The 44,759-nt window shown below is 45.2% G+C and carries 42 protein-coding genes and 1 pseudogene; 28 read left to right on the top strand and 15 right to left on the bottom strand.

Features of this window, described 5'->3' with window-relative positions:
* Positions 1-214: 214 nt before the first annotated feature.
* Positions 215-496, top strand: a complete 282-nt coding sequence (locus tag AB4493_RS00445) for a type II toxin-antitoxin system Phd/YefM family antitoxin (protein ID WP_011080399.1) — start codon at positions 215-217, stop codon at positions 494-496.
* Positions 493-780 carry a type II toxin-antitoxin system RelE/ParE family toxin gene (locus tag AB4493_RS00440; RefSeq protein WP_017064044.1) on the top strand — a complete coding sequence of 96 codons (288 nt, stop codon included), beginning with the start codon at positions 493-495 and terminating at the stop codon, positions 778-780. Before AB4493_RS00445 ends, AB4493_RS00440 begins: the two co-directional genes overlap by 4 nt.
* Positions 781-933: 153 nt before the next feature.
* Here AB4493_RS00440 and AB4493_RS00435 read toward each other — a convergent pair whose 3' ends face one another.
* Complete coding sequence (locus AB4493_RS00435) at positions 934-1,212, bottom strand: type II toxin-antitoxin system mRNA interferase toxin, RelE/StbE family (RefSeq protein WP_017064043.1); 279 nt, start codon at positions 1,210-1,212, stop codon at positions 934-936.
* Positions 1,209-1,493, bottom strand: coding sequence for a hypothetical protein (locus AB4493_RS00430; protein ID WP_017059448.1), 285 nt, complete (start codon positions 1,491-1,493; stop codon positions 1,209-1,211). Before AB4493_RS00430 ends, AB4493_RS00435 begins: the two co-directional genes overlap by 4 nt.
* 185 nt (positions 1,494-1,678) lie before the next feature.
* Here AB4493_RS00430 and AB4493_RS00425 point away from each other — a divergent pair.
* Together AB4493_RS00425 and AB4493_RS00420 are read left to right on the top strand one after the other, a co-directional pair.
* Positions 1,679-2,380, top strand: a pseudogene (locus tag AB4493_RS00425) (biotin/lipoate A/B protein ligase family protein).
* Between the two features lie 105 nt (positions 2,381-2,485).
* Positions 2,486-3,493 (top strand): LacI family DNA-binding transcriptional regulator, encoded by a 1,008-nt coding sequence (locus tag AB4493_RS00420; protein ID WP_017059450.1) that lies wholly within the window; start codon positions 2,486-2,488, stop codon positions 3,491-3,493.
* 73 nt (positions 3,494-3,566) lie between these two features.
* Here AB4493_RS00420 and edd read toward each other — a convergent pair whose 3' ends face one another.
* Both edd and AB4493_RS00410 read right to left on the bottom strand, forming a co-directional pair.
* Entirely contained in the window at positions 3,567-5,363 is a 1,797-nt protein-coding gene (gene edd, locus AB4493_RS00415) for a phosphogluconate dehydratase (RefSeq protein WP_017059451.1), read from the bottom strand.
* Positions 5,360-5,884 carry a gluconokinase gene (locus AB4493_RS00410; protein WP_017059452.1) on the bottom strand — a complete coding sequence of 175 codons (525 nt, stop codon included), beginning with the start codon at positions 5,882-5,884 and terminating at the stop codon, positions 5,360-5,362. Before AB4493_RS00410 ends, edd begins: the two co-directional genes overlap by 4 nt.
* A gap of 242 nt (positions 5,885-6,126) precedes the next feature.
* Here AB4493_RS00410 and ascF point away from each other — a divergent pair, with 242 nt between their 5' ends.
* The 3 genes from ascF to AB4493_RS00395 all read left to right on the top strand — a co-directional run bounded on the left by ascF (position 6,127) and on the right by AB4493_RS00395 (position 9,756).
* Entirely contained in the window at positions 6,127-7,605 is a 1,479-nt protein-coding gene (ascF, locus tag AB4493_RS00405; protein WP_017064040.1) for a PTS cellobiose/arbutin/salicin transporter subunit IIBC, read from the top strand.
* Between the two features lie 71 nt (positions 7,606-7,676).
* Positions 7,677-9,107, top strand: coding sequence for a 6-phospho-beta-glucosidase (locus tag AB4493_RS00400; protein ID WP_017067568.1), 1,431 nt, complete (start codon positions 7,677-7,679; stop codon positions 9,105-9,107).
* A 31-nt stretch (positions 9,108-9,138) separates the two neighbouring features.
* Positions 9,139-9,756 carry a bifunctional 4-hydroxy-2-oxoglutarate aldolase/2-dehydro-3-deoxy-phosphogluconate aldolase gene (locus AB4493_RS00395; protein ID WP_017059455.1) on the top strand — a complete coding sequence of 206 codons (618 nt, stop codon included), beginning with the start codon at positions 9,139-9,141 and terminating at the stop codon, positions 9,754-9,756.
* A gap of 90 nt (positions 9,757-9,846) precedes the next feature.
* On the opposite strand, the gene AB4493_RS00390 is transcribed toward AB4493_RS00395, so the two are convergent.
* From AB4493_RS00390 to AB4493_RS00380, 3 genes are all read right to left on the bottom strand, one after another.
* A complete protein-coding gene (locus AB4493_RS00390; RefSeq protein ID WP_102320417.1) occupies positions 9,847-10,722 on the bottom strand; it encodes a radical SAM protein in 876 nt (291 codons plus the stop codon).
* A gap of 217 nt (positions 10,723-10,939) precedes the next feature.
* On the bottom strand, positions 10,940-11,761 hold the full coding sequence (locus AB4493_RS00385) for an SDR family NAD(P)-dependent oxidoreductase (RefSeq protein ID WP_102320416.1): 822 nt from the start codon (positions 11,759-11,761) through the stop codon (positions 10,940-10,942).
* 210 nt (positions 11,762-11,971) lie between these two features.
* On the bottom strand, positions 11,972-12,817 hold the full coding sequence (locus AB4493_RS00380; protein ID WP_048609935.1) for an enoyl-CoA hydratase/isomerase family protein: 846 nt from the start codon (positions 12,815-12,817) through the stop codon (positions 11,972-11,974).
* Positions 12,818-13,144: 327 nt separating this feature from the next.
* Between AB4493_RS00380 and AB4493_RS00375 the strand changes: the two genes are divergently transcribed.
* Together AB4493_RS00375 and AB4493_RS00370 are read left to right on the top strand one after the other, a co-directional pair.
* The gene (locus tag AB4493_RS00375; RefSeq protein WP_372123465.1) at positions 13,145-14,518 is read left to right on the top strand and encodes an MATE family efflux transporter; all 1,374 of its coding nucleotides are present in this window, start codon (positions 13,145-13,147) and stop codon (positions 14,516-14,518) included.
* Positions 14,519-14,527: 9 nt separating this feature from the next.
* Complete coding sequence (locus AB4493_RS00370; RefSeq protein WP_102540351.1) at positions 14,528-15,442, top strand: LysR family transcriptional regulator; 915 nt, start codon at positions 14,528-14,530, stop codon at positions 15,440-15,442.
* Between the two features lie 198 nt (positions 15,443-15,640).
* Here AB4493_RS00370 and AB4493_RS00365 read toward each other — a convergent pair whose 3' ends face one another.
* Positions 15,641-17,713: an alkyl/aryl-sulfatase gene (locus tag AB4493_RS00365; protein WP_372154352.1), complete on the bottom strand. Its 2,073-nt coding sequence runs from the start codon at positions 17,711-17,713 to the stop codon at positions 15,641-15,643.
* 188 nt (positions 17,714-17,901) lie between these two features.
* Here AB4493_RS00365 and AB4493_RS00360 point away from each other — a divergent pair, with 188 nt between their 5' ends.
* Complete coding sequence (locus AB4493_RS00360; protein WP_017059462.1) at positions 17,902-18,804, top strand: LysR family transcriptional regulator; 903 nt, start codon at positions 17,902-17,904, stop codon at positions 18,802-18,804.
* On the opposite strand, the gene AB4493_RS00355 is transcribed toward AB4493_RS00360, so the two are convergent.
* Positions 18,801-19,700 (bottom strand): DMT family transporter, encoded by a 900-nt coding sequence (locus AB4493_RS00355; protein ID WP_017059463.1) that lies wholly within the window; start codon positions 19,698-19,700, stop codon positions 18,801-18,803. The two genes, AB4493_RS00360 and AB4493_RS00355, sit on opposite strands and share 4 nt — an antisense overlap.
* 197 nt (positions 19,701-19,897) lie before the next feature.
* On the opposite strand from AB4493_RS00355, the gene AB4493_RS00350 reads away from it, so the two are divergent.
* The 5 genes from AB4493_RS00350 to AB4493_RS00330 all read left to right on the top strand — a co-directional run bounded on the left by AB4493_RS00350 (position 19,898) and on the right by AB4493_RS00330 (position 24,333).
* Positions 19,898-20,287, top strand: coding sequence for a VOC family protein (locus AB4493_RS00350; RefSeq protein ID WP_017064032.1), 390 nt, complete (start codon positions 19,898-19,900; stop codon positions 20,285-20,287).
* Between the two features lie 51 nt (positions 20,288-20,338).
* On the top strand, positions 20,339-20,863 hold the full coding sequence (locus AB4493_RS00345) for a hypothetical protein (RefSeq protein ID WP_136973666.1): 525 nt from the start codon (positions 20,339-20,341) through the stop codon (positions 20,861-20,863).
* 169 nt (positions 20,864-21,032) lie between these two features.
* Positions 21,033-22,472, top strand: a complete 1,440-nt coding sequence (locus AB4493_RS00340) for a 6-phospho-beta-glucosidase (protein ID WP_372154351.1) — start codon at positions 21,033-21,035, stop codon at positions 22,470-22,472.
* Between the two features lie 99 nt (positions 22,473-22,571).
* Complete coding sequence (locus tag AB4493_RS00335) at positions 22,572-23,570, top strand: LacI family DNA-binding transcriptional regulator (protein WP_372154350.1); 999 nt, start codon at positions 22,572-22,574, stop codon at positions 23,568-23,570.
* A 202-nt stretch (positions 23,571-23,772) separates the two neighbouring features.
* Positions 23,773-24,333, top strand: coding sequence for a sugar O-acetyltransferase (locus AB4493_RS00330; protein WP_017064028.1), 561 nt, complete (start codon positions 23,773-23,775; stop codon positions 24,331-24,333).
* Positions 24,334-24,407: 74 nt separating this feature from the next.
* On the opposite strand, the gene AB4493_RS00325 is transcribed toward AB4493_RS00330, so the two are convergent.
* Positions 24,408-25,595, bottom strand: coding sequence for an MFS transporter (locus tag AB4493_RS00325; protein ID WP_017062388.1), 1,188 nt, complete (start codon positions 25,593-25,595; stop codon positions 24,408-24,410).
* A gap of 281 nt (positions 25,596-25,876) precedes the next feature.
* On the opposite strand from AB4493_RS00325, the gene AB4493_RS00320 reads away from it, so the two are divergent.
* Positions 25,877-26,758, top strand: coding sequence for a LysR family transcriptional regulator (locus tag AB4493_RS00320; protein ID WP_108092186.1), 882 nt, complete (start codon positions 25,877-25,879; stop codon positions 26,756-26,758).
* A 120-nt stretch (positions 26,759-26,878) separates the two neighbouring features.
* Here AB4493_RS00320 and AB4493_RS00315 read toward each other — a convergent pair whose 3' ends face one another.
* Both AB4493_RS00315 and AB4493_RS00310 read right to left on the bottom strand, forming a co-directional pair.
* Positions 26,879-27,169, bottom strand: a complete 291-nt coding sequence (locus AB4493_RS00315; protein WP_017062386.1) for a putative quinol monooxygenase — start codon at positions 27,167-27,169, stop codon at positions 26,879-26,881.
* Between the two features lie 207 nt (positions 27,170-27,376).
* Complete coding sequence (locus AB4493_RS00310; protein WP_372154349.1) at positions 27,377-27,874, bottom strand: hypothetical protein; 498 nt, start codon at positions 27,872-27,874, stop codon at positions 27,377-27,379.
* Positions 27,875-28,369: 495 nt separating this feature from the next.
* Between AB4493_RS00310 and AB4493_RS00305 the strand changes: the two genes are divergently transcribed.
* Positions 28,370-29,902: a phospholipase D family protein gene (locus tag AB4493_RS00305; protein WP_372154348.1), complete on the top strand. Its 1,533-nt coding sequence runs from the start codon at positions 28,370-28,372 to the stop codon at positions 29,900-29,902.
* A 136-nt stretch (positions 29,903-30,038) separates the two neighbouring features.
* On the opposite strand, the gene nfsA is transcribed toward AB4493_RS00305, so the two are convergent.
* Positions 30,039-30,761: an oxygen-insensitive NADPH nitroreductase gene (nfsA, locus tag AB4493_RS00300; RefSeq protein WP_017060948.1), complete on the bottom strand. Its 723-nt coding sequence runs from the start codon at positions 30,759-30,761 to the stop codon at positions 30,039-30,041.
* A 279-nt stretch (positions 30,762-31,040) separates the two neighbouring features.
* Here nfsA and AB4493_RS00295 point away from each other — a divergent pair, with 279 nt between their 5' ends.
* Entirely contained in the window at positions 31,041-32,285 is a 1,245-nt protein-coding gene (locus AB4493_RS00295) for an NADH:flavin oxidoreductase/NADH oxidase family protein (RefSeq protein ID WP_372154347.1), read from the top strand.
* Between the two features lie 127 nt (positions 32,286-32,412).
* Here the strand turns inward: AB4493_RS00295 and AB4493_RS00290 are convergent, their stop codons facing one another.
* Together AB4493_RS00290 and arcC are read right to left on the bottom strand one after the other, a co-directional pair.
* Positions 32,413-33,039, bottom strand: coding sequence for a TetR/AcrR family transcriptional regulator (locus AB4493_RS00290; protein WP_004732262.1), 627 nt, complete (start codon positions 33,037-33,039; stop codon positions 32,413-32,415).
* A 124-nt stretch (positions 33,040-33,163) separates the two neighbouring features.
* Positions 33,164-34,072 (bottom strand): carbamate kinase, encoded by a 909-nt coding sequence (gene arcC / locus AB4493_RS00285; RefSeq protein WP_372154346.1) that lies wholly within the window; start codon positions 34,070-34,072, stop codon positions 33,164-33,166.
* A gap of 396 nt (positions 34,073-34,468) precedes the next feature.
* Between arcC and AB4493_RS00280 the strand changes: the two genes are divergently transcribed.
* From AB4493_RS00280 to AB4493_RS00235, 10 genes are all read left to right on the top strand, one after another.
* On the top strand, positions 34,469-35,905 hold the full coding sequence (locus tag AB4493_RS00280) for an APC family permease (RefSeq protein WP_017078523.1): 1,437 nt from the start codon (positions 34,469-34,471) through the stop codon (positions 35,903-35,905).
* Between the two features lie 16 nt (positions 35,906-35,921).
* Positions 35,922-37,013, top strand: a complete 1,092-nt coding sequence (gene aguA / locus AB4493_RS00275) for an agmatine deiminase (RefSeq protein ID WP_017078524.1) — start codon at positions 35,922-35,924, stop codon at positions 37,011-37,013.
* 170 nt (positions 37,014-37,183) lie between these two features.
* Entirely contained in the window at positions 37,184-38,230 is a 1,047-nt protein-coding gene (gene argF / locus AB4493_RS00270) for an ornithine carbamoyltransferase (protein ID WP_372154345.1), read from the top strand.
* Positions 38,231-38,404: 174 nt separating this feature from the next.
* Positions 38,405-39,670, top strand: coding sequence for a RidA family protein (locus AB4493_RS00265; protein WP_372154344.1), 1,266 nt, complete (start codon positions 38,405-38,407; stop codon positions 39,668-39,670).
* 178 nt (positions 39,671-39,848) lie between these two features.
* Positions 39,849-40,832 carry an HAD family hydrolase gene (locus AB4493_RS00260; protein ID WP_372154343.1) on the top strand — a complete coding sequence of 328 codons (984 nt, stop codon included), beginning with the start codon at positions 39,849-39,851 and terminating at the stop codon, positions 40,830-40,832.
* Positions 40,833-40,991: 159 nt separating this feature from the next.
* The gene (locus tag AB4493_RS00255) at positions 40,992-41,687 is read left to right on the top strand and encodes an aspartate/glutamate racemase family protein (protein WP_108209326.1); all 696 of its coding nucleotides are present in this window, start codon (positions 40,992-40,994) and stop codon (positions 41,685-41,687) included.
* A gap of 223 nt (positions 41,688-41,910) precedes the next feature.
* Entirely contained in the window at positions 41,911-42,033 is a 123-nt protein-coding gene (locus AB4493_RS00250) for a hypothetical protein (protein WP_258182976.1), read from the top strand.
* A gap of 199 nt (positions 42,034-42,232) precedes the next feature.
* A complete protein-coding gene (locus tag AB4493_RS00245) occupies positions 42,233-43,105 on the top strand; it encodes a radical SAM protein (protein ID WP_372154342.1) in 873 nt (290 codons plus the stop codon).
* A gap of 290 nt (positions 43,106-43,395) precedes the next feature.
* Entirely contained in the window at positions 43,396-43,632 is a 237-nt protein-coding gene (locus tag AB4493_RS00240; protein ID WP_017067743.1) for a YdcH family protein, read from the top strand.
* Between the two features lie 194 nt (positions 43,633-43,826).
* Positions 43,827-44,723, top strand: a complete 897-nt coding sequence (locus AB4493_RS00235) for a LysR family transcriptional regulator (RefSeq protein WP_102320698.1) — start codon at positions 43,827-43,829, stop codon at positions 44,721-44,723.
* The last annotated feature ends 36 nt before the right edge of the window (positions 44,724-44,759 follow it).

The following is a 44,759-nucleotide window of genomic DNA, read 5'->3' as shown; positions in this document are numbered from 1 at the left end:
GTGCTTATTATCCATACAAAGCATTTAAGAGTGATTCCCAACGCTTGGCATTTTTCATTCCATCGTTGGGTTTCGTGTTTACGGCACAATGGTTTAGTTTGGGTGGTAGCGTTGTTCACACCTTAATGCGGCTATAACACAAAATCAGGCTATTGCTCAAAATTGCTATTTGAACTATTATTTGTACATTAAATTGTACCATAGGGAGTTCAACATGAGCCGCATCCATTTTGATCAAGATATTCAGCCTTTGTCTGAATTTCGTGCTGGCGTGACGTCATTTATTAAACAGATTAACGAAACTCGCAGACCACTAGTTATCACACAACGTGGTAAGGGTGTTGCGGTTGTCCTTGATGTTGCAGAATATGAAGCAATGCAAGAGAAGATCGAGTTACTGGAAGAAATGCGTACTGCTGAAGCACAATTAGCTTCAGGTTTAGGTGTTTCCAATGAAGACGCTCGTGCTCAAGTATTGGGGCGCATTAAGAAATGAAAGTAGTCTGGTCACCACTAGCATTACAAAAGTTAGGTGATGCAGCCGAGTTTATTTCACTGGATAATCCAGTGGCGGCAGAAAACTGGGTTAATGAGGTTTTTGATAAAACTGATTTACTCTCAAGTATGCCTGACATGGGGCGAATGGTTCCTGAGCTGCCTCATACCAATTACCGCGAAATTTTGTTTGGTCACTATCGAATCATATATAGCCTCAGCCATGAAATTCGCGTCCTTACAGTACGAAATTGTCGTCAGATACTAACGGAAAGTGACGTGTAGCAATTGTGTTATAACAATCAATTTAAGAGGGATTCCCAACGCTTGGCATTTTTGCTTCTACTTCAAATTTAGTGTTTATGGCACAATGCTTTAGGTTGGGTGGAGGCGTTGTTCACCCCTTAATTGGGCTAGTTAGTTGCCCAGAGGAAGTAATCAATCCATTGGGAACTTTTGTTTCTGGTGGAGTACGCGCATAATTCGGATAATGTCGCCTTCGATCCAATAGGAGACGATCATTGAAATCTCAGGAATTATAAGTAATTGCCCACGAATGCCGTCTCTCTGTACACCCATTAGAGGCTGCTCAAGCAAGTTTTCTACTTTTGTTTCAATGAGGTTGTCAGCGTTTTCTGCCGCATCAGGGTTGAAGTCATAGATAAACTCAAAGATCCTTTCACGATCATTGAGTGATTCTTCTTCCCATAAAATCATTGCTTACCTCGATTACGTATTCTGGCTTTGCGTTCTTCCATTCGAGATTTAGCAGTTTGGTGTTCAACGAAAACGGATTCTCCTGAGTCAAACTTCTCAAATGCTAGGTTTACTTGTTCAGTTAGCCATGCATCGTGAGATAATGTTTGTCTTTGTTGCTCAGCGAGTTGCTCAGTAAGCTCACGGCAAGCACCACTCAGTGTGCGACCTTGGCTCTCAGCCATCTGTTGAGCTAGGCGTTTTGTTTCTTCATCAACACGAAATTGAATTCTAGTGTCCATGATGTATTCCTTTATTGGTGTGTGTACAAATGTTAGCACTCACCTTTGAGATGGGCAACTGACAAGCTACTATGGCGCCAATAACTAACTTTTGGTGCTATGTTTCATTGCACATAGTCTCATTTCTCATCAACCATTGCAGAACGTTAAATGATAGGTCACCACAATCTGTAGAGGAAAGTGCATTGAAGTTAACCAATAAACTCGTACGTTACCCGCACATTGATGTTGATCGTGCGTTTGAAAAAGAAGCTGAATTATTGCAGCAAATTCAGGCGGGTGAGATTGGACAAGCCTTAATGCTGTGGCAAGCAAAAACGCCGACACTCGTTTTGCCCGCAGGTAAAAAGTGGCCTGTGACCGTAGAGTCTAGAAAACAACTCGCGGCACAAGGTTGGCAACTCACCTCACGTAAAACAGGCGGCGCTCCCGTTCCCCAACTGCCGGGGATCATTAACTTATCGCACATTTAACATTGGCCTCGTGATGAAGCCTACAACATCCACAAAGCGTATCTACATCTGTGCAATATCTTAACCCTGTTTTTTAAAGAACTGGGTATCGATGTGGATGTACACGCGACTCCCGGTTCTTATTGCGATGGTGATTACAATCTCAATATCAACAAACAAAAAATAGTGGGTACTGCGCAGCGTGTTTTGCTTAAACAAGGGGGCGGCCAAATTGTACTTTCGCAAGCCTGTATCTTGTTGGATGTCGACTTAGAGAACATCGTTGCACCCGTAAATTTTTATAATCAAGTTTGTGGCAATCCAACCGTGGTGGACGCGCAAGTTCATACTCCGTTGTCCGCACATCTGACAACTCTACCCAACGTAGACTCACTCTTTCAGCAGTTAAGCCAAGCTTTCATCAAGCATGCGTGATACCAACCTTTCGTTAACGCCATGCTAATTTGTCGGATGGGTTGAACTTAAGGCGGTGAGAACTTTATAATGTTACTTGTAACATAATAAAGAGTTCAAATAGTTATGACAGAACAGCAGAAGAAAACTCGAACCACACTTCAAGATGTTGCAGACAAAGTGGGGGTCACAAAGATGACCGTCTCTCGTTACATGCGCAATCCCGATTCAGTCGCAGCCAAAACTCGCGTTAAAATTGCAGCGGTTATTGAAGAGATGGGATACATCGAAAACAAAGCGCCAGCTATGCTCTCTAAATCGTCGAGTAAAGCGATCGGTATCTTGCTCCCTTCGTTATCAAACCAAATCTTTGCCGCGTTTGTTCAAGGTATCGAAACGGTTACTAAAGAGAATGGCTACGAGACGTTGCTTGCTCACTTTAGCTATGATGCTGTGGAAGAAGAGGAAAAGATTGCTTCGCTGCTTTCGTATCAAGTTGATGGGTTGATATTGACGGAAAGCCACCACACCCCCCGCACGTTACAGATGATCAAGAATTCAGGTGTTTCTGTTGTTGAAACGATGGAACTCCCAACCAATCCGATCGATATGGTTGTTGGCTTGGACCATATTGATGCTTCTTACCATGTCGTGAAGCGAATGATTGAAGCTGGTAAACGCTCTATTGCTTACTTTGGCGCTCGATTGGATGCGCGAACCAAGTTGCGTTTGCAAGGCTATGACAAAGCGATGTATGAGGCTGGATTAGAGCCTAAACACGTGTTGACTGAACAGCACTCTAACTTCTCTTTGGCTGAAGATCTGCTTGATCGCGCTCTTGCGGATTACCCAGATCTAGATGGCGTGTTCTGCACCAATGATGACATCGCGATAGGTACCTTGCTCATTGCCCAGCAACGTGGAATCCAAGTGCCGCAACAGTTATCTGTGGTGGGCTATAACGCGTTAGATATCGGTCAAACCATACGCCCAAAACTGACTAGCGTGGATACGCCACGTTATGAAATAGGTAAGAAAAGTGCCGAGCTACTGCTTGCCCGATTGAAAGGTGAGCCAGTTACGGAAACGGTAGTGGATATGGGCTATCGCATCACGGATGGCGAAAGCGTTTAACCAAGTATCGTGGAAACTGAAAGGGGCATCGAAATGATGCCCCTTTTGCTTTTACATTTAAGCGATGACACAGCTAGACGATAAAACTCGCCCCTTGTTCTGCACTCGAAACGCTTTGGCGCATCACGCTAAATAGGTTGCGCCCCATGGTTTGCTGGTTAGCGTCTGCCTCAAATACCTTCGCTTGGCGAGATTGCATGTCGTTGAGGTTATTGAGTTCGCCACTCGCGCAATCTAAGCGCAGGATATCGCCTTCGCAAACAAGCCCAATAGTTCCTCCTCGAATGGCCTCTGGTGAGACATGAATCGCGGATGGGATCTTTCCTGAGGCTCCAGAAAGGCGCCCATCAGTAACCAGAGCCACTTTAAACCCTTGTTTCTGAACATTACCTAGAATCGGCATGAGCTTATGCAGTTCAGGCATACCGTTCGCAGCTGGTCCATTATTTATCACCACAACAATGCAATCTTTGTTGAGCTCACCTCGTTGATACGCAGCTTCTACCTTATGTTGGCAATCAAAAACTACCGCAGGTGCTTCGATAACGCGTTGCTCTTCTGCAACCGCTGACACTTTAATCACTGCGTTGCCAAGGTTCCCTGAAAGGACTCGCGTTCCGCCTGTGCTTTGGAATACCTGTTCTTGGCCTGCAATTACCTCTGCATCTGCCGACTGTTTGCACTTTTTCCACGTTAGCTTTCCATTTTCAAGTTCTGGAATACTCATTTGATCTTCAAACGAGCCAAAGGTAGGTGTGACATCTCGGTGCAGTAAGTTGGCTTGATCTAAACGGCGTAACAGCGCGGGAACTCCTCCTGCCGCTTGGAACGCATTCATATCTGCTGGGCCGTTGGGATAAACTCGAGCAAGTAAAGGCACCACATCGGATAGATCGCTGATGTCTTGCCAAGTCAGAATAAATCCTGCTGCGCGTGCTACTGCGACCATGTGAATGCTGTGGTTAGTGCTGCCACCTGATGCGAGTAGGGCAACAATGCCATTGATTAAGCTTTTAGCGGTAAAGACTTCAGAAAGCGGGCGGAAGTTTGCGGCTTGTGGTGTCATTGAAGCAATTTCAATGGCGGCATGCTGAGTGAGTGATGCGCGCAATTTAGAGTCAGGATGAATAAACGCTGAGCCCGGAAGCATCAGCCCCATCGCTTCAAATACCAGCTGATTGGTATTGGCTGTGCCGTAAAAAGTGCAGGTGCCCGCTGAGTGATAAGCGTTGCACTCCATATCCAGTAAGGCACTTTTTCCTACCTTACCAGCCGCGTATTCTTGGCGAATATGTACTTTCTCATCATTGCTGATGCCCGTTGCCATCAAGCCCGCCGGAACAAAAGCGGTGGGTAGATGTGCAAAAGAGAGCGCGCCCATCAGTTGTCCTGGAGCTATCTTGTCGCAAATACCAAGTAATAGGGTTGAATCAAACACGTTGTGACTCAGTGAAAGAGCGGTCGATTGAGCAATCAAGTCCCTTGAAAACAAAGACATATCCATGCCTGGTTGCCCTTGAGTTACCCCGTCGCACATCGCAGGAACACAGCCTGCTACTTGAGAGGTGTGGCCGAACTTAGCTAACGCCTTTTTGATCTGATCTGGATAGTGTTGATACGGCTGGTGAGCGCTTAACATATCGTTGTAAGAGCTGATTAACGCCACATTGGATTTAGTGAGATCAAGAATCGAGCGTTTCTCATCGGAGCAAGAAGCTGCGACAGCATGAGCCAAGTTGCCGCAAGAAAGCCCTTTACCACCTTTGCCAGCAGAGGCTTGGTGTTGGGTTCGGTTTAGAAACGCTTCATGAGTCTCTTTGCTTCGTTCAATTAATCGTTGAGTCACCGCTTGGATGGTTGGAAGGGTCATGCTGTTTCTGCCTCATCAGTCATTGAAAGCACAATCGCAGCACAGTCCACAACGTCATCAATATCGCCATCAATGCTGATGACAACCGTATCTGGCTCGTGATCGGGTCTTTCTAATGTTTCGAACTGGCTTTTAATCATGTTCTCTTTCATGAAGTGGCCTTGGCGCTGACGCATTCGATGCAAGATCAGGTCAATGTTGCCATCTAAAAAGAGAAAGGTGAGGTTTTTGTTCCCTTCGCGAATTTGGTCGCGGTACTTCTTCTTCAACGCAGAACACACAATAATGCCGTGCTCATTTTTACTTTCTAGGCTGTACGCTGCATCACGAACGCGTTCCAGCCATGGAATGCGATCATCATCATTAAGAGGTTGGCCTGACGCCATTTTTTGAATGTTTGCTCGAGGATGAAGGTCGTCACCATCAATGAACTTACGCCCAAGTTTTTTTGCCAACTGCTCGCCTATCGTGCTTTTCCCACAAGCACTGACACCCATGACGATGACACTACTACCAGCCATAACTCAATCCTCTTAACAAATTTGCGCGTGATCTCAATTTTGAACATCGCTTGTAAATATGGCTTTATCTTATAAGCGTTACCGGTAACATGTTACCGGTAACTTAAGGAAGTGTGATGAAGGACACAAAACAACAATTCACAACAATTGTGATTGTTTTTGCATCCTATTGACGGAAAATTAGTCACATCTCACTATATTCGCGTTTAAAAATCACTGGAAAGAGATCTTTGGGGGATAAAATGGCCAACGATTACCGCGCAATTGCGAAATCTGTTGTTGAGCATCTTGGGGGCAAGACAAATGTGGCTGCCCTAACACATTGTATGACTCGACTACGATTCGTTTTACACAGCCAAGATGGCGTCGATATTAACAAGCTAAAAGCACTGAAAGGTGTGATGGGTGTTGTTGATAATGGAGACAAAGTACAAGTTATCATTGGTAACGAGGTATCGTATGCATACAAAGAAGTGATGGCGCTTTGTGAGCTATCCACTGTATCTGAGTCAGAGGTTCCTGCTAAAAAAGAGAAGCTAACGGCTAAGTCAATTGGTGCGAAAATGTTGGACGCACTGGTTGGTACCATGTCGCCTCTTATCCCAGCAATCATTGGCGCTTCAATGGTCAAACTGCTCGCCATGGTACTTGAGATGCTGGGCTGGGTTGAGCCAAATGCACCTACCTTGATTATCTTGAAAGCGATTGGCGATGGCGCCTTCTTCTTCCTACCGGTTATGGTTGCCGCTTCCGCATCGATCAAATTCAAGACCAATATGTCTCTTTCCATTGCGATTGCCGGTGTCTTAATCCACCCGAACTTTATGGAATTGATGGCGCAAGCAGCAGAAGGCAAGCACGTTGATTTCTTCGGTATCCCAATCACGTCAGTGAAATACACCTACACGGTTATTCCTGTACTTGTGATGACTTGGGCTCTTTCTTACATAGAACGTTGGGTAGATAGCATTACCCCTGCTGTGACTAAAAACTTCCTGAAACCTATGCTTATCGTATTGATTGCAGCTCCGGTTGCTATCGTACTTATCGGTCCATTTGGTATTTGGGTTGGTACTGCACTTTCAGCGCTTGTTTACACAATTCATGACACATTAGGTTGGTTGTCGGTTGCTATCATGGGCGCACTGTGGCCTCTACTTGTTCTTACTGGTATGCACCGTGTATTTACTCCAACGATTATTCAAACCATTGCTGAGACGGGTCGTGAAGGTATGGTTATGCCTTCAGAAATCGGTGCCAACCTCGGTATGGGTGGTGCGTGTCTGGCTGTTGCTTACAAAACCAAAAACAGCGCACTAAAGCAGACATCATTAGCCGCAGGTGCTTCAGCTATCTTCGCCGGTATCTCTGAGCCTGCATTGTACGGCGTGCTTGTTCGTCTGAAACGTCCACTTATCGCAACAATGATTACTGGTTTTATCGTAGGTGCATTAGCGGGCATGGGTGGCCTTGCGAGTCACTCGATGGCAGCACCAAGCTTGTTTACGAGTGTTCAGTTCTTCGATGTGAATGACCCAATGAGTATCGTTTGGGTGTTCGGTCTGATCGCATTGTCTATTGTTCTGTCATTTGTTCTAACCCTAGTTTTAGGCTTTGAAGATGTTCCAGAAGATGATGCCGATGAGAAAGCAACTTCAGAGTCAGCAAACAAAGAAGCTGGTAAGGCAGAAGACAAGCCGACAGTAGTGTCCGCGTCTTAATTAGAATTGATTAATTTATTCAGTCACCTTACTTCAGCGTAAGGTGACTTTTATTGTTTCCGAGGTATTCGATGTCAAACATTCAATTTCCCGAAGATTTCTTATGGGGCGGCGCTATTGCTGCAAACCAGTCTGAAGGCGCTCACTTAGCGGGTGGTAAAGGCCTAACAACCGTAGATATGATCCCTTATGGTGAGAACCGCATGCCAATTAAGCTTGGTCAGGTTGATAAGGTGACGCTCAGCGAAGACGAGTTCTACCCAAGCCATAACGCGATAGACTTTTATCACCGTTACAAAGAAGACATCGCCTTGCTGGCAGAGATGGGATTTAAAGTCTTCCGCGTATCCATCGCTTGGAGCCGAATCTTTCCAAAAGGTGACGAGCTAGAGCCGAACCAAGCTGGCTTAGATTTTTACCGTGATGTTTTTGAAGAGTGTAAGAAATACGGTATTGAGCCGCTCGTTACCTTGTGCCATTTCGATGTGCCTATGCACTTGGTCAACGAGTATGGTTCGTGGCGTAATCGTAAGATGATTGAGTTCTTTAGCCGTTACGCGAGAACCTGTTTCGAAAACTACAAAGGCTTGGTGAAATACTGGTTAACTTTCAACGAAATCAATATTTTACTAGCGAGCCCGTTTTCTGGTGCTGGATTGTTGTTTCAGGAAGGCGAAAATCACGATCAAGTGAAGTACCAAGCAGCTCACCATGAGCTAGTAGCAAGCGCTTTGGTAACCAAGATTGCCCATGAAGTTGATGAGCAAAACCAAGTGGGTTGTATGCTGGCGGGCGGTAACTTCTATCCATATTCATGTAAGCCAGAAGATGTGCTGATGGCTATGGAAAAAGACCGCGAGAACCTGTTCTTTATCGATGTTCAATCGCGTGGTTACTACCCATCTTATGCTCAAAAAGTGTTTGATAACAAAGGTGTGGTGCTTGAAACACAAGATGAAGATTTCGAGATTCTAAAGAACACCGTCGATTTCATTTCTTTCAGTTATTACGCTTCACGCTGTGCTTCCGCTGATATGAATGCAGGAAATACGAGTGCAGCGAACGTCGTTAAGTCCATCAAAAACCCTCATCTTCCAGCAAGTGATTGGGGCTGGGTCATTGACCCTACAGGTCTTCGAATTACGATGAACACACTCTATGACCGTTACCAGAAACCACTTTTCTTGGTAGAAAATGGCTTAGGTGCTCGTGATACCTTGGATGACAATGGAGAAGTGAACGATGATTACCGCATTGATTACCTTCGTCAGCACATTGTTGCGATGCATGAAGCAATGGAAGACGGTGTACCATTGATGGGTTACACACCTTGGGGTTGTATCGATCTTGTTGCGGCGTCGACCGGAGAGATGAGCAAGCGCTATGGGTTTATCTACGTGGACAGAGACAACCTAGGCAATGGTACGTTAAATCGTATTCCTAAAAAGTCATTCCACTGGTACAAAAAAGTGATCGCAAGCAACGGCAGCGACTTGGCTTAATTTGTCTGTTTGATAATGAGAGAAATGAACAATGAAAACAATTGAACAGCGACTCAGAGATATTCGCATCGTTCCGGTGATCGCCATTAATGACGTTGCTCAGGCTGTGCCGCTTGCGAAAGTATTGGTTGAGAATGGTTTGCCTTGTGCTGAAGTGACATTTCGTACAGAAGCGGCAGCAGAGTCGATTCGTTTGATGCGTGAAGCCTACCCTGAGTTACTGATTGGCGCAGGTACTGTGCTGACTACAGAGCAGGTGGATACTGCCATTAATGCGGGTGTTGATTTCATTGTCAGCCCAGGTTTGAATCCAACAACAGTCAAATACTGTCAGCAAAGAGGGGTTACGATCGTTCCTGGAGTGAATAACCCAAGCTTGGTTGAACAAGCAATGGAAATGGGGCTTAAGACACTAAAGTTCTTCCCTGCCGAGCCATCTGGCGGTATTCCTATGTTGAAAGCGTTGACGGCTGTTTACCCGGTTAACTTTATGCCGACAGGCGGTGTAAGCCCAGCGAACGTTGAGTCTTACTTAGCACTGAAATCAGTCGTTGCCTGTGGCGGTACTTGGATGGTACCGACCGACAAAATGGACAAGGGTGATTGGGATGGAATCGCAGAATTAGTCCGAGCGGTCGGCTCCAGGTAGTTCGATAGAGAGATACATAGCTAGAAAATGAAAGGGCCAGCTGACACTGGCCCTTTTTGTGGCTGCTTCAAACGATGTAGAGGTTACTCGTTACCAAGCAAAGGTTTTAATGACGTTTTGCTTAGTGATTGGGTTATGCGCGATGTCTTGATTTATCTTATCAAGAAACGGCTTACGAGCCTGAGGCAACATGCCACGCATTGGTGAGATGTTATTGCCGTGGTCACCCCAGTAGTAGCAATCGAAATCTTCTAGGTTTTCGAGCAAGTATTTTTCTTCTTCCAGAATCTGCAATGGCGTTGGTAAAACAAACTCGCCACGGTTTACTTCTTTTTCCAATACCGATCCCGGTTGAACGGCTAAAGCCATTGGTGCAATCGCATCCGGCTGCATGATGTTCAGCAAGCTGGTGGTATTAATCGCATGCTCTATAGAACGCTCTTTGCCGCCAAGGCCAAAGATAAATGAAGCCAGCACCTTGATGTCTGCTTCACGGGCTAGGTTCATACCTTCAATTGCATGCTCACGCGTCATGCGCTTTTGAATGCGTTCAAGCACAATTGGGTCACCGGACTCCAAGCCAGAATAGGCCATGCTTAAACCTGCCGACTTAATCTCTTTTAATTCAGACAAGCTCTTACGACGGAAGTCATTGAACCCCGAATACAGAGAAATGTTCTTGCTCTCTGGGAAGGTGATCTTGATGTAATCCAGAATCGAAATCAGCATCTCGGTTCTAATCGCCATCACGTTACCATCGACCAAAAAGATAGATTCAACATGCGGGTAGATTTTTCTCGCCGCATCAATATCTTCAAAGATGTCTTTGATGTCTCTTACTTTGAAACGCTTATCATCAAACATCGTGCAGAAGGTACACTGGTTATTACTGCACCCCAATGTTGTCTGGATGAGTACGCTCTCTGCTTCCATCCAAGGACGATAAACTTTACCTTCAAAACGCATAAATGCTCCTCGGCCGTAGCCTGTGTTGTTTCGACGGGGGCAAGTTTAGCAATCTGCATCTTGGGTGATAATTGGGCAAAGCGGGGAATCAGTATTAAAGAAATCTTAATAATCGAAAGAGCGCGCAGTTCTTTGTCTGTATAGATAGAACTGCGGCTTGGATTGTGTGTGTGGTGGTGGGGGGGAGTGTTAGTGGTCGTTTTTTACTAATGAATGATCAGTGCGTAACGCACAGCTTTTCTTCGAGTAATTGATTAAGCACTGTCACCAGCTTGTGGTTCTTAGTGTTGTCTAATGCGTCGGCGTGCGGGTCTTTGAACAACCCAGAATCATTATCAAAATATTGACCAGAAGCGTTGGCAAACTCATCACTGAGCGCAGCACGACAAAGAATATCGGCTCCAATCGCAAGGTCGTTGCCATCAACGCCATAAGCATCTTTCACTAATTTACTACCAAGGAAAGAAGCTGGGTTTACAGGGATAATTGCGGTGCCTTTGTCTAAAAGAGTATTGGCTAATTCGATGGACCACATCGTTAGCGCCAGCTTACTTTGCGCGTAAACCGGACCATCAAGTTCGCCCGCATTCGGACTGATTAATGCATCTAAATCGACGGGTGCTTGGGCTGCTGAAGATAGGTTGACGATACGACCTGTCGCATCAAAAAGAGGAAGCAGCTTTTGTGTCAGTAGATACGGCGCAATGGTGTTTACGACAAAACGCACATCAAGATTGTCTGGAGTGGTGATGTCCGACACTTTATACACACCTGCGTTGTTAATGAGTATATCGAGTCGTTTGTGATCGCTTTTGATTTGGGTTGCGAGCGCCTCAACTTCAGAGAGCGTCGATAGGTCTGCGATGTAGCTTTCGATGATTGCATTCTTAGACAGGCGAGACAGAGCGGTCACGACTTTATTGACCTTAGCTGGGTTGCGGCCATGAATCAGAACATGGTGCCCTTGCTGCGTTAGTGCTTTTGCGGTCTCTAAACCAATGCCATCCGTGGCACCTGTGATCAGAATTATTTTTTGCATATTCCGTCCTTCAAAAAATAGTTTGAACAACTTTATAACAAAGATTAATGACACATAGTTGCATTTGGCTCACAAGCTGAAGACTCAAATGTGAGTCTATGGGGCAAATAATGACCATTTTAACACTTGGTGGGTAACCGTTGGCGTTTAACCATTAAGTAAGACTATGGGTCAGTTTGTGGCTGACCCAAATTAAGAGAAGTGACCGAGTTATTTGATGTCTTGAACGTTCATAACCAGAGTTTCCCAGTTACGTTGGTTTTCCATATCGTGCTCTAGGCCTTGCTCATCGGCAATTTGGAAGCGCTTAACCGCAGGTGTTTTGCTGGTGGCTTGATACAACCAGTAGGCCTCTGCTTTGAGTGCTTCGTCGATCGGTTTATCGATAGATTCGTACACCGCTTGCTTACATGCATTGATCGATTCGGCAGGGAATTGAGCGATTCGTTTGGCAAGAGTATCGACGTATTCGCCAATTTCATCCGGTTCTAGTGCCTTGTTGATGGTGCCGTATGCTTCGGCTTCGTCAGCATCAAAGTCTCGTGCACTCAAGACGATTTCGAGTGCGCGACCTAAGCCGACTTGGCGTGCCATACGTGATGCGCCGCCACCACAAGGAAGAATGCCCATGCCAACTTCCATTTGCATGAATTTGTATTTACCACGAGCCGCGAATCGCATGTCACATGCCAGTGCAAATTCGTGGCCTCCACCTCGAGCGAAGCCTTCAAGCTTGGCAATGGTGGCCTGTGGCAGTTTGCTGATTCTTTCGAGCACCACTTGTAGGTCGAGCAACTTCGCTTCTTCACGAGAAACGGCTTCTGTCGACATGTCTTTTAATAGATTGGTGTCGTAGTGACAGACCCAAACTTCAGGGTTTGCTGACTGAAATACCACGACTTTGATGTCACGATCGCGCTCTAGTCTCATTGCTAAACCATTGAGGTCGGCAAGCATCTCTTGCCCTTGAACATTCACAGTACCGAAGTCAAAAGTGACGGTAAGAATCCCATCCTCGGCTTGAGCTTTAAACGTTGTATAACCTTGATATGCCATTTCCATATTCCTTCTGAGAGATTTCATTTCAGCCTATTCAGTGTGAATGCGACCTAAATTCAGGCTAGCGAGGAATGTTCGAGCCAACAATTAACCATTAAACGAAACACTATTAACGAATTATTAAGAGTGTTGGCGAGTTTTGTAATTTCAATTTATTCAATGCCTTAGTTGTGTATTTTAACGTTGAAGGTATCTTGCTGATTCGATTGTCAACGAAATCTAAAAACTCATTCCTTGTTTGGTGCTCTTATCCTTTTCATTTAGCTTCGTATACTGCTCAACTAGGTAATTAGCCCCAAAGTACAGACAAGAGTAAACCGACCTATGCAGATGAGATCCGCGACTTTGAAAACCATTATTGAGAAAACACTGCCACTGACGCTGGGTGTGTTTGCGATCATGATGGTGCAATTGGTCGATTCGATCTTTATCGGTCAGCTAGGGGTGAATGAGTTGGCGGTTCACGGTATCACCTTGCCATTCCAAGCGGCGTTTACCGGTGTTCAAGTGGGCATCGGTGTCGCGGCAACGTCCATTATTTCTCAAGCGGTAGGGGCAAAAGAGCAACGTAAATCTACTTCAATTGCGACGTTGTCGGTCGGGTTTGGTGTCTTGGTGATTGCTTTGATCTGCATAGGGCTGATTGTTTTTAGCGATACTGTTTTTGCGTCGTTTGTGAATGATGTCTCCGAAGCTCAATACCAATCCATGCTGTCGATTTTTAATGTGTACTGGCCGCTGTGGCTGTTTAGTGCATTGATGGTGGCGGTGCTTTATCTGGCCACCTGCGTTTATCGTGCCAATGGCGATACTAAAACAACCGGCAGCATGTTCTTGGCTGCCAGTGTGATTAACTTAATTCTCGACCCTATTTTGATCTTTGGATTGGATATGGGCATTGCAGGGGCGGCGATCGCATCGAGCATTGGCTACGCATTAGGCGCAATCTACATGCTAATCAAGTCTCGCGGTAAAGGTTGGTTTGGCTTCAATGGCGCGTGCAGCACCCAAATCAAAGGCTACAGTTTTGAGTTATTCAAGACGGTAATGCCAACTACTGCGAATCAGATATTACCTGCGGTCAGCGCATTCTTCTCAATGCTTTTGATTGCGAGAATCGGAACTGATGAGATGGCTTTTTGGAGCTTACTCGCTCGTGTTGAAAGTTTTATGCTGGTGTTTTCTCTTGCTCTGACGATGTCCATACCACCTATGATTGGGCGTTACCTAGGGGCGCAGCAGCGATGCAAAATCCCTGAGCTATTGAATACAACTGCGAAGTTCTTATTGGTTTTCCACACTGCGATGGCAGCATTGTTGGCGCTGTTTAGTGGCTGGATTATTCCTGTGATCTCGGAAGAACAAAGCATACGCAGCTGGTTTGAAGTGACCTTGTTATTTATACCGTTCAGCTATGGGCCGCTTGGGCTTTGCATGTTGGTTGCGTCGGTGTTTAATGCCTTGGGTGTGCCGCGTAAAGCTTTGAATGTCTCTTTCCTACGCTTGTTTGTTTTCTACATTCCAGCGTTATGGCTCGGCTCTATAACCGGAGACATGATCAATGCGGTTATTGCTGCGACCGTCGCCAATGTTTTAGCAGGCGCTTTTGCATGGTTTAAGCTTAATGCCTATATTAAAACTCACATTATTCCCCGTGCCGCTGCGGCCAATAAGCAGCGTGTACTCAGCGCAGGCTAGCCATTATTGATGAACATTGAACATCTAAAATTGTTTGTGCGACTCGCGTCTACGCACAATATAAGTCAAGCAGGACAAGAGCTTGGGTTGTCACCTCCGGTAGCCAGTATTCATATCGGAAAGCTCGAAGAGAGCCTAGGTGCTCGTCTTGTGCATCGCACCACGCGGAAGGTCTCCCTGACTGAAGAAGGCATGGCATTTCTTCCTCATGCCAAGCAAATCCTTTTGAGTGTCGAAGCGGGTGTGGCCTCTGTCGGAACCGGTAATGAATTACCAAAAGGGGTGTTGCGAATATCTGCACCTTCTTCGTTTGGTCGCATGCATGTTATGCCTGCTCTGAAAGGGTTTTTGGCTAAGTATCCAGATCTGTCGGTGGACATTTCACTCAGTGATTCAATCGTCGATCTGGTCGATGGTGGCTTTGATGTGGCGATTCGTAATGCGGAGCTACAAAACTCAAGCCTGATCGCTCGTAAGCTCTCTACTGATAAACGTATTTTGTGTGCATCGCCAGAATATTTGGCGGGTCATGGTCATCCGAGAACACCAGAAGACCTCAAGCAACATCAATGCATCAATCAAACCGGCTTAGAAGGTTGGACGTTCGATACGCCAGAAGGCGATGTCACCATCAAGAAAAAAGGTGCTATCCGTGTTGATCACGGTGAAGCGGTAAGGGATGTGTGTGTCGATGGGCTGGGCATTGCCATGTGTGCGACTTGGATAGCATACAAGCAGCTCGCGGAAGGTTCGCTGGTCGAGGTGTTGCCGGATTACCCTTTAAAAGATGAGGCTGCGATTTGGGCGGTATACCCGAGTGCTCAGTTGCTTGCGCCTAAGGTTCGCGTATTTATCGACTACTTTGTTCAATATTATGGTTCACCTTCTTATTGGGATTGCGAAGTAAACGGGCAAACTCAGTAATCTATCAGCTTCAACAAATTATCAGTTTCATTAAGCTCTCAGCCTCAGTAAGAGAGCAAACGCAGTAGCGTTCAAGAAGCACTTATTGAGAACAAATAAGAAAGCCCCGACCAAAAGGTAGGGGCTTGTTTTATGTTCTTTATAGAACGTTTTTTCTAGCTTACTGCTGTTGTTTTATCTATTTAGCGTTTCGGACGTTTAATGCGCGTGTACCGCTGAATCTTGGTATAGCTCGACATCAACTTCTTCGCCTTTGTTTGGACGAGGAACAATCTCAAAAGAGGTGTCAGCTTCTGTCAGTGAAGACAGCAGTTTGTTAAGCGATGTTTTGTCACCTTTCACTCCTGCTTGTCCGTCTTCTAATAGTTTTCCTAGGCTTGTTTTCTTAAGTACGATATCAGACACGTCAGACTTATTGATGATCAGTGTTGTATCCGCATCTTGCAGCTCTGATACTTGGATGTTGTTCAGGTTGCCGTTAGACATCTCAACGTAGTAGAACTCTTTCACATCAGGCAGCTGAATATTCAACGTAAATGGTGTTTCTTGTGCCTTTAGCGAATCCACTTTAACTGCTAAGTAATCCAACAAGTTCTCAATGGTCATGTTAGCCAATACATCCGGAGATGCAGTTTTTGGTGCGCCCGGTTGTGTGCCAATACGAAGCTCTTGAGCGCCCGTTAGGTAGATGTTTCTCCAACCTGCACCTTCTGATTGATAACCCAATTGCTCGTAAGTATCTGCCAATAAGCCACGTGCAACTTTGTTCTCAGGCTCAGCTTGAATCACCTTATTCAGTGCTGTTGCAACGAAGCGGTATTCACCTTCTTGGAAATCTTGCTGCGCTTTTTCAATCACAGCGTCGCTGCCGCCCATGTACTCAACAAACTTCACCGATTCTGGCTCGATTGGTAATGGATTAAGGTTAGCCGGGTTCATGTCGAAGTAACCAAGGTACATGTTGTACACAGCACGAGCGTTGTGAGAGTAAGTACCGTGGTAACCATTGGTGTGCCAAGACTGTTGAATGCTGTCTGGCATTACCTTGTAAATCTCGTCACCGATGTCTTGTAGAACCACACCGTTATTGGCTAAACGAAGCGTTTGGTTATGAGTAAAACCGTAAGCGTCACGCTGCATTTTTAGGTAATCAGAAATCTCTTGTTCACCCCAGATTGGGGCTGAGTGAGACGCAAACAGTACTTCTGTTTCTTCGCCCCAAGTGACCAACATTTCGTTGATTTTCTTAGACCATTTCAAGCCGTCACGTACTTTAGCGCCACGCAGCGTGTACAGGTTGTGCATGCCTTGGTAGGTCAGTTCGCCAGTCCAAAGTGCTTTCATGCTGGGAATGTACGTCACCATTTCAGATGCCGCTTCGGTACCTGAAGCATCCATGAATTGCATTTCTAGGCCGTCGATAACCAGAGTTTCAATCTCTTCGTTATGGTTCAGCTCGTAGTCTGGCAGTACGTAAGTAATGCTACCGGTTGATAGACCTTTCGACAGTGCTGCATCCACAATACCGTGTTCATGTCGGTTCAGCGTTGCGCCATATTGATAAGCGGTACGACGAGACATTGCATTACCCGCCAATACGTTTTCGTCGACGATCTCTTTAGTAATGTTTTTCGAACCGTACACTTTTACATCTGGGTATGCGTCTTTGATTGCTCTTGCGCCACCAAAGTGATCAGCGTGCGAGTGAGAGTAAATCATTGCTACGACTGGCAGTTCGCCGCCATCAGGCACATTGTTTTTGAAGAATTTTAGAGATTTAGCGGCCGCTTCTTTGGTAAGAAGTACGTCATAAGCGATCCAACCGTTGTCACTACGAATGAAAGAGATAGACGCTAAATCCGCGCCTCGAACTTGGTAAACTTTACCCGGAACAACTTCATATAAGCCTTCTGCTGCTTGGTTCAATACCGCTTGGCGCCACAGTGAAGGGTTTACTGAATCTGGTGCTTGGTCTGCATTCGTCACACTTGGGTCGATAAAGTTAAAGCTATTGCGAATGATGTCGCCCGTCTCTTGGTCGAAGCTAGCAATAAGGCCCTTGTTGTTATTGTCGAAAGCGCGAGTGTCGGCAAAGTTAAGTGTTTTTGCGAACTCTTGGTTTGCCTTAGTCGTCATCTCGGTTGCACTTTTGCCACCTTGGTCGCCAATTTCGCTGAAGTGTGCGTGGTCATGGTTAGCTGCAACTGCAGGGAATACGAGCGAGATAGCTAGGAACAGTGATGCATTTTTGAACGTGCGTGAAGTCGTCATAAGAGCCTCTTCATTTCAGAATTTTGTTTCGTTGAGGCGATTATAGGAATAAGACATATAGCAAAAAATAAAGTAAGCTTTATTTAATACATCACGATTGGCTATGTATTGAATCATGCAATGGTTGGGCGACGAAGACGAATCCTGACCTATGATTGATTAAGACCACATTGACAGGGAGAGTAACGGTGAGCGACGTGGAAAAGTTGGATTTAAATCTATTGAGCGTGTTCTTAGAAGTGTATCGATTAAAGTCGATCACGCTTGCATCAGAATCGCTTGGTATGACTCAGCCTGGGGTTAGTGGGGCATTGAAGCGATTGCAATCTCAGCTTGATACCGACCTGTTTATTCGTGAAGGGCGTGGGATTATTCCGACTAACGCTGCGGTGCAATTGGCAGACCGAGTAGAGCCTGCTCTAGAAGGGATAAGCAGCGCAGTAAGCACTTTAAAGACATTTGATAATCAGCAGCATCATGTGTTTCGTATCCTGGTGAATGAGATTGGATTAACCAAGCTTCAACCTCTCGTCGAGCAAGATGAGACGTTGGGCAATATCTCGATTGAATTCAATATGGTGCCGAACAACGAAGAAGAATTATTGCAAGGCTTGAGCATGCAACAAGCTGATTTAGCGATTGATATCCATTACCCGCAAGTTAACGGCTACATGAAGCAGCCGATGATTGAAGATGAGTTGGTGCTGATAGCTCGAAAGGGGCATCCGAGAATCAATGGCTCTGTGACGCAAGAGCAATATTACAACGAAAAGCATGTTACTTTTAGAATGCGTCGAACCCGTTTATACACGGCAGATTATTTTACCAAGTCGCCACTGAAACAGAGAAAAGTGAGTGCCGAGTGTGACTCGCTGATGACCATGTGTGTGCTGGTATCGGGCTCAGATTGTGTCGGCAGTACATCGCGTGATTTTGCCAATCAATTTTCCGAATCCTTCCAGCTTCAAGTCCTTGATCAGCCGTTTGAAATCTTACCTATGCAGCAATACATGATTTGGCATAAAAGAACCGATTTGAACCCTGCTCATCAGTGGCTGAGAAACAAGATTCAGCAATATATGGCTGATTAACGAGCCGCTCTTGCTGCTCGTTTCTGTTTGGCGCTCTCTATCATCTTAGAAGGCGTCATTCCTGTCACCAACATGGTGCCGGTGATAACCAGAATTGAACCAACAATCGTATTGATGCCAATTGCTTCATCTAAGAATAAGTTACCCCATAGAATACCAAATACCGGAATGATGAAGGTCACGGACAGGGCTGAAGGTGCGCCGAGTTCAGAGACGAGATTGAAGTAAAGTAGATACGCTAACCCAGTACATACCGCGCCTAATAAGACAACCGATGTAGTGATCGTAACGTCGGGTGTTTCTCTCATCGGAATAAAGAATACAAACGGCAAAACCAGCAATACCGCAGCCCACATGCTGCCATGAGCATTGTTGAATGCCTCAACTTTAGGGGCTTGTTTGGTATAGTTTGACGCTATTCCGTAGCTAAAGGCCGCCATCACTGCTGCAAAGATAGGAAGCATAGCCTCACGGCCAATGTTCATCGCATCCCAACCGACTAACACGCCAACTCCTGTTACCCCAATCCCAAGTCCCAATAGAACTTTCGCCTCGAGTGCTGTTTTGGTCCATATTGCACCAATGATTGCCGCCCATATTGGCGCGGTAGAGTTCAAGATGGCGAGTGTCGAGGCGTTCAGTGTCTGCGCGGCATAAGCGAAAAGCAAAAAAGGAAGTGTGGTGTTAAACAGGCCGAGAATGAAGAAGTGTTTTGCGTGATCATGAAAAGAGAGCTTCTTTTTTAAATAGAAAGAAACTAAAAGCAGAGTAAGTGCTGCAAACAGAACTCGCGCTTCAATTAAGACTGCGGGCCCTAATGGATTGGCGGCCATTCTCATGAAAAGAAACGAGCCTCCCCATATAGCCGCAAGTAGTATCAGTTTTAAAAAGCTCACAGTTTGAATCTCAGATTGTGTAAAACCTGACTATGGAGGAAAGATAACTATTACACAAACATAGATGCCAATACTGTGCAGTTATGGACATAAAATCGAGCCCGTTAATCAGGAACAATTTCGATGAATTTCGTTCTGTTTATTGTTCCTTATTTGATGAGTAATCTAGCGTTAGACATCAAACTTAGGCAAACAAAATGAAGATTGAACACATCGCAATTTGGACCAAACAACTCGAAGTACTGAAGCGATTTTATGAAGATTATTTCGGCGCGACATTGAACTCAAAATATCACAACCCAACTAAAGGGTTTTCTTCATACTTCCTCTCGTTTGATACGGGAAGTCGACTAGAGATTATGGAAATGGACTCTGTCCCTGAATCGAAAGACGACATCTATGACCAGTTCACAGGCTTCATTCACATGGCGATATCATTAGGTTCGGAACAGGCGGTCGATCAACTGACTCAACACTTGGTCGAAGACGGCTATGAGCGCTTAGATGGCCCAAGAAGAACAGGCGATGGCTATTATGAGAGCTGTGTACTCGATCCGGATGGTAATCGTTTGGAACTTACCGTTTAATGTAGAGACTTAATTGAGTTACTCATCTACTAACGGAACTGAGGTATGACAATGATGAAGCTTGCTGTGACTTTCCTTTTTAGTCTTGGGCTTATGGGATGTGCTACCTCAGAACCGGTGTATGAGCAGGAGGCGGACTCAAAGCCTGAACCATCACAACCCATAGGTTACCTCGGTTTTAAAGCTCACCAAGAGTGGGCGATTCAATTCAATGATTGCACGGTCTACGATTTAATCGGTGCACAACCTTACCAGTGGTTTGATCGCACTTCAGCCTCTGTGAGCTGTTATACGTTTAAGCCAAACGATGCCATCGAGCCTTTATCTGTCTATGCCGACGCAAACTTCGACAGCAATAAGCTAGCCCCGATTAACCTATTTCAAGAGCTGCAGGTATCAGAGTCTGGCTGGGGCAAGTTTCCTGCCGTCTATGAGACCAACGGTACCAATTGGCTGAAAGTCAAAGAGGGTTGGATTCACCTCACTTTAGCCGATCAGACACTCGTCCAGTTCTACCCGGGAACTCAAGACCTATCCGGCAAATCTCAGCATGATCAGTATTTTGAGCAGCATTGATCGTAATGCTGACTGTTGATTAGTCTGTAGTTCGATCAAAAAAGATCTTTTAACTATTGCTGAAACCGGTTTCAACCTGTATCTTTTCTTTTATTGAAATCGGTTTCAGAGTTGCAATGAGCTCTCTAATCCTGATCTTTTTCACGAATAACTTGTAGCGAGTAATGGTATGAATAACGAATTTCCGAACGATTTTTTATGGGGCGGTGCAGTAGCAGCGCATCAACTAGAAGGCGGCTGGGATGCGAATGGTAAAGGTGTCAGTGTTGTTGATGTATTAACAGCGGGCGCTCATGGTGTACAACGTCGAATCACCGATGGCGTGATTGATGGCGAAAACTATCCTAACCAAGTCGCAGTGGATTTCTACCATCGCTACAAAGAAGACATTAAGTTATTCGCTGAGATGGGCTTTAAGTGTTTCCGTACCAGTATCGCGTGGACGCGTATCTTCCCAAATGGCGATGAAGCTGAACCGTGTGAAGCGGGTTTAGCGTTTTACGATGATCTGTTTGACGAGCTGTTGAAATACGACATTCAGCCTGTGGTAACACTGAGCCACTTTGAAATGCCTTACCATCTAGCTAAGGAATATGGCGGCTGGATGAACCGCAAAGTGATCGACTTCTTCGTTAAGTATTCAACTGCAGTGATGGAACGATACCAACACAAAGTGAAATACTGGATGACGTTTAACGAGATCAACAACCAGATGAACACCTCGGCAGATATTTTCGGTTGGTTATGCTCAGGCGTGAAGTTTCCACAATGCGAAAAGCCGCAAGAGGCGATGTATCAAGCGGTTCACCATCAGTTTGTTGCAAGTGCTTTGGTGGTTAAGAAAGGTCACGAGATCAATCCAAATCTTCAAATTGGCGCAATGTGTGCGATGGTGCCTTTCTATCCTCGTTCTTCTAAACCGGAAGACATTATGGTGGCACAACAAGCGATGCGTGACCGTTACTTCTTCTCAGATGTGATGGTTCGCGGTCATTACCCAAATTACGCTACGCGTGACTGGGCAATCAAAGGCTTCAACATTGAGATGCAGCCTGAAGATGAGCAGATCCTAAAAGAAGGTAAGGCTGATTACTTAGGCTTTAGCTACTACATGTCGAATACCTTGGATTCTTCTTCTCACCAATCTACAGAAGAAGCGATGGACGGCGGTCATGAAAATTCGGTCGATAATCCGTTCATCCAGTCTAGCGATTGGGGCTGGCCAATTGATCCGACGGGTTTGCGTTTCTGTTTAGCGTCTCTGTATGAACGTTATGAAGTGCCATTGTTCATCGTTGAGAACGGTTTTGGCGCGGTTGATACCATTGAAGAAGATGGCAGCATTAATGACGATTACCGCATTGCTTACCTTGGCGACCACATCAAAGAGATGAAAAAAGCCGTTTCGATTGATGGTGTTGATTTGATGGGCTATACCCCTTGGGGCTGTATCGATTTAGTTTCGTTCACCACGGGCGAGATGAAAAAACGCTACGGATTCATTTACGTAGATAAGCACAACGATCAATCTGGCTCACTAGAACGCAAGCGCAAGAAGTCTTTCGAGTGGTATAAAGGTGTGATTGCATCTAACGGTGCCACTATTTAGAATGCATTCCCCAGCGCAGTTATGTGAACTGTGAGCTGTCATTTTGCAATGAATTAGTCGGCCTATGTCGGCTAATTTTTTATAAAGGAAAAGAAGCGAATGGTAACCATGCTTGATGTCGCAAACCGCGCAGGCGTATCTAAATCGACCGTTTCTCGTGTCTTAAATGGCAAGAACATCGTGCGCCCAGATGTGGTGAAAAAGGTATTTGATGCGATTCAAGAAACAGGTTATCGACCGAACTTGTTGGCTCAGCAATTGGCGACCAAGAAGACCAACTTCATCGGCTTTGTTATCACCAATGAGTTGTTCAATGGCCCTTACTTCTCTTCCTTGATGTATCACGCGGCTTCTTATAGCGAAAAGTCGAATCACCAACTGGTGATCACCGATGGCAAACACAGCGCTGAAGACGAAATAAAGGCGATCAACTTCCTGCTGGATATGAAGTGCGCGGGCATCATCCTCTATCCGCAATGCTTAACCGAATGTGAGATTGCAAAGGCCATCGACAGCACCGACACTCCGATTCTGGTACTCAACCGTGAAATGCCGTCGAAGCCCAATCATGCTATTACCACCGACCATTATCAGAGCGCTTGTTTGATGGTTGAACACATCATCGAGCAGGGTCATACCGATATTGCAGTGATTCGTGGTAAAGCCGGTTCTTCGACCGATGAGCTGCGTTACCAAGCCTATCAAGATGTGTTAACTAAACATGGTGTTGCATTGGATGAGTCCAACGTTGTTCAAGGTGATTGGACGATGGAGAGCGGTTATCACGCGGCTCAGGCTTTGGCAAAAAGCAGAACCACATTCACTGCTATCTTGTCTGAAAACGATGATATGGCGATTGGTGCGATTAAGGCGTTAACCGAACTTAGGTACTCATTGCCTCAAGATGTTTCGATCGTCGGCTTTGATAACAGCAAAGTGGGGGCGTTTTTAACGCCAAGCTTAACGTCTGTGAGTGTGCCATTAGAGCAAATGACGCAAAAGGCGATCCTGCAAATTGTCGGTGAAACAGAGCAAGCGACCACCATCAATACCACTGGTAGTTTGGTGTTACGTGATTCGATAGCGAAGCTAAATTAGCACTGTTCGAATTTCATATTTTACCTACAAAAAGTGACGAGCTGCGCATCTCTTAAACCAAGCTCAAACACTCCTTATTCACTGTTATTTAGATGTGCGATATTGCGTTTTTGGTCGATGAATTGACCACCATTAGTTAAGTAATGTGAAGCTAGATAAGTAATATGAAAATAGCTAATTGATGTGAGAACAGGTAAGTAACGTGAAAACAGAAAAACAAAAAATGCTAGCAGGTGAACCTTATCAGGCTTGGGATAAAGAGCTTTATGCAGCTCGTATCGAATGTCGCAAGGTGCTTCAAAAACTCAATAACAGTATTCCTGGCACATCTGAATGGGAAGCAGCAACGCAAGAGCTCATTCCGGACTGTGAAAATGCGCATTTAGAACCTCCATTTCGTTGTGACTACGGCTCGAACATCAAGCTAGGCAAGAACTTCTACGCTAACTTTAACTGCGTGATTTTGGATGTGGCTGAAGTGACTATTGGCGACAATGTGCTGCTTGGTCCGAACGTTCAAATCCTGACTGCAGGTCACCCACTCGATGTGAAAGGCCGTGTAGAAGAAGGCGTTGAGTTTGGCACACCGATTAATGTTGGCAACAATGTTTGGCTTGGCGGTGGTGTGATCATTTGCCCCGGTGTCACCATTGGCGAAAACAGCGTGATTGGCGCAGGCAGTGTGGTAACTAAAGACATCCCAGCCAATGTGGTTGCAGTCGGTAATCCATGTAAAGTGCTGAAAGCGATCGATAACGAGTAATAATCAGATTGAATTGATAAAGCCCGAACCTAGGTTCGGGCTTTGTTTTTTCTATTCTTGCTAGATGCTAGATGCTAGATGCTAGATGGAACAGCTTGTTGTGCTTGCTTCTTATCTAACGCACCACTGAATCGAGTCAGAACAAGAGCGATCAAAACGATCACAGCACCTACCCAAGGGGTGTTCATTAATCCAGATTTCGCGACAATCAAACCACCGCCCCATGAGCCTAATGCAATACCGACGTTGAAGGCTGCAATGTTCAACCCAGAAGCGACATCGACTGCATCTGGTGTGTATTTCTCAGCCAGTTTCACAACATACACTTGTAGCCCCGGAACGTTACCGAATGCGAATGCACCCCAAACCAAAATGGTAGCAACAGCTGCGTAAGGGTTTACTGCGGTAAAGTTGAATACCACCAGTACTGCGGCTAAACCAGAGAAGATAACGGTCAACGCTTTAATCGGGCCCATCTTGTCGGCCATTTTTCCGCCCCAGATGTTACCTACCGCCACTGACACACCGTAAACCAACATGATGAGACTGATAGAGCTCGAATCAAACCCTGATACATTTTCCAGTATTGGAGCAAGGAACGTAAACGCTGTGAACGTACCGCCATAACCTAGTGCTGTGATAGCGTAAACCAACAGTAAGCGTGGTTGAGTTAGAACCTTTAGTTGTGCCGAAATCTTCGCCGCAGGTGGTTGCTTAAGGTTGCTTGGAACCAAGATAGCACTACCGATAAGAGCAATAAGGCCAAGCAGAGCCACGATCAAGAAGGTCGCTTGCCAGCCAAAGGTTTGCCCGATATAAGTGCCCAGTGGTACGCCGGTTACCAATGCAACCGTTAAACCTGTAAACATGATCGCAATGGCACTGGCTGCTTTATCTTTTGAAACCAAACCTGTCGCGATGGTCGATCCAATCGAGAAGAACACGCCATGGGCAAGGCCAGTCAAAATTCGTGCGGCGATCAGCGTGTTATAACCCGGAGCTTGCCACGCCAATAAGTTACCAATGACAAACAATGCCATCACGGTCAGCAACACCGCCTTACGATTCCATTTGCCGGTTAATGCCGTTAATACTGGTGCGCCAATGGCAACGCCAAGCGCGTATAAACTGACTAATAGGCCTGCCGATGGCAGAGATACATTCAAGTCGCTCGCCATGGTAGGAATCAAGCCTACGATGACAAATTCTGTGGTTCCGATGGCAAAGGCGCTGAGCGTCAATGCAAGTAATGCTAATGGCATAATCATCTCTCTTACTGTTCTTTGTTAAATACCGAGCGCGATAAAATGGGGCAGCTTGTGACTGCAATAGGAGCGCTTCGTTTGATGGCGAGGATTATCTAGCAAAATATATTTGTGAAAAATGCCGCTATTCACAAATAACCTTTGTGAAATTTGCAATAATTAAAGAGTTAGCCGATCATTGGGTTAAGCTGATGAGATCGAAAAGACTCAGATGATTTGAGCTGTGATGAGCACAAGCGAGATGACATTAAACAAAATGAAGATAGCGAAGGAGCCTCATGTTAACCCGTTCAGATGATTTAGAAATGGTACTCACCGTTGTCGATGCTGGTGGTTTTTCTGCGGCGGCAGAGGCGCTGGATGTGCAGGTCGCCAAGGTGTCTCGTTCGGTGAGTAAGGTTGAGTCGCAACTCGGCGTCTCAATATTCAACCGAACAACGAGACGCGTGGAATTGACGGAGGAAGGACGGCAGTTTGTCGATTCAGTCAGGGTGGGATTACAGATGATTCAGAGCGCGGAAGAAGAAATCGTGTCGCGCGGAGAGTTGCCAAAAGGTCGTTTAAGAGTCGATGCCGCCAGTCCATTCGTATTCCATCAGCTAGTGCCGTTGGTGCAGTCATTCAAAGAGGCTTACCCAGACATTGAGTTGGAACTCACTTCCAACGAAGGCTTCGTTGATCTTCTCGAAAAGAGAACTGATGTTGCGATTCGAATCGGTAAGCTGTCCGATTCAACACTGCACGCTCGACCGTTAGGTAAAAGCTTACTCCATATTGTGGCGTCACCTGATTATCTCGCTAAGCGTGGGCTACCCACCAAACCTGAAGATTTGAGTTCGCATCAAATTGTGGGATTTGCGGGTAACAAAGTGCTTAACCATTGGCCTTTACCAAACCAAAGTGATGTCGCGCCTACTGTGACAGCCAGTAATGGTGAAACCGTGCGTCAACTAGTCTTAGCTGGAAATGGGATTGCTTGTTTATCGGGGTTTATGGTGCAGGAAGATATGGCAGCAGGGCGTCTAATCCCTATCTTGGAACAAGACAAACTTGCCAACACAGACCGAGAGCGAGTGAATGCGGTTTATTACAAGTCGTCCTCTGTCTCTAAACGTATCTCGGCGTTTATTGACTTTATTCTGCCCCGTTTGAAGCTCTAACTAAGGCAGCTGACGATATCCGCATAAATGAAAAAGCCCCGCTGACGTGCAGCGGGGCTTCCAAATCGAACTCGATAGCTTGTCAGTGTGCTTTCTAGTAACAGACTACAGAAACTGTACTTAAGCGATCTTAGTCATCTCGTTAAGTGTAAATGACGTAACACTGCCTTCGGTTGCTGCCATGTATTCAGCAAGGTGAGTATTACCCATGTGTGTTTGCCAAAGTTCACGTGATGTCCAGTTTTCGTAGAAAGTGAAATGTGCTGGGTTTTCATTGTCTTGGTGAAGGTCGTAGTTGATGCAGCCTTCTTCAGCGCGAGTAATATCAATCAGTTTTAGCAGCTCTGCTTTAACCAATTCAATTTTGTCTTCGTTAGCGACGATGTTTGCGACGATAGTTAGTTGAGTCATGTTCGTACCTATATTATTTTTCACCGAAATGGTGATTTGTCTGTGTTTACAGTGCCACTCTTTGTTCATTGAGCTGCAGTCTGTGTCGATGGATAAATAATAGTGGGAATATTTGAAACGATAAACAGTGCTACATTTGAATTATTGTCAAAAAATAATTGATAATAACTTGGGTATTATGTGCTACTAGGCGTAGGTGAGGAGTATTTAGAAGCCGCCCGCCCACGCATCAAAATCGTCAATGTTGTCGAGCTCTTCTTTAGTTCTTGGGGCTGGGTAATAAGGCAGAGCCAATCTTTGAGTGGAAGGTTGCAGTTCCCAATCGGGTGTAATCTTGAGTCGGGTTAATTCATCGTTGAGGTGCACAGACATATAGTAGCCATCGGCATGGGTATTGGCGTAACTCGCGATTGTGGCGATATCTCCAGAAGGTAATTTTACGTCTCGACCCAGTGGATAGAGCTGGTGCAATGCGAAACTCACTTTGGGATCTTCAAGTTTGCCTTGCTTAAAGCGTTCTAATCCGATGGCGGTTGAAGTGGTGCGCGGCTTCCACCCTGTGAGGAACAATCCACTCAAGTTATCTTGGAACGGCTTACCCTTTCGATTGCCTTCATTGGTAATGAATTGAACCGTCAATGTATCTCCCGATTCTTGCAGAATATCTAAAAACTGTTCACCAGTGCGATCGACCAAAAGCTTCATAAGACATAAACACCATTAAGAATGAAATACGATAAAGGGTACTACTATAAGGAAGGCTTGTGTAGAGACGATAAAGGTTATGCAGCGTGAACAATGTTTTCGGTGTTGATCCTTACATGTCCCTTAGATGAACAACAGCTTTAGCGCTTACGTAAGTAATGCGTTTGCACAATCTCATATAAGTAAGTCGACACGCCTGTTAGTGTGAAATCAAGCGGTGAAACTAGATCTCCAAACAATGGTGAAGCATCACCCAGACCGAATAGAGCTCACCATTGACATGGTCGAAAAGCCGCTGAGTTTATACTGTTTGGCACTCACCCAACTTAAGTGATTTGTGGGCCAATTTACCGACCTTTAAATTTATACTGGATAATTACCTATAAATTTCAGGCTTTAGCAGTAATAATCAATGAATAGATCGGAATAGCTTGTTCATTGAAAAGCTGTACGGAAAGTTTCTAAAGACGCCATCGTGAAAAGGAAGTCAGATACATGCCTGTGCTCCAACGCATCAGTTTAACGTTAATCTTAATCGCCGTTTTAGGTGGGTGTTCTTCACTTCCTGAAGGCATCGATCATCCAACAGAACCGCCAACCTCTCCTGCACCTAGTTCTTTATCGGTTCTAACCAATGAATTTCAGCCTGAAGCTTTAGAGCAAGGCACCACTGCGGTTCGTCTGCAAGAGTCTGGTTGGGATGCCTTGGCACAGCGATTAGCGCTGGTCGAAAGTGCCGAGCACACCATCGACATTCAATATTACATCTGGAACTCTGACGAATCGGGCAGCTATCTCGCTAGCCGTTTATTAGCAGCGGCCGAGCGCGGTGTGAAGGTTCGCGTAATGCTGGATGATATCAACCTCAACGAACGTGAAGGGTTGCTGTCGGCACTGGATGCACACCCGAACGTCGAGATTCGTATCTTCAATCCAACACCAACACGCCGCGGTTTCAGTAAATGGCTGAGCTTTGTCGGCGACTTTTCTCGTTTAAATCGCCGTATGCACAATAAGTCGTTTACCGTCGATGGTACTTTGTCTGTGGTGGGTGGACGTAATATTGGTGATGAATACTTCGACCTTTCTGATGAAATCAATTTCCGAGACCGCGATGTATTAGTCATGGGCTCGGTAGTTAACACCATCCAAACCAGTTTTGTTGAATACTGGAACAGCCGTTGGTCTTACCCTGTCGATATGCTGGGTGATGACGAGCAACCTGATCTCTCGAAGATAGATAATATTGTCGTTCCGCATTATCAAAATTACCCGGAATTGCCACTAGATCGTAAGGCTGCTGATAGTTTGCTGAAAGAGGTGATTGGTGAGATGGCATGGGTGAATGCGCGTTTTGTTTACGATCAGCCTGTTCCTGATGATTCAGACAATACCGATGAACCGAAAGCGACCGCGATTCTTCTAGGGAAATTAGCGAGCGAATCGAAACAAGAGATCTTGCTGGAATCCGCTTACCTTGTATTCGATGATGGTCAGCTTGAAGAGTGGCAGGTATTGAACAACAAGGGCGTTGAGATAAAAGCGCTAACTAACTCTATGGCGTCTAATGATCTGGTGACTAATCATTCTGCTTATGCAGGCAGACGTTACGACATGTTGGAGCATGGCATCGATCTGTTTGAGCTAAAACCAGAATCTAAGCTGTGTGAAGCATCGACTCAAGACGTGTCTAAATGTGCGCCTGAGACGGCCTATGGTTTGCACGCTAAATCAGTTGTATTCGACCGCAGCATCGCAAGCATTGGCTCATTTAACTTCAACTTGCGTTCTACCTACCTCAATACGGAATCGGTTTTGATCATCGAGAACAAAGAGATTGCTGAAATGTTAGCTGGCACCATTGAGCAAGCGATGAGTGAAGATAATAGCTGGCGCTTGGAACTGGAAGACGGTGATGTGTATTGGTATTCAGGCGATCAACGTTGGGACAGCGAACCTGACACTGGTCAATGGGAACGAATGCAATCAGGTTTCCTACAGTTGTTACCGATTGAGAAATATCTGTAAGCTAGCCGCCTCCGGATAAATAAAAATGTCAGCGTATATTACGCTGACATTTTTGTTTGTACTGCTGTTTGCTGCTAGCTCTAATCGCTTAACGGCTTAACGGCTTAACGGCTTAACGGCTTAACGGCTTAACGGCTTAACGCTTGGTCAGCTGCTTGCTGTTTAAGTAAGGCAGGATATGTGGGCGAGATTCACCAGAGAGTTTCTGTGTGATCTGCTGTGACCAACTGCTCTGCTTTTGGTTGCTTGAACGGCTTGCGTAGTAGCTTTGCATCGAATCATCGTAGCTGGCAATTTCATCTAGGCTCAGCGGTTGGTATTGGTTTTCGTGCATTACTACGTGAGCAGGGAGGCGAGGTTTCACCTCTGGTTGTTGTGCCGGGTGACCTAAGCACATTCCGAACAACACGGCGGTGTGCTGTGGCAGTTCTAACAGTTCATCGACTTGTTGTGCGCTGTTACGCAACCCGCCAATGTAAACGCCACCCAAACCTAGAGACTCAGCAGCCAGCATGCAGTTTTGCGCCATGATGCCAGAATCGACCGCGCCAATCAGGGTCAGTTCAGTAAAGTCGGTTTTCACTTCAGGGTTAATTTGAGCGTGGCGTTGATAGTCGATACAGAACACCAAAAACTCAGCCGCGTTCTCCACGTAAGCTTGATTGCCTGCGTATTCAGCTAGCAACTTGCGCTTCTCTGTGTCTGTCACTCTCACGATAGAAACAGCCTGCAGTAAGCTCGATGATGAAGCCGCGAGACCAGCCTGAATAATCACATCAAGTTGTGCTTTTTCAATCGGTTGATTTGTATATTGACGAATGGAGCGGTGCCCCAGAATAGTTTCAATCGTGCTGTTCATAACTCTCAGACAGTCCTTGTGATGATGGCGTAGAGAATCACAATAACGACAATTACCATGAGCGTAAAGAGTGTTTGAGCCTTTCTGGTTGACATATTTCAGCAGCGCCAGCCCAGTTTTTGAGATTCTATTTATAATCGATTAATGCCAGCTGCTATGCCGCTGGCATTTTATTATTGAGTGAAACTTGCTTCGAAATAGGCACTAAATGCTCAGAACTGTCGGATAAAATAGGGCATACTGGACTGAATGTATAAACCCAAGAAAGTAACCACGCGCATGAATCTAATCTGCCTCAACGACCCTTTTTCTCTTCCTAATGGTCAAGTGATCAAAAATCGCCTGTTCAAATCGGCAATGAGTGAACAGCTAGGTGATAAACACCATAACCCTAAGCAAGGTTTAGTCACGCTCTATCAGCGTTGGGCTCGAGGAGGAATTGGCCTATCCATGACGGGTAACGTGATGGTCGATAGAGGCGCGCTTGGTGAGCCTAAAAACGTTGTGTTAGATGAGCACAGTGACTTAACCGTATTTCGTGAGTGGGCGAGTGCCGGAACACAGAATGGTTCGCAGATATGGATGCAACTGAATCACCCAGGTAAGCAAATTCCTAAATTCTTATGCGATAGCCCGGTTGCCCCTTCAGCTATCTCTTTAGAGCGCGGATTAGAGAAAGGCTTTAATACGCCACGAGCTCTGACTGAAAAAGAAATAATCGCGATTATTGATAAGTTCGCGCTGAGCGCAAAGCTTGCAAAACAAGCGGGTTTTACTGGTGTCCAGATTCACGGTGCTCATGGTTATCTTGTCAGTCAGTTTTTGTCTTCGAGACACAATCAACGCCAAGACAAATGGGGTGGCTCACTCGAAAACAGACTTCGTTTTGTGCTTGAGGTTTATCGCGCGATTCGAAAAGAGGTCGGTGAAGATTTCCCTGTCGGAATTAAGCTTAACAGCGCCGACTTCATGAAAGGTGGCTTCACTGAAGAAGAGTCAATGCAGGTTGTGCAAACATTGAGTGATAACGGTATCGACCTGATTGAGATCTCCGGTGGCACCTATGAAAGTCCATCAATGATGGGTTCAAAGAGCAAAGCTGAATCAATCAAGTCCAGCACAGTAAAACGTGAAGCGTATTTTATGGATTACATGGTTAAGGCGAGAAAACTCGTCAGCACTCCGCTGGTGGTCACGGGTGGTTTTCGAACCGCGCAAGCAATGAATGACGCATTAAACACCTCGGCGACCGATTTTATTGGCATTGCGCGCACAATGGCGGTTGATCCTGATTTCCCTAACAAGTTAATTGAAAACCCTAGTTACGGCATGCCGCTAACGGTGCCAACCACAGGAAAACCTGCATTAGACAAGGTGGCGATGGTCGGGCTGGTTTGGTATGAACATCAGATGTGGCGCATTGCCTCTGGCAAGAAAGCCGACCCAAAACTAAGCGCACTCGGTGTGGTGGTAAAAACAATTCTCAGCGCTGGCTGGCACGCTTTCAAAAAGCGCAGAGTGTAAGCAGTCATGGATTGATAAAGCAGAACTTTGAGGAATTGAAGTTCTGCTTTTTTGTTTGGTCAGCGAGTTTAGCCTGGTCATCGAGCGCAAATAGAAAGGTAAGACGTTATCGGGATTACAGGTTCTCTTAATGCGTATGCATCATGCTAGGCTCTGTTTTTTGACAGATATGAGGAATATACAGCTTAAGGTAAGACTCGGTCAGTCGGATTGCTTCGTTGGCAAGTTCTGGTGTGATGCAGCCATGTTGTCGATAAGATAACGAGTATATTTTATCTGCGACTTGCAATGAGATAGCGAAGACATTGATGGATTGTGGTAACTGAGGAACATCAAAAAACTGTCGATAAATCGTTTCTACTTCTTTACCAAGAATTAAGTCATTCTCGGTGTCTGCATGTCCTAGCTCAGTGAATGTATGACGACCTAGAATTAACTTTTTAGCAATCGGGTGATTGTTGTAATAATTAACATACGCTGTTTCAATCATGCGATTGATGTCAGTCCAATGATTAACATGCTCGTAATCTATACATTTACCGAGCAGAGAGTCGAAATCAGTAAAAACGTCATCTAATAGATTATGAAATAAGTTCTCTATGTTTGGATAGTGGTGATAAACCGTAGATGTTGCCATTCCACACTCTTTGGCAACATCGTACATTGAAATATCAGTAGCTTCACGGCGTTCCATTAGTTGCACAACAGCATCATGAATTCGAATTAACTTTTCTTCGGTTGTTACTTTGCGCATCTAATGATCCTCATTTTTATTTGGAACACAAAAAACATAAAGGGCTTTCAAGAAAAGTTCCAATCGGAATATCGAAACTTAGACTTTATTACCCTTTATTTATATAAAGCATTATAACCCAATATTAAGCATTAATATGTGTCCCCGTTTTTCCTTCTATGATCTCTAATGCACTAGACAGGTCACCAATGTATCCATGCTGTTTTGTTTTTTCTACAAATTGACAACATGCGTCGACCTTCGGCCCCATAGAACCGGCTGGGAAAGTGTACTTTTTCATTTGTTCAACTGACACGTTCTCAAGCTTCTCTTCCTTTGGGGTTCCCCAATCTAAACAAACATGAGAGCCGTCAGTGAGGATCAGTAAATGTTCTGCGCCGATTTCTTCTGCGATAAGAGCAGCTGTCATGTCTTTGTCGATTACCGCTTCAAAACCCACATAAGCGCCATCTTTTTCGACGACTGGAGCGCCACCGCCACCGCCACAAATAATTAGGTGCTCTTTCTCTAGCAAGTCTTTGATGGCTTTTATTTCTAGCACTTCTTTTGGTGAAGGTGATGGCACCACGCGACGCCAGTGTGCACCGTCAGGTTTCACAACCCATTGGTTGGCTTCTGCGAGTTGTTTGGCTTGTTCTTCTGTATAGATAGGGCCAATAAATTTGGCTGGGTCGGCAATCGCAGGATCATTGTCGTCGATAACAATGCGAGTTAGAATCGTGGTCGTAAAGCGGTCTTTAATTGCAGCATTTAGCCCCTGCTGGATAAGGTAACCAATCATCCCTTGAGTCTCGGCACCAAGCACATCAAACGGATAAGGAGGGCAATCTTTATAAGCATTGTTCTGTAATGAGAGTAGGCCGACTTGAGGGCCATTTCCGTGCACAACCACTAAACGGTAGTCTTTGCTGAGTTCAGCCAAAGAGCTGGCGGTTTGCGCGATGCTCTTTTTTTGGTTTTCGCAACTCATTACTTCACCACGCTGTAGTAAAGCATTCCCACCGACAGCAACAACAATAATAGGCTTCGACATGTTTAACTCTCCAAATAATATTTTGCTCAGGGCAAATAAGTTAGTTTGAATTGTATTTAAATAATGCAGGTGTCGTGGGGATAGAAATCACAATTCGATTTGTGATCAATATTTGATGTTTTTAGTCGCCTATATGTCACAGAAAGCCTTAATTCCCCCTAGATTAACTAGATATGTGATCTTGGTTTTGAAATGGAAAATGTATTTATTAATCGAATGGTTATTGACCAAAATCAAGTATTCCGACTTTTAGCATTATAAATCTAATATTTGTTGGGTTTATTTTATTTTTACCCCGAACTCGTTTATGTAAAACCGATATTCAATTCTCATCCCAGTTCACTTCATCGCTTTGCCGTTTAATTAATCCCGAATTAGAGATTAAGGAGCTAAGAGATGAGTAACGAAACGCAAGGAAAAATGGGGGTTACGGGAATTGCACTCTTTACACTGTGTGCAGTTTTGGTGGTCGACACATTAACCGCGTCAGCCAGTATTGGTGTCAGTGCCATTGGTTGGTGGGTGTTAATGCTGGTCTTCTTTGTCATTCCATATGGCTTAATTACTTCCGAACTGAGTACCACCTACCCAGGTGAAGGTGGGATTTACGATTGGGTAAAACAAGCCTTCAATTTTAAATGGGCAGTCAGAACAACGTGGTTTTACTGGATTAACGTTGGTTTATGGATGCCTGCGGTATATATCATGTTTGCAGGGATGTTTGCCGAACTCTTCATGCCAGATCTGTCTTTATGGGGACAAATCGCCATTTGTATATTACTGACGTGGCTAACGGTTTTGATTTGTAATGTGTCTGCCGACATCGGTGTGTGGGTCACCAATATTGGCGCAATATTAAAAATTGTCGTGATCAGTACATTGGGTGTGGGCGGCTTTATCTATGCAATGAAAAACGGCGTTGCCAACGAATTTACGTTGCCCGCAATGATGCCTTCATTGGATTCTGCGGTCTCTTTCTTACCCGCGATTGTGTTCAACCTAATGGGTTTTGAACTGGTTGCGACCATGACTAAAGAAATGAAAGACGTTCGTGATATGCCTAAGGCTGTCTTCCTCTCTATCGGTATCACCGCTTTCTTATACATCTTCGGTACGGTAGGCATTTTGATGGCGCTACCTGTCGAAAGCATTGGCTTGGTGTCTGGCCTTATCGACACATTTAGAACACTTTTCGGCACTGGTGTGGTTGGTACAGCGATGGTGTACATCTTCGGTACTTTCGCTTTGTTAACGCTTATCGGCAACATGGTGAGTTGGACAATGGGCGCTAGCCGAGCTGCTGCTGAAGCCGCTCAAGAAGGTGAGCTTCCAGCCCCAGTCGCGAAAGTGTCTGAGAAAGGCTCTCCAGTTGGCGCAAACAACATCACAGGCACAGTATCAACGGTCGTTATCCTGTCTTACGCGCTGTTTGCTCAGGGTAATGATGATCTGTTCTGGTCGATATTTGCCTTCTCTAGCTGCATTTTCTTACTTCCTTACCTGTTCATGTTCCCTGCATACCTAAAGCTTCGAGTGGTTGATGGTCAACGTGAACGCCCATTCAAAGTTCCGGGTGGCATGGCGGCTCAATGGGTCATGTCGATTGTTTGTTTCTTGGTCGTCCTTCAAGCCGTGATCTTATTCATTTTCCCTGAGGCCCTTGATCTAACTGTTGCTGATTGGGGATACACAGGACCTGTTTTGATTGGCGTGATTGCCACCATCCTTGCTGGTGAATGGATTCTTCTAGGTGCTCTAAAACGCAAGAAGCAGCAAGGTTCAGGCGATGACGACACGACCGAGACACAAGATAAAAAAGAAGCTCAAGCATAATTTAGGGGACATAACGATGAAAAAACTGATTGAGACTACTCCAAAACATGATGGCTTCAGAATGCCAGGGGAACACGAGCCACACAGCGAAATTTGGATGGCTTGGCCAGAACGTACTGACAACTGGCGCAATGGGGCAAAACCAGCGCAAGCGGTGTTTGCAGACGTTGCTACCAAGATCAGCCATACAACACCAGTCACCATGCTTGCGAGTTCAGACCAATACGATAACGCAGTATCTCGCTTACCAGAGGACATTCGAGTGTTGGAAATCTCGACTGATGACTCTTGGATGCGTGATATCGGTGCGACTTATGTTGTTGATGACAGCGGTGAACGCCGAGGTGTGGATTGGGAATTCAATGCATGGGGCGGATTTGTTGATGGTTTGTATTCACCTTGGAATCGCGACAACCAAGTTGCTCAAAAGATGTGTGAAACCATTCGTGACTCTCGATACCGCGCTCCAATCGTACTAGAAGGCGGCTCAATTCACGTCGATGGCGAAGGCACGCTCTACACAACAGAAGAGTGCTTATTACACGAAAGCCGCAACCCAGATATGAGCAAAGAAGAGCTGACAGAAGTACTTTGTGAACACCTCAATGTTGAGAAAGTGATCTGGCTGCCTCGTGGCTTGTACAACGATGAAACCAATGGCCACGTGGACAACATCCTTCACGTCGTGAAGCCGGGTGAAGTCGTTCTGACGTGGTGCGATGACAAGAATGATCCTCAATATGAGATCAGCAAAGAAGCCTATGACTACATCACCAGTCAAACCGATGCCAAAGGCCGTCAAATCAAGGTACACAAGCTGCCGATGCCAGGCCCTCTTTTCATGACCGAGGAAGAAGCGGCAGGTATCGATATCGCAGACGGAATGGAGCGAGAAGCGGGTGAGCGTTTAGCGGCGTCGTATGCCAATTACCTGATTACCAATAACCAAATTGTGTTGCCGTTGCTCGATCAACGCTACGACAACGATGTTATCGGGATCTTGGAAGGCATTTATCCAGGCTACGAAGTGAATGGCGTTCCGGCTCGAGAAATTTTGTTAGGTGGCGGCAACATCCACTGCATCACCCAACAAGTGCCAAGAGTTTAGTTACAGCGATAAACCTAATAACAACTAAAGACTGAGAGCAGTCGTTAATACCAATATTTAACCCCAAACGTAGCGGTTCTTGAAAGTGATGGCAGGTATTCAAAATCAAATTGCCATGAAAGTGAACTTGAAAGAGCCGCGCACAAAATTATGAAAAATAGGAACTTATTATGAAATTACCTTCTTCTAGCGCAACTGAACTAAACAAAGCAAACCTAGAGCACATGGTTTCCATGAAAGATTTCTCTGTAGAAGAGATGGACAACATGATGGAGCTCATGACTCATCTGAAACAGGCGCGCAAAGACAACGCAATTCCACCTCTGTTCAAAGGCAAGTCAGTTGGGATGATCTTTGAAGCGGGCTCTACTCGTACACGTGTTTCTTTCGAGGTGGCAGCAACATTACTGGGTGGTCATGCGCTATTCCTATCACCAAAAGACATTCACTTAGGTGGTAAAGAGTCGATTGATGATACTTCTCGAGTGTTGTCACGTATGTGCGACATCATCATGGCTCGTACTAATAGCCCTGAAACACTAGATGGCCTACTTGAAATGTCGACAGTGCCTGTGATCAACGGCCTTGATACGCGTTTCCACCCAACTCAAATGCTTGCGGATCTCTACACGATCAGAGAACACATCACTGATGGACGTAAGTTGTCTGATCTCACCTTGGCATTCATGGGTGACGCGACAGATGTGTGCCGTTCACTGATGCTGACTTGTGCTAAGTACGGTATGGGCTTCAAACAAATTGGTCCTAAGAAATACCACATGGAGCAAGAGTGGATCGACATGGCGCTCAACTTCTGTGAAGAGTCTGGTGGCACGATTGAAATTACTGATGATGTAGAACGCATCAGTGATTGTGATGTTGTGTACGGCGATAGCTTCTACTGGGTGACGCAAATGGATGAGAAGGAAGAGCGCCTTGCGGCATTCATGCCTAACTATGTTATCACAGAAGAGCTAATGGCTAAGGCTCGTCCGGGCGCAATGTTGCTGCATTGCCTACCTGCGAATGACAAAGAAGAAGTGACTCGCGGCGCACTAGAAAGCGAATACTCAGTGGCGTTCGATGAAGCAGAAAATCGACTCACTGCTCAGATGGCGATTTTAGTGTACTTCACACATAAAGATGCGGTTATCCCAACACAAGAAACCGTTAAGCATCATGAAGAAAAAATCGACAGCTTCTTAAGTACTCTGTAGGGGTTAATTGTGGGGGCGTAAAAACCTCCACTGTGTTGCTCGAATTAAGCTGAACCAGTATTTATCACGATTTATTGGTTCGGCTATTTTTGTACCTTTTATTTTGAAATGTCGGTAAACACGCAGCTGATTGGCTATATCTGACATCAATACTCGAATAGGAGATGTATCGACATGAGTGCCGATATTATTAAAGTTTCAAGAAACACTGAAGATGCACCGCTGAGCCCTTTCTCAACACAATCGGTGGCATTCTCACACTACAATAACCTTTCTGCTCAACTACCGATTGACCCTAAAACAGGCAGCTTGATCTCAGGCTCTTTGGAAGTTCAAACCAAGCAGTGCTTACTAAACATTCAAGCGATTGTGGAGAGCATTGGACACCGCATGCACGACGTTGTGAGGGTAAATATATACTTGAAGAACATTGCGGATATCGATGCGGTTAACGAAATCTATGCGTCGTTTTTCCAACACTATGTTCCCACATGCACGACACTCGCTGTAGCCGATTTGCCGCTCGAAGGTGCTTACTTGCAAATGGATGCGGTGATCTCTAATGGTGAAGGAACCTACCCTCAAGCGGCTTGTGAGTTAGTTAAAATTGCAAGAAACACCCAACACGTACCAGTCAGTTCTCTATCAACTCAAACGGTGGCTTTCTCTCACTATAATCACATTTCAGCCCAGTTACCGATTGACCCGCAATCGGGCAGCATCGTTGCTGGTGGAGCAAAAGAGCACGCGATTCAATGCCTCAAAAACATCAAATCGATACTGGAAAATGTAGATGTTCCGCTTGATGACATCGTGAAAGTGAATATCCATGTGAGAAGCCTTGATGACCTTGCAGCAGTCAATGAAGTGTATACCACCTTCTTCCCGGACTCCGCGATTGCGAGGGCTGTCGGCTACATGCCTGCGCGCTCGGTGACGGTGGTTGAAGGCCTTGCAATGGGAGCGTTAGTACAGATGGATGCGACCGTGTCACACGGTGATGGGACTCCGCCGCAAGCGGTTGAAGACCGACATGGGATTGTAATTAATGCGAACAATACCAAAGCTGCGCCAATAAGCCCGCTTTCAACGCAAACTGTCGCCTTTTCACACTACAACAATATCTCCGCTCAATTACCGATGGATCCAAGAGTTGGAGCGATTGTTGCGAATGGCGCAAAAGAGCAGGCGATGCAGTGCCTGAATAACATTAAAGAAGTGATTGAGAGCGCTGGTCATGTCATGGATGACATCGTGAAGTTGAATATCCAATTAAGAGACATGGCAGATCTAGATGTGCTTAATGACGTTTGCACGCACTACTTTGACGGTCCATTACCAGCACGTACAGTTATTGGTGTGTCTGATATCCCTATGGGCGCCTTGGTGCAAATTGATGCGATTGCTTCCAATGGTGAAGGTACTCCACCTAGCCTTTAAGCTTTCTATTTAGCTTTTTAAACAACGAGGGTTGGCCGTGAGGTTAGCCCTCGTTTTACGTTTGTTCCAATACCAACATGAGTATTGGTTATAGTGTCCATAAGTGGAAAATCAGAGTAGACCAACTAGGATGAATTGAATTAAACCCTACAATTAATTCAACAACATGGTAGTTGCTATGAAGAAAATAACTCTTTTATCCGTCGCGATCTTATCCAGCCTCTCTTTCTCATCTTTTGCTAAGGATTGTGATCCCAATTTGCTGCCGTCATGGAAGGATAGTGAGAGCAAATCCGCTATCGTCGACTTTGTTGGGCAAGCCACCCAAGCTGAATCTGATACCTTCGTTGCGATCCAAGATCGTATTGCTGTATTTGATAACGACGGCACGCTTTGGTCTGAAAAGCCATACTATTTCCAATTGGCTTTCGCGTTAGATCGAATCAAAGAGATGGCGCTTGAACACCCTGAATGGAAAACGGAAGCACCGTTTAAGTTCGTGCTTGAAGGTGACATCAAGAGTGTTCTAGGGAGCGGCGAAGAAGGTTTATTGAAAATTATCATGGCGACACACTCTGGTATGACAGTCGAACAATACCAAAAAGATGTTAAGCAATGGCTAGCTGCAGCGAAAGACGAACGCTTCAACAAAGCCTATACCGATCTGACTTACCAGCCAATGAAAGAGATGCTGACTTACCTTCAAGAGCATGACTTCAAGACTTACATCGTGTCGGGTGGCGGTGTTGACTTCATGAGAGTGTGGGCTCCTGATGCTTACAATATCCCGTCAGAACAGATCATCGGTAGCGCACTTAAATACAACTACAGCTACAACGACGGTAATCCGACCGTTACCAAAGATTCGTCCATTTTGACCATTGATGACAAAGCCGGAAAGGTCAGCAATATTCAGCATATTATCGGTAAGAAGCCGATTCTAGCAGTAGGTAACTCAGACGGCGATCAAGCCATGATGCAGTGGGCAAGCAGTCAACCAAACTCAATGGCGATGATTGTTCATCACACCGATGCCGAGCGCGAGTGGAAGTATGATCGTGAGTCCCATGTGGGTAAGCTTGATAAAGCACTCGACGAAGCGAACTCCAGAGATGATTGGACGTTAATCGACATGAAATCCGATTGGTGTGAGGTGTATTAACCCACACAAACATTCGGACAAAACAGCAAAGGCTCGGATGGTTCATTCGAGCCTTTTGCTAAATAGCGAAGACTTCGTCTCATTTTCAGCAAGATCGTACTATAAATTTTTAACGCATGACGCTTTAATCGGGATAGTCAGAAATTAAAGGAATAAAAAATGAAAACGATCGGTTTGCTTGGTGGTATGAGTTGGGAATCGACCATGAGCTATTACAAATCCATTAACGAAGGTGTTAAAGCGACGCTGGGAGGGTTGAACTCTGCAAAGATTTGTATGTATAGCGTGAACTTCGATGAGATTGAAAAGTTACAACACCAAGGCCGTTGGGCTGAGACTGCCGATATTTTAGCTGACGCGGCATTATCTGTTGAGAAAGGTGGCGCAGACTTCATCTTAATTTGTACCAATACCATGCATAAAGTCGTGCCTGAAATCGAACAGAAGATCACGGCTCCTATCTTACATATCGCTGATACTACCGCGCAAAAGCTGCTAGAACAGGGCGTAAAGAAAGTCGGGTTACTCGGCACCGCTTTCACGATGGAACAAGATTTCTATAAAGGGCGCCTGACTAACAAGTTCGGTATCGATGTGGTGATTCCTGATGAGAGTGACCGAGAGAAAGTCCACAACATCATTTATCAAGAGCTGTGTCGAGGCCAAGTAAAAGAAGAATCTCGAGATGTATACCGTCAAATCATTGAGAAGCTAGGCCAACAAGGTGCAGAAGCCGTTATTCTGGGCTGTACTGAAATCGCCCTCCTGATTCAGCAGCAACACACTGATGTTCCCTTGTTTGATACCACAGCCATTCATGCAGAAGCGGCTGTACGTTTGGCGACGAGTGACTAACTTCTAGTTCTTATTCTTAGTTCCATAGCTGTCCTATTTTCGCTCTTGTACGATTTTCATTCGTTGAAGTGAAAGTTTTTTGTACAAAAGCAGGTCGTTAGTTAAAGAAGCGATGCTTTGTTCATTAACCAAGGCCTTATCGGTAGGTAAGGTTTTAGTTAATGACTGAGGTATCCGCGCTTTTAAGCACTATGCTTTAGTCATGACCGAAAGAGGATTTATTATGAAATGGCTTATCTTATCTGTAACGCTGTTATTCGTGGCAGGATGCCAATCGACGGGGTCTCAAGAAGCACAAGTCGGTGACGACATGAATCGAGTTCATACCCAAGGGTGCAGCAGCTAATCTTCTTTTGTGGAAACACATTTTCAGCTGCTCCGGTAGAGAGTTACCCCTACAAAGCCTTGTGTTGTCACAAGGCTTTTATTTTATACAAAATCTAAAAAATGATTCGACTATATCGCGAATTATCAATGAATACTGGTGTTGATAAACTCTGTTTTATTAAAGCACGCTCTCGTGCTTATAGACCGGAGAAACCAATATGAATTACGAGGGAAAAGTATATCGTCCATGGACAGAGGCGAAGAGCATTCTGATTCAAACCACTTTAGGTTGCAGTATCAACACGTGCACGTTCTGTAATATGTTCAGCGATAAGCGATTTAAGGTTCGCGACATTGAAGACGTGTATAAAGATATTGAAGAAGCGCGCCTAATATACCCTTACGTTGAATCGATTTTCCTTATTGATGGCAACGTGATGGCGGCTCGTACGGATTATCTGCTTAAGGTCTTGGATAAGCTTCGTCACACCTTTCCTGAAAGTAGAAAAATATCACTCTATAGCGGTTTGAATGATTTCCGTCGGAAGAGCTTGAGTGAGCTTAAGGAGCTGAAAAGTGCAGGGTTGAGCATGGCGTATGCGGGTCTTGAGTCTGGTGATCCTGTTGTGCTCGATAATATCAAAAAGCGTATGACACCAGAGCAAGCGATTGAGGGCATGGCACTGGCAAAAGAGGCAGGTATCGAAACTCTATTGTCGTTTATTTTTGGACTCGGCGGTCGTGAGCGTTCCCGCGAGCACATTGTCGAGACAACAAGGTTGCTGAATATCATGAAACCTGAGCAGATAGCGCCAATGGCGTTAGCAATACAACCAGGAACGATTTTGGAGCAGCAAGTTAATGACGGTACGTTCATCATGCCGACTCAACTTCAGATCTTAGAAGAGGAAAAATACTTACTCGAAAACCTCAATATCGATACTTTCTATTGGGGTGACCACGGTAACAACATCGTGACTCAGAAAGGCTTCCTACTTGATTCTAGAGAGCAGTTCTTAGCCAAGGTGAATCATGCGATCACATCTAATCCAATGGCGAAGGATAGCGTGATTCAAACTTTTGCCTGGTAGATAACTGATAGCTGAAAGGTCTCATTCAAAATTTAGACCTGTTCGCTGGATTCAAATCCAACAAGATAAAAGTAGTGCTTACGAGAATTCATGATTCTCGTGAGCCTATATCGTTACTGAGACAATTCAATTTAACACCCTCGATTTTGTAGGGGGATGTTGTAAATTTGTGAATCTAAATTGTCTATATTCTACGCTGTGTACTGGATCTCATTTGTCATTTGAATCCCTTGCTAAGGTTAATAATGAATGCGTAATACCAATCACTTTACTCAACTTAAGAGGTTTCTATGCTAGGTGAAAATCATTCTCTTGTTCACGAATTTCCTGAAATGAAAGATAAAATTGCTGAGCTTGTTAAAACTGACGATGGCTTTGCAGCAGACATGAAGACGTACGACAACCTTGATAAAGAGATTCGTAAGCTTGAGCTGAAAGATTCACCCATTGATGACGGCTCGATGCACCAACTGAAACATGATCGTTCTGTACTGAAAGATGCACTGCATGCACGTTTAACTGGCTAGTGAGTTGGTAATTTTGCTGACTAGCTAAATGGCGAATTGCAGACTTAGACAAAAAAACTCCTTCGGGAGTTTTTTTTCGTTTTGGCTCAATCACTTCTTCACAATTCAACTGAGTTAATACGTTGTATTATTATGTGAATGACGCATAATGAGGGTTACTGGTACGCGATTTTTAAGATTTTATTGGTAATCTCATGAATATTGAACACCTCAAATTGTTTGTTCGTTTAGCTTCCACACATAACATCAGCATGGCTGGGCAAGAGCTTGGTTTGTCTCCTGCTGTTGCAAGCTCGCACATCAGTAAACTGGAAGACAATTTAGGCGTTCGCTTGGTCCACCGAACCACTCGTAAGGTCTCTTTAACCGAAGAGGGGGAAGCATTCTTACCTCATGCTGAAGAAGTGTTATCGAGCGTGGATGCTGCCAAATCGGCGGTCGGTGTGGGTTGTGATTCTCCAACCGGAACGTTGCGAGTTACCGCATCTGCGTCTTTTGGACGTTTGCATCTTGTTCCTGCCTTACCTGGATTCTTAGAGCGCTACTCTGGGTTAAAAGTCGATCTCAGGCTATCAGATTCGATGGTGGATGTTGTTGAGGGTGGCTTTGATATCGCGATTCGTATCTCGGAGCTGAAAGACTCGACACTGATTGCCCGAAAACTTGCGACAGACAAGCGTATTGTGTGTGCATCGCCTGATTACTTAATCAAATATGGTAAGCCAGCCAAACCTCGAGATCTTAACGATCATCAATGTATTAGCTTAATTGGTTTAGAAAACTGGACCTTCAATACTGAAAGCGGGCCTAAGACGATTAAGGCATCTGGGTCGTTCAGGGCAGATAACGGGGAAGCACTGCGTGACGCAGCCTCAGGTGGTATGGGGATCACGGTGACATCGAATTGGTGTGCCTATGAACAACTGAAAAGCGGTCAGCTGGTTCAAATATTAGAAGATTACCCATTAACATCAGAGCCTGCAATTTGGGCTGTGTACCCAAGCACAAGGTTACTTGCACCAAAGGTGAGAGCCTTCATTGACTACTTCTCTGAATATTATGGTAATCCGCCGTATTGGGAACAAAAGTAGAATCAGATAGATTTAACGAAAAAGCCCTACGTGACT

The organism is Vibrio sp. 10N.222.55.A1, assembly GCF_041473835.1.
In the GTDB taxonomy this organism is placed as follows: Bacteria; Pseudomonadota; Gammaproteobacteria; order Enterobacterales; family Vibrionaceae; genus Vibrio; species Vibrio crassostreae_C.
The sequence above is the reverse complement of the archived record's forward strand: the minus strand, read 5'-3'. Positions and strand labels throughout refer to the sequence as shown.

What these genes read in the sequence shown, in the direction of transcription:
- AB4493_RS00380 (WP_048609935.1), bottom strand. Translation starts at nt 12,817, where the DNA reads ATGGCATATCAAGGTTATACAACGTTTAAAGCTCAAGCCGAGGATGGG.
- AB4493_RS00420 (WP_017059450.1), top strand. Translation starts at nt 2,486, where the DNA reads ATGACAGAACAGCAGAAGAAAACTCGAACCACACTTCAAGATGTTGCA.
- AB4493_RS00345 (WP_136973666.1), top strand. Translation starts at nt 20,339, where the DNA reads ATGATGAAGCTTGCTGTGACTTTCCTTTTTAGTCTTGGGCTTATGGGA.
- AB4493_RS00410 (WP_017059452.1), bottom strand. Translation starts at nt 5,884, where the DNA reads ATGGCTGGTAGTAGTGTCATCGTCATGGGTGTCAGTGCTTGTGGGAAA.
- AB4493_RS00400 (WP_017067568.1), top strand. Translation starts at nt 7,677, where the DNA reads ATGTCAAACATTCAATTTCCCGAAGATTTCTTATGGGGCGGCGCTATT.
- AB4493_RS00365 (WP_372154352.1), bottom strand. Translation starts at nt 17,713, where the DNA reads ATGACGACTTCACGCACGTTCAAAAATGCATCACTGTTCCTAGCTATC.
- AB4493_RS00445 (WP_011080399.1), top strand. Translation starts at nt 215, where the DNA reads ATGAGCCGCATCCATTTTGATCAAGATATTCAGCCTTTGTCTGAATTT.
- AB4493_RS00395 (WP_017059455.1), top strand. Translation starts at nt 9,139, where the DNA reads ATGAAAACAATTGAACAGCGACTCAGAGATATTCGCATCGTTCCGGTG.
- AB4493_RS00340 (WP_372154351.1), top strand. Translation starts at nt 21,033, where the DNA reads ATGAATAACGAATTTCCGAACGATTTTTTATGGGGCGGTGCAGTAGCA.
- AB4493_RS00375 (WP_372123465.1), top strand. Translation starts at nt 13,145, where the DNA reads ATGCAGATGAGATCCGCGACTTTGAAAACCATTATTGAGAAAACACTG.
- AB4493_RS00240 (WP_017067743.1), top strand. Translation starts at nt 43,396, where the DNA reads ATGCTAGGTGAAAATCATTCTCTTGTTCACGAATTTCCTGAAATGAAA.
- AB4493_RS00320 (WP_108092186.1), top strand. Translation starts at nt 25,877, where the DNA reads ATGTTAACCCGTTCAGATGATTTAGAAATGGTACTCACCGTTGTCGAT.
- AB4493_RS00435 (WP_017064043.1), bottom strand. Translation starts at nt 1,212, where the DNA reads ATGATTTTATGGGAAGAAGAATCACTCAATGATCGTGAAAGGATCTTT.
- AB4493_RS00325 (WP_017062388.1), bottom strand. Translation starts at nt 25,595, where the DNA reads ATGCCATTAGCATTACTTGCATTGACGCTCAGCGCCTTTGCCATCGGA.
- AB4493_RS00235 (WP_102320698.1), top strand. Translation starts at nt 43,827, where the DNA reads ATGAATATTGAACACCTCAAATTGTTTGTTCGTTTAGCTTCCACACAT.
- AB4493_RS00440 (WP_017064044.1), top strand. Translation starts at nt 493, where the DNA reads ATGAAAGTAGTCTGGTCACCACTAGCATTACAAAAGTTAGGTGATGCA.
- AB4493_RS00280 (WP_017078523.1), top strand. Translation starts at nt 34,469, where the DNA reads ATGAGTAACGAAACGCAAGGAAAAATGGGGGTTACGGGAATTGCACTC.
- edd (WP_017059451.1), bottom strand. Translation starts at nt 5,363, where the DNA reads ATGACCCTTCCAACCATCCAAGCGGTGACTCAACGATTAATTGAACGA.
- aguA (WP_017078524.1), top strand. Translation starts at nt 35,922, where the DNA reads ATGAAAAAACTGATTGAGACTACTCCAAAACATGATGGCTTCAGAATG.
- arcC (WP_372154346.1), bottom strand. Translation starts at nt 34,072, where the DNA reads ATGTCGAAGCCTATTATTGTTGTTGCTGTCGGTGGGAATGCTTTACTA.
- AB4493_RS00385 (WP_102320416.1), bottom strand. Translation starts at nt 11,761, where the DNA reads ATGCAAAAAATAATTCTGATCACAGGTGCCACGGATGGCATTGGTTTA.
- AB4493_RS00305 (WP_372154348.1), top strand. Translation starts at nt 28,370, where the DNA reads ATGCCTGTGCTCCAACGCATCAGTTTAACGTTAATCTTAATCGCCGTT.
- AB4493_RS00295 (WP_372154347.1), top strand. Translation starts at nt 31,041, where the DNA reads ATGAATCTAATCTGCCTCAACGACCCTTTTTCTCTTCCTAATGGTCAA.
- AB4493_RS00310 (WP_372154349.1), bottom strand. Translation starts at nt 27,874, where the DNA reads ATGAAGCTTTTGGTCGATCGCACTGGTGAACAGTTTTTAGATATTCTG.
- AB4493_RS00255 (WP_108209326.1), top strand. Translation starts at nt 40,992, where the DNA reads ATGAAAACGATCGGTTTGCTTGGTGGTATGAGTTGGGAATCGACCATG.
- AB4493_RS00265 (WP_372154344.1), top strand. Translation starts at nt 38,405, where the DNA reads ATGAGTGCCGATATTATTAAAGTTTCAAGAAACACTGAAGATGCACCG.
- AB4493_RS00260 (WP_372154343.1), top strand. Translation starts at nt 39,849, where the DNA reads ATGAAGAAAATAACTCTTTTATCCGTCGCGATCTTATCCAGCCTCTCT.
- AB4493_RS00390 (WP_102320417.1), bottom strand. Translation starts at nt 10,722, where the DNA reads ATGCGTTTTGAAGGTAAAGTTTATCGTCCTTGGATGGAAGCAGAGAGC.
- AB4493_RS00430 (WP_017059448.1), bottom strand. Translation starts at nt 1,493, where the DNA reads ATGGACACTAGAATTCAATTTCGTGTTGATGAAGAAACAAAACGCCTA.
- AB4493_RS00290 (WP_004732262.1), bottom strand. Translation starts at nt 33,039, where the DNA reads ATGCGCAAAGTAACAACCGAAGAAAAGTTAATTCGAATTCATGATGCT.
- ascF (WP_017064040.1), top strand. Translation starts at nt 6,127, where the DNA reads ATGGCCAACGATTACCGCGCAATTGCGAAATCTGTTGTTGAGCATCTT.
- nfsA (WP_017060948.1), bottom strand. Translation starts at nt 30,761, where the DNA reads ATGAACAGCACGATTGAAACTATTCTGGGGCACCGCTCCATTCGTCAA.
- argF (WP_372154345.1), top strand. Translation starts at nt 37,184, where the DNA reads ATGAAATTACCTTCTTCTAGCGCAACTGAACTAAACAAAGCAAACCTA.
- AB4493_RS00350 (WP_017064032.1), top strand. Translation starts at nt 19,898, where the DNA reads ATGAAGATTGAACACATCGCAATTTGGACCAAACAACTCGAAGTACTG.
- AB4493_RS00315 (WP_017062386.1), bottom strand. Translation starts at nt 27,169, where the DNA reads ATGACTCAACTAACTATCGTCGCAAACATCGTCGCTAACGAAGACAAA.
- AB4493_RS00370 (WP_102540351.1), top strand. Translation starts at nt 14,528, where the DNA reads ATGAACATTGAACATCTAAAATTGTTTGTGCGACTCGCGTCTACGCAC.
- AB4493_RS00335 (WP_372154350.1), top strand. Translation starts at nt 22,572, where the DNA reads ATGGTAACCATGCTTGATGTCGCAAACCGCGCAGGCGTATCTAAATCG.
- AB4493_RS00250 (WP_258182976.1), top strand. Translation starts at nt 41,911, where the DNA reads ATGAAATGGCTTATCTTATCTGTAACGCTGTTATTCGTGGCAGGATGC.
- AB4493_RS00245 (WP_372154342.1), top strand. Translation starts at nt 42,233, where the DNA reads ATGAATTACGAGGGAAAAGTATATCGTCCATGGACAGAGGCGAAGAGC.